Below are 40406 nucleotides of genomic sequence, written 5' to 3'. Positions count from 1 at the left end.
GCCGAGAACATCTCCGGGCCCACGGTCATGACCGGGCCCGCCGTCGTCACCGGGCCCGCAGCGATGGCCGAACCCGAACCCGAGCTCATGACCGAAGCGCGAGGTTCAGGCGGTCGGGTCCTGTCGCTCGCGGGTGCCAGTATTGCGGCTCGAGGTCTCGCCCGCGCGGCCATGGCACTCGACTCGTCCGCGGTGACCCGCATCCTGGCTCAGGCGATCGAGACCGACGGCGTGGTCGCCACATGGCAGGACCTGGCGTGTCCGGTCCTCGTCGCGGTCGGCCGGCGGTGGGAACTGCGTGGGGACGCAGTCGATGTCGAGCATCTGCTGAGCGAGTGCATCGTGACGGTTTTCCGCCGTGCGGCAGATCGTGACGTGGATGTCCACACCCGTCCGGTGCTGCTCGCGTGCACCCCGGACGAGCAGCACAGCCTTGCCCTCAATGCGATCGCGGCTGGGCTGGCTGAACGAGGGGTACCCGTTCGTCTCCTCGGAGCCGCGGTACCGATCGCCGCACTGCGGACCGCGGTCGTACGTACCGGACCAGCCGCGGTATTCCTCTGGTCCCAACGCCGAGCCTCGGCGGATGTCGCGACGTGGCGTGGTTTACCGACGACCCGGCCGCCGACGTCGATCGTCGTAGGAGGCCCGGGCTGGCGCAGGTCAGTCCTTACATCACAGGTCGGGTACGCACAGTCCCTGTCCGAAGCACTCGATCTGCTTTCCCCCAAATAGCGGCTTCGCCGCGATCTGGGACCCCTGGCGTGGTGGGTTGGTCGTCACGTGGAAGAGGTGGAACGTTGGGTTGTTTCGCGACGATTTGGGAATCCCTGGTGGAGGGGCGGGCTGCTGTTGGTGATCTGTCGTGGGAAAGTGATGTGGATCCAGTGCTGTCACCTCGTTGCGCACCCTTGTGGACCGCCTGCCGCGCTGGCGCGATCCACAGGCCCCAGCTTCGCTGGACGGAGTGGCGGTTAGCGCGAGTCGGCTTCCGACGCCTCGCTTGTCTCGTAGACGCCGTCGGCATAGCCGCGTGCGTAGTCCCAGCTGACGTAGAAGGAGGGATCCGGAGCATACGCGGGCTCGTGTACCCGGGTGCGTCCCTCATCGAGCAGATGGCGCAGATTCCCGGTAAGAAGATCCCAGCTGAAGAAGTGCGGCTCTGCGCATCCCTCGCAGTCGACGACGAGACCACGGTAGCCGCGGGGTTCCAACAGGGTCCGGAAAACGTCGAGATCACCGAGTTCGGCGAGTACCTCCTCACGCTCTTGCTGCGACAGAGGCTCCAGCAGATCGGTGTCCTCGACCGGGTCTAGGCGTGCGAGCTCTGCGGTCGGATCCTCGGGGTCGCCCGCGAAGGGGTCGAGAGGCTCGTTGCTCACGCCGACCACGCTACGCCGGACTGAGCCGCTTAGTGGTCCCGATCGGCGACTCCGAGCGCTGATGTGTGCTCGTATTGCCTCTTTACCGTGACTGCGAGCTGTTTTGGTGCATGCGATATCGCGGACGCCGCCGAAAAGCCATGATCATTTCACCGTGGGAAGCCTGTGATCGGATGTCCTTTGGTCAGCGAGGTTCCCTGCGGCCTCCGGGCGCGTGAAAAGTCATGATCGCGTGCCCTTTGGCCGGCTAGCATGTAAAGCTTGGAGCTCGTGCTGGTGTCCGGTCGCGCCGGTCGATGGTGGGAGTCGGCGACAGCGGATCGGCGACAGCGGAGTGGACGGCGGGGCCGGCGCTGCGGGCGGGGTGGGTTGTCGCGCAGGGGCCGGGAAGTGCGTGCAGGTGCAATACCGGCACGGCAGGTGACGAAGCGTGAACGGAAGGTGCCATGAATAGTCCCATTGTCCGGCCTGCCGTGTCCGATCCGGGACCGGCGTTGCCAACGAAGCTGGCCACGCTGGGGCTGACCTTCGACGATGTGCTGCTGCTCCCGGCGGAATCGAACGTCATGCCGTCGGACGCGGACACGTCCACGCGGTTGTCCCGCCATATCCGGCTCGCCATTCCGATGCTGTCCTCGGCGATGGACACCGTCACCGAGTCGCGGATGGCGATCGCGATGGCCCGGCAGGGCGGGGTGGGTGTGCTGCATCGGAATCTTTCCGTGGACGACCAGGCGCAGCAGGTCGACATGGTGAAGCGTTCCGAATCGGGAATGATCACCGCTCCCATCACCTGCGGCCCGGACGCCACCATTGAAGAGGCCAACGAGCTGATGGCCCGGTACCGGATATCCGGCGTCCCGGTGACCGAACCCGATGGCCGGCTCGTCGGCATCGTGACCAACCGTGATATCCGGTTCGAGCGAAACCATTCCCAGCCGGTACGTGCCGTGATGACTCCGATGTCGCTTGTCACGGCACCTGTGGGTGTGTCGGCTGACGACGCCTTGGCCCTGCTGCGGCAACACAAGATTGAAAAGCTTCCCCTGGTGGACGACCGCGGGCGCCTGCGTGGGCTGATCACCGTCAAGGACTTCACCAAGCGTGAGCAGTACCCGCAGGCGACCAAGGACGCGGACGGCCGTCTCGTGGTCGGCGCCGCCATCGGGGTGGGGGAGGACGCCTACAAGCGCGCCCAGGCGCTGGTGAGCGCGGCGGTCGACTTCCTGGTCGTCGACACCGCCCACGGCCATGCCCGGGCCGTACTGGACATGGTGCGCCGTATCAAGGCCGACCTGCCGACCAGGGTCGACGGCGGCCCCCTCGACGTCGTCGCGGGCAACGTCGCGACCGCGGACGGCGCTCGCGCGCTGGTGGAGGCGGGTGCCGACGCCATCAAGGTGGGGGTCGGGCCTGGCTCGATCTGCACCACAAGGGTGGTGGCGGGGGTCGGCGTGCCGCAGGTCACCGCGATCTACGAATGCGCGCAGGTCGCCCGGGAGCACGGCATCCCTGTGATCGGTGACGGCGGGATGCAGTACTCCGGGGACATCGCCAAGGCGATCGCGGTCGGTGCGGACACGGTGATGCTCGGCAGCCTGCTGGCCGGGGTCGACGAGAGTCCCGGCGAGTTGATTTTCATCAACGGCAAGCAGTACAAGGCATACCGTGGGATGGGGTCGTTGGGCGCGATGCGCACCCGGGGCACCACCCGCTCCTACTCGAAGGACCGCTACTTCCAGGACGACGTTCTCTCCGACGACAAGCTCGTGCCGCAGGGCGTCGAGGGGCAGGTTCCGTATCGGGGGCCGTTGGTCGCGGTGGCCCACCAGCTGGTCGGCGGCCTGCGGGCGGCCATGGGCTACACCGGCTCGCCGACGATCGCCGCCCTGCAGCAGGACAGCCGGCTTGTGCGCATCACCACGGCAGGCCTGAAGGAGAGCCACCCGCACGACATTCAGATGACCGTCGAGGCACCGAATTACAACTCACGGTGAGGTGAACGTCGTTCGGCTGGGGGTAAGAGGGTTGCTCCTGATTCCGCCGGCCAGTTTTGTGTTGGTTTTTTTACTTAAAGTGACATGGTTGCCGGAAGTACCGGTGAGCTGGTTGCCGGTGATGCCGGTGAGAGGACACAGTGGCTAGAGGACACAGTGGCTGAGGTCGAGATCGGTATCGGTAAGAGCGGTCGGGTCGGCTTCGGCCTGGACGCGCTGGGCATCGTGCCGTCGAGACGGACGCGCGACCCCGCGGACGTCTCGCTGACCTGGGAGATCGACGCCTACCGCTTCGACCTGCCAGTGGTGACCGCCCCCGCGGATGCGGTGACCTCACCGGCCACCGCTGTCAGCATGGGAGCCATCGGTGGCCTCGGTGTCGTCCATGTCGAGGGGGTGTGGAGCAGGCATGAGGAGCCGGAGCCGCTGCTGGAGGAAATCTCCACCCTCGGCGCGGACGCGGCCGGCCGGCGCCTGCGCGAGCTCTACACCGCGCCGATCCGGCCCGAGCTGGTCGTCAAGCGACTGACGGAGATCCGGGATGCCGGCGTGGTCACAGCTGCCGCGCTGCGCCCCCAACGGGTCAAGGCGCTGTACCCGTTCCTGCTCGAGGCCGGGGTCGACCTGCTCGTCATCCATGCGACGGCCGTCTCGGCCGAGCACCAGTCGAGAAGGACCGAACCGTTGAACCTCAAGCGGTTCATCGGTGAGCTCGACGTGCCCGTCCTGGTGGGCGGATGCGCGTCCTTCTCGACCGCCCTGCACCTGATGCGCACCGGCGCCGCCGGTGTGATCGTCGGAGTCGGTCCCGGTGGCGCGGACACGACCAGGGCGGTGCTGGGAGTCGGGGTCCCGATGGCGACCGCCATCGCGGACGCGGCCGGCGCGCGCATGCGCTATCTGGACGAGTCCGGCGGTCGATACGTCCACGTCATCGCCCACGGGGGTATGCGGACCGGCGGTGACGTCGCCAAGGCCATCGCCTGCGGCGCCGACGCGGTCATGCTCGACGTGCCGCTGGCCGCCGCGGCCGAGGCGCCCGGCCGGGGCGGCTACTGGTCCATGGACGTCCTGCACTCCCGTCTGCCGCGAGGCACCTGGGAGCATGTTCCGGTCGCCGGAACATTGCGGGAGATCCTGCTGGGCCCCGCGTCGGTGAACCCCGGTACTCTGGATCTCGCCGGTGCGCTGCGGACAGCGATGGCGACGACCGGTTACGCCACGCTCAAGGAGTTGCAGAAGGCCGACGTGCTGGTCACCTCGACGTCTTGCTGACCCGCTACCAAGTTCATCCGGCACCCGTTCGTGTTTCGGCAGCCGGCCACCTGGGGCCTCCCGGCCGCGCGAACAGCGATGATCGCGCGGCGCTCGTGCCCTTGATCTCCTGGCGGGCGTTTCGGGCTGCTTCCGGATCCGTACCGGATCCGGGGTGAAGCTCTCTTCAGGCAGCATGGCACCCTGGAACCGTCTGTTTCGGTCCGAAGGATGACACATGCGCATCGACGAGCACGGTCGCTGGGTCAGCGATGATGGTTCATACATCTGGGATGAGGCAGCCCAGACGTGGCAGCCGTCGGCGCCGCATCCCACCGAATCCACGATCTCCGGGGCTGTTGTCGGGGATGCCGGTATCGCCAGTGGCAGTGTCGCCGACGACGTCATCGGCGATGTCATCGGCGACGTTGCCCCAGCCGACGCCACCTGGGAGTTCGCGGTGGGACACCCGTCGCAGGGCACGTCGGGCTGGTCCGTTTCGGACGAGACACCGTTGCCGGGCGCGGCCTGGTCGGAGCCGGTGCAGGCTGATGCCCGGGACACCGCACGGGCGGGCGTCGACACGCTGCTGCCGAGCGGGCAGGGCGGGCCGGGTGGATGGCCGTTTCAGGACGGTGATACCCGGATCGGTGTGGTCGGGACCGACACCAGCGTCGCAACCGCTTACGGGTCCTCCTGGCAGGGCTATCCGTTCCGCGAGTCCGATCCGGGGATGGGACCGGCGACGAGCTTCGGCACCGTCGATGCCTCGGCTACAAGCGAGATCGCTCAGCCCGGTGAGGCTGTCCAAGGACTGCCCGGGCCGTTCGGCGTGGTGGACGTCATCTCACTCGGACCTTCCCGGGACGGTGGCGCACCCGGCTCTGATACCGGTACCGACGAGCTGGGATCCCACCCGCGGGCCCCGGCCGGCGCGCGCAGCCAGCACCGCAGGCGCCGGGCTGGTCGCCAGGCGTCGGCAGCCCGGTCCGGTCCGGGCGGTCACGACGTCTCCCCGGAGCCTGCGGGACGGATGGCCCGGGTCCTGTCGTCGGTCACCGTGCTACCGCGTCGTGTACTGATCGGTACGGCAGCGGTGCTGATGCTCCTGGTGGGTGTCGGCGGGTATCTGATTTTCGGCGGGGGCGGGGGGGACGTGGCGGTCGGTGCGCCGGTCGAGGCCACCGCGGGCCCCTCCACGGGCGCGGTGACCGGCGGGCCCCTGCGGTACAGCGAACCGCTGCGTACGGCCTACCTGCAGGAGTGCATGCAGGTCAGTAACGGACTTCGGGCCTACTGCACATGCACTCTGGAGAAGCTGGAAGCCGGCTACCCGCAGGACCAGTACGAGGCCCTCAACAAAAACGTGAATTCGCCGGAGACGACCAGGATCATCCGTGAGATCTCCGATCAGTGCGTGAGCGCCTGATGGCGAACGCTGGTGTACGCTACGTTCGTCCATATTTCTGGTGTTTCGGGGGCGCGCAGGTTTTCGCGGGCACACAAGCCCTTTACCTGGACCTAGGGGGCAGGACATGCCCACCGATGGGCTCTGGTTGAGCGACAATGGCGCGTGGGCATGGGACGCCGTTGCCGGGGCGTGGCGTCCATCGGCGCCGACCGGTGATTCGGGCGGCCCGGTGACAGGCCCTCCTGAGCCTGCCGGTGCACCGGGGCGGAGCGCGGACGACTTCTTCGCGGTCGAGCGGGTCGGGGAGGCCGACGACTGGCCCCCTCCGGTTCCCCCTCCGGTTCCGACGCCGGATTGGCCCGGTTCCCAGGAACCGTCAGGCCAGCAATGGCGCGACCGTGCTTTTTCCGCGCCTGATCCGTTCGACGTCTCCGCCAGTCACGACCGACCGACCTTGCCCGGTTATCCCTCCCAGCCGGTCCTGCGCGATCCGCGGGCAGGCGGGTTCCCCGGCGGTGGTGATCCCGTAACGGGTGTGACCGGCGGCTACGGCGGTGGCTGGGATCTGTCCGTGGAAGGCACCGATCACGCCGCTGTCTCCCAGCGTGACACCGGCCCTCCCGACACCGGTCAGGGATCCACCGGTCAGGGAACCACCGGCCAGGGTGCCGGTCATCCCTGGCAGCCCGTCTTGGAACCGACGAGCGTGCATGAGGCCGGGGCTGACGACCGTCAGCCCGGTGTTCTGCGCGGGTTCGGTTCGCGTTACCCCGACGTTCTGAGCTCCGCCGACGGCCATCGGAACCGCCCGCGTGACGGCGGCGGCCGCGGTGCCCTTCCGGCTGGCGGTGCCTTTTCCGGTGGCGGTCAGCCCGACCGCCGTCGGCTCGACACGGGCGCGGCCAGGGTGGACGAGCGCCAGCCCGGCGGTCCGCAGTCGCTGCCCGGCCGGGTGTCGCCGGCCGGCGTACCGCCAGGCAGCGGCTTCGCGGGGAGCGCCGGATCCTCCCCCGCCCGTGGGCTGGCCGAGTACGGCATCTCCGGACCCGGCGGTAACGGCGCGTCGGATTCCGGCAACGTTTTGGAGCGTTACGGAAGCGACCGTCCAGTGAACGGTTACGGATTGGCGGGCCGCCCAGCCGGTTACCCGGCGTCCGCGGGTGGTGATCGTGGTTTCCCGGCCCGGCAGCCGGACACCGTCGACCCGTCCGCCGGGCCGGGGGACGGGTCGAGGCCCTACTCGGCAGATGGTCCGATCAGGGCGGCGCAGCTGCGTGATCGCGGACGCGTGCCCTCTGCCGGACTGAACCCCTCTCTCACCGACCGGGGCAACCCCTTGGACGGGGGCCCGGTCACCAGGGTCAACGGCCCGACTCCAGTCGGCCACCGGTCGGGTGGATATCCCGATTCCGGGGCTTCCCGGCCCGCTGTCCGTGGTCCCGGTGTGGACGATGATGCTCCAGCGACGCCTGACGTACCCCGGCCGACTGCTGGGAGAGCAGACAGTAGCAACGACCGGGCCGTGCTTCTCCCGCCGGCCTACCGTGGCTCGGCTGCTTCTGCGGTTGATCCACTCGTTCCCGTCCGGATGCGCTCACGCACCGCGTCCAGGTCGTCGTCAGCGATGCCCGGGGCCGGGATGCCCGCCGTCGGTGTGCCGGACGGGGGAGCCTTCGCGGACTCCGCTGAGCCGGATCCTTCCTTCACCGGATCCGCGGGGCAGCGCATCGACCCTGTCCTGCGAACCACTGATGCCCTCCGGTCGAGGACCCCTCGGGGCAATGAGCCGTCGTCTCCGATCGTGCCATCCACAGCGCTGGGGCAGTCACTGTCGGAGATGACCACGGCACTGTCAAGGACAGGCTCTGCGCCGGACACCGGCCCGCACGACACCGGCCCGTATGACACCGATCCCGATAATGACGATGGCTGGAAGCCTTCCAGCACTGTCCGTAAGAAGGCGGGTCGGGCGGGTACGACGACACCACGGGTTTCCTCCTCGCGGGCTGCTTTCGCGAACACCATGGCGCGGGAGCCGGAGCAACGGTCGAGGGCGTCGGCAGCCGTGAAACGCGCTGGAGGCCGTATGGTCGGCCTGCGCGGTGGGCCGGATCTCGGCGACATCGACGGCGACGGCAGCCCGGGATTCCTGGCGAGCCATCGGCGTGGGTGGGTTGGTCCGTTGGTTGTCGCGGCGCTGGTGTCCCTGGTCGCGATTGGGCTGTACGTCCTGCTGTCAGGTGGGGAGGACGCCCCTCCGGCGGCGCAGGAGAAGCCGGTGACTCCCATCTCTCCCACATCTCCAGCCGTGGGCTCCGCGACACCGGCCACAAGCAATCCGGACGCTGCTACCGGCCTGGCACTGGTCGACGGCACCTATCGCTGCTATCGGGCCGATGGCGCGGACCTCCGGCTACTTGCCGCGCTGCCGAACAAGTTCGTCGTCGCACGCGCAAGCGGCAGCTACCTCTGGGACGATCAGCAGGGTACCTACTCGATCACAAAGAACAGTTTGAGTACCGATACCGTGATTTTTACCGATATCCAGTTCACCGGTGGTCCGCTGAAGGACGTCAAGGCGCTGTTCGTCGACCGCGTGCGGGACGGCGACGCCGGGAAGGACGCCGGTTTTCTGACCTTCAAGGACGGTTCGAATCGGTGGTGCGCGATCAACTAGCCTCCGACGGCGCGAAAGAGACATCATCACGCCGCCTTCGGGCCCGCTAGGTGGCGGGGAACCTTCCGTCCCCGATCTCGTCTGGTGCGTGTTGACCAGGACCCAGTGCCCGGGTTTGAACCGGCGTGCGGCAGGATCAGGAGTCATGCTCCGATCTGACTGCCCGACACGCGCTGGACAGGGACGACCTGGCGATGTTTTGTCGGATGCCGACGGCTTCGTTATGACCGGCCCGGGCAGGTCGGTCCCGGACCGGCAGGATGATTCCGGTGGCTCTTCCCTGAATCGCCGCAAACTGCTGACCCTGGCTGGCATGACGGCTGCCGGGCTGCCCCTTGCCGCCTGTGGTGGCGGGTCCGGCGGTGGGTCGAAGGCAAAGCGAGCCATCAGGATCGGCTATGTCAGCCCGCAGACTGGCGCATTGTCCGCGTTCGGTGCCGCGGACAGGTATGTCACCGAGTCCATCCGGACCTTCTTCCAACGCCAGGGCGGGATGATCATCGGCTCGCGTACCTACCCGGTCGAGATCATCGTTCGGGACAGCCAGTCCGACCAGAACCGCGCGGCCCAGGCGGCCGGCGATCTGATTTTCACCGATCAGGTGGACATCGTTCTCGTCGCCTCCACACCGGAAACCATCAACCCGGTCTCGGACCAGTGCGAGGCAAACGAGATGCCCTGCATTTCCACGGCGGCTCCGTGGCAGTCGTGGTTCAACGGCCGCGGTGGTGACCCGGCCCATCCGTTCAAGTGGACCTATCACTTCTTCTGGGGTCTTGAGGACGTGATCAGGGTCTACCGGGGCATGTGGGCGCAGCTGCCCACCAACAAGAAGGTCGGCGTGCTCTGGCCCAATGACGCCGACGGCAGAGCGTTCGCCGATCCGATTATCGGGTTTCCACCGGCCATGACCGGTGCGGGTTACACACGTGTGACTCCCCCTTCCTTTGCCGCCGGCACCCTGGACTTCACCCAACAGGTGAACATGTTCAAGGACGCGGGCGTGGATATCCTGACCGGGGTGCTGCCACCGTCGGACTTCGCGCTTTTCTGGGAGAAGGCGGTGTCGCAGAACTTCAGCCCGAAGATTATTACGGTCGCCAAGGCGCTGCTGTTCCCGCAGTCGGTCCATGCGCTCGGTCGGGATGGTAACAATCTTGGTACCGAGGTCTGGTGGTCGCCCTATCACCAATTCCGCAGTTCGTTGACCGGGGGCACCCCGGAGGCGCTTGCCAAGGACTTCACGGACAGGACCGGCGCCCCCTGGGTGCAGACCCTCGGCTTCGTGCACGCGCTCTATGAGGTTGCCACGGAGGCGCTGGCGCAGGTCGGTTCCCCCGGTGACCGGGCGGCATTGGCGGCGGCGATCGGAAAGCTGCGCGTCAACACGATCGTGGGGCCGGTCGGCTTCGGTGGGTCGGCTGACATCCCCAAGAACGTGGCGAAAACACCCCTGGTCGGGGGACAGTGGCGGACGGACGGCTCCAGCTACAGTCTGGTCATCGTCGGCGACGAAACGATCAAGAATATTGCCGCGCAACCAGGAAAGCTGCTGCCTTATACCAAGGCTGTCCAGGGAGCCTGAGTAAACAACTGTCTGCCGGCCGTTGCCCGGCAGTCTCCTGGATTTCCCGGGGCCCCGACGGGGCGGGAACGACCACGACCGGGCGCTTTTCGGCCAGCTTAACTGGGCTCTGGCCGGACGCGGTGAGCCGGACCGAGGTTGCCGGCCCCATCTCCTGCGAGGTCATGTGCGGGCCGGGTTCGTGCTTGTCGGATATGTGGTCAGGTTCTCGCTACCGCTCGTGACATCGTGTGTTCCACCACCGCAATCAACGCGCTTTTCGTCGAGTGACGGTTGCGTGCGTCGCAGGTGATGATCGGCACGCCCTGGGTGATCTGCAGGGCTTCCCGGACGTCGTCGATGGAATGCCGCAGAATTCCGTCGAAACAGTTCACGCCGACGACGAAGGGCAGCTGGCGCTGTTCGAAGTAGTCCACGGCGGCGAAACAGTCGGCGAGTCGCCGGGTGTCGGCCAGGACAATGGCACCGATCGCGCCACGCACGATGTCGTCCCACATGAACCAGAATCGGTACTGTCCCGGCGTGCCGAACAGATAGAGGATCAGATCTTCGTCCAAGGAGACCCGGCCGAAGTCCATCGCGACCGTGGTCGTCGTCTTGTCGGAGATATGGGTCAGGTCGTCGACGTGCGCCCCGGCTTCGGTCATAACAGCCTCGGTACGCAGGGGCACAATCTCGGACACCGATCCGACGAAGGTTGTCTTGCCGGCACCGAAACCACCAGCGACGACGATCTTGACCGAGGTGGTGGCGACGGAGGAGTTTACCCGCCTACGGTCAGAGCTTTCGAAGGCCACTGAGAACCCTTTCGAGCAGCGCGAGATCCGGCGCCTCGTCGCGGTCGGGTTGTTGGTGCACCCGGACGTAACCTTCGTCCGCCATGTCACCCACCAGTACCCTTGCAACTCCGAGGGGAACCCGCAGGCCGGCGGCGATCTCCGCAATTGATCGCACCTGCCGACACATGGCGGCGATTGTTTGTTGCTCAAGGGCAAGTTCGATTGCCCGTTCCTCGCCAAGGGACGTCGTGACGACAAGCGCCTCGATGGCGAGTTCGTATCGTGAACGCGTCCGACCACCGGTCATCGCGTAGGGACGGACAACCGGCCCTGGGGCATTCGCGGGATCGCTGCTCACCCTGACCCCCTGTGCTTCCGTCGGTTCACCGCGGAAGGATCCCCTGCAGTTCGGCCCGTAGTGCCGGGGTAAGCACGTCGGTGGTTCGGGTTACCAGCAGCGCCATCTCATACCCCACAAGCCCGATGTCGCATGACGGTGCGGCGAGAACCGCCATACTTGCTCCGTCACTGATCGCCATGATGAACAGAAAACCATGTTCCATCTCGACGACCGTTTGTGTCACGTTGCCCGCTTCGAAGACCCGGGCAGCGCCCTGGGTCAGGCTCACCAGGCCCGAGGCGACGGCGGCCAGCTGGTCCGCCCGGTCACGCGGGAATCCGTCCGACACCGCCAGGAGCAGACCGTCCGCCGAGACCACCACGGTGTGCGCGACACCGGGAACTCTGTCAACGAAGTTGTTAATCAACCAGTTGAGGTTCTGTGCGTCTGAGCTCATGGGCGTCACACGTCCTCCTGGGCGTCTCGACGAGAGGTGGGCGCGGCGTCCCTGGTGGTATCGCGGCCCTGCCGGACACCTTGGTAGAAGCTGGCGAGCCGGCCGCCGACCGCTTCGGGGGACCGGGAGTGTCCCTCCGGTGACTGACGTTGTGGTCCAGGCTCGGCACTGCCGGGTACAAGATGGGTCATAGGAACGCGCAACGGAAGACCGGCCCGAGTCGTCCCACCGGGAGCCGGCTGGCGGGCTGCTTCCGCCGCATGCCAACCCGTGTCAGCTGCGGACGACCATGATACGGGCCGGGCAGCCGGCGGAGCGGACTGGGTCTCGGCGACACCGGTGGCTACCGTGGTCGGCGGCAACGGCTCTGCCGGGGCAGGCGACCAGACGGGCATGGTGACGTTGGTAGGTGTCGGGGCCGGAGGCCCCGTTCCGGCCTGGCCGGTCGTCGCTGTCGGCTGCGAGGCCCGAGCCGAGGCCGGGAAGGGCGAGGGCGAGGGCGGGAAGGGCGAGGGCGGACGCGTGATTTCGCCACCGGCGGTGATAGCGGCCTGCCCGCCCGGCCGGCTGGCGGACTCCGACGGCCGTGAGTCGCCGCGCAGGTTCGTCGGGCCTCGATGGACTGCCGGCCCGGGACGCCCCAGCGGGGACTGCCCAGGCGTCCTGGGCCGGGTCGGGAGCGCATGCGGAGACGCCGGGGAGTGCCGCTGGAACCACGCGGAGACCGAATCGAAGATCGGAGTTGTGTCGTTGTCGTCGCCATCCCTGTCGGGGGCCGCTTCCTCCACGGCGTTGACGAAGGACGGGTTGTCCAGCGGAGGGGATGCCTGCTCCGGCCCGAAGTCGAGGTGGGCGCCGCCCGGCGGCATGACGCCGGACTGTTGCCCCACCTGGGCAGCGGGCGTGAAGAACTGGGCGGCGGGCGCCGGGGGCTGCCGGCTGAACGACGCCGGCTCGCCGGCGCTCGCACCCCGTGCGCCGTTCGCGACGATCCGGTCCGTCGATACCGACGGAGCTGCCCCGGCCGGGCCTGTGTTGTCGGTGTTACCGATGTTCGCGGGACCCGAGCTGTTTGGATCCATGTTTGTCGGACCGGTGTTGGCTGCCAGGTCCAGATAGGTCGGACCGGTATCCGGGATGGGGTGGCTCCCCGTTCCCGGTCCGCGAGGGATCTCGTAGCCGCCGGGAGGAGACTCGTTCAGGAAGGAGGGATCGGCGTTCGGGCGGTGTGCGGTGATTCTGGAGACCTCCAAAGGACCGCTGCCGATGTCATCGCCGAAGGAGCCACCCACGTCCAGTTTCTCGAGTCCGAGATCAGCGGATCCGGTGAACCGGTCATCCGGTCCGGCGTGGTAGCCGGGGTCGCTGCCGGATCCGTTCATGTTCGGTGAGAGAAGGGGCGGGTTCGTTTCCGGGTCGTTGCGCGGATCGGACGGATGCGGACTGTTGCCCTTGGAGATCGTGCTTCCGTTCACGAGCACGCGGCCGTTGGACTCACCGCGTGACATGCCGTTCCCGAGGGGTATCCCGTCGGACACCGCGTTGCCGTTGGACAGCGCGGGGGGAAAGCCGCTGTCGAGTGCTGGATGGCTGGCCGCCGGGCGTCCAGCGGTGAGGGCTGCCGTGGCGCGCGACGGTGTGGCTGAGGCCGGATCGCCAGCCACGACCTTGGCCGGCAGACGTATCACGGCGGTGATCCCACCGGAGGCCGACTCCCGGAGCTGGACCCGGATACCGTGCCGGGTGGCCAGGCGACCGACCGCGAACAGACCCATCGTGCGGGACACCGACACGTCGATGACAGGCGGGCTGGCCAGGCGTTCGTTGATGCGCTCGAGATCCTTGGCGGGCATCCCGATACCACGGTCTTCGATTTCGATTATCGATCCGGCGCCGGGTCCCAGGGAGCGGCTGCTGACCTGCACCTCGGTCGCCGGGGGAGAGAAGGACGTGGCGTTCTCCAGCAGCTCGGCGATGAGGTGCACGACGTCGCTGACGGCGTTTCCGGCGATCGAGACCGAGGCCGCCGCGGTCTGCTTGACCCTCGTGTACTGCTCGACCTCGGAAATCGCGGCGAGGACGACCTCGTTGAGGGGCACGGGGTGGGTCCACCTGCGTGCCGTGTCGGTGCCGGCGAGCACCAGGAGGCTTTCGTTGTTCCGGCGCATACGGGTCGCCAGGTGGTCGAGCTTGAACAGGTTGGAGAGCTGGTCGGGGTCCTGTTCCCGGTTCTCCAGGTCGTCGATCAGTCGCAGCTGTCGTTCGACCAGCCCCTGGCTTCGTCGGGACAGGTTGACGAACATGGCGTTGACGTTGTTTCGCAGCACCGCTTGTTCGGACGCGAGGCGGACGGCTTCCCGGTGCACCTCGTCGAATGCGCGGGCGACTTCGCCGATCTCCTCGTCGGTGTTGATTCCGACCGGTTCGACGTCGGGGTCGATGTTCTGATCGGTGGAGTCACGCAGTCGGCGGACCGCTTCGGGAAGGCGGTGGCCGGCGATGTCCAGCGCGGCCGTGCGCAGCCCGAGCAGGGGGCGCACCAGGGAGCGGGCGACGACCATTGCCGCGAGCAGCGCGGTTGTCAGGATGAGGACGATGAGGAGTCCGGACAGCAACGCGTTGCGCTGAATACTCGAACGGAGTTTCTGGATGCGGTTGCTGGTGTCGTCGTAGAGGGATGCGATGACCTTGCCGTTGCGATCCATCGTGGCCTGGGTCGCCTGCAGCCACTTCGAGCTGTCCAGCTCGAGCTGTTGTCCGATTCGTCCGATCAGAACCATTTGTACTTCATTGCTGGTCTCTGACACGTCCTGACCGGTGAGTGTCGCCCGATACACCCCGGCCTGGGACGGGTTCGCCATCGCCTCGAAACGGGAAATCTGGCTCTCGCGTTCCGTGCCGAAGCCCACGAACAGGCGGTAGTCGGTGTTGTCGAAGTGCCCCTTCTGGAGAACTCCGTGGATAAGCGCCTGCTGGGCGGCCAGTTGTTCCCGTGCGCGGATGACGGCGTCGACGGCGTCCACATCGGCGTTTAGCGTGGCGTCATCCTGACCCTGCGGAATGAGCGCGGCGAGTTTGACGAGACTGTCGATCATGCCGGTGTAGGCCACCTGGACGGAGTCCGGCGAGACCAGGGTCAACGCGGCCGCGCGCACGTTTGCCCGGTGCGACAGCCGGTCCGCGACCGACTGGAGCGCCGCCCGGGTCTGCTCGGTGAAGGCGTCCTGCTGGTCCTTGGCGCTTTCCTCGTACTTCCGCGCCGCCTCGTCGACCTGTGTCTGCAGCGTTTTGAGACGGTCGAAGGAACCCGGCGCACTGCGCAACGCGACATAGCCGACCGTGTAGGTGCGCTCCTGCTCCAACGCGAACACCAAAGTCGTGGCGGCGCGGCTTATTTCCACCATGTCCTGGGCACGGTTGACGTCGCGTGTGCTGGTCAGGACGGTATTGGCCCCGATCGAGGCGTTGACCAGGATGGCGATGATCGGGACAGCGAGGATCGCGATCAGTTTGGTCCGGACCCGCCAGTTCGACGGCGTACCGACGATCGCCGCTATACGCCGCAGGCCGCTGGGACCTTGCGGCGCAATGGCTGGGGCGTCGACGCGCGGTCCGTCGCCGTCGGCGGACTCCTCCGGCGTGACTTCTGGTGCCGCAGGAGCGTCGATGCCCGTGCCGGCTATCGGTTGTCTGCGCACGTACCTTCGCAACCTCTCCGCCAGCCTCCCGGAACACGTCGTACCGGGATGGCCCGGTATCGGGCCCCGGATGTCCCCTGATAGGCACCTTAGCGGTAGGGCCAGACATCCTGGCAGACGCCTGGCCTAAGCTAGTTGTCCGCGTCCGATCCGTTCCGCGCTGTTTGTTCTCCAAGAACCGTCGAGGGAGCGCGGACACACAGGGACGCACGCCGCAGAGGTGTTGTTCGGTGGGCTGCCGGGTGTTCCGCCCGTCCTCCGTAGGCTTGGCGTCGTGGACATCGTTACCCCGAAGCCGGCCGGACGCCCGACGGGCGGCGGCCGAGGATCCAGCGCGCCGGTCGCCTCCGGCTCCGTGTCCCCGGCCTCTGCGGCCTTCCGTCCGGCCCACGACACGGTTCTGGTCGTCGACTTCGGCGCACAGTACGCCCAGCTCATTGCCAGGCGGGTGCGCGAGTGCCACGTCTACTCGGAGATCGTGCCCTGGGACGTCTCCGTCGAGGAGATCCTCGCCCGCCGTCCCGCCGCGGTGATTCTCTCGGGTGGACCGAAGTCGGTCTATGCACCGGACGCCCCGGAGGTGGACCCAGCGCTTTTCGGCGCCGGGGTGCCGGTGCTGGGTATCTGCTATGGCCACCAGGTGATGGCGCACGCGCTGGCCGGGACGGTGGCGCGCACGGGCGTCGCGGAGTACGGCGCTACCCGGCTCACCGTCACGGCCAGCGGTGTCCTGTTCGCGGATCTGCCTTCCGCCCAGCAGGTGTGGATGTCCCACGGCGACTCGGTGACAGCGGCACCACCGGGGTTCGTGGTCACCGCGTCGACGCCTTCCACCCCGGTGGCCGCCTTCGAGGACACCGAACGCCGGTTGTTCGCAGTGCAGTTCCACCCGGAGGTGGTGCACAGCGACCACGGCATGGACGTCCTGCGACGTTTCCTGTTCGCCGGTGCCGGCTGTCGGCCCAACTGGACCATGGTCAACATTGCCGACGACGCGGTTGCGGCGGTCCAGGCCCAGCTCGGCGGCGCGCGCGCGATCTGCGGACTATCCGGCGGGGTGGATTCGGCGGTGGCCGCGGCTGTGGTCCACCGTGCCGTGGGCGACCAGCTGACCTGCGTGTTCGTCGATCACGGCCTGCTGCGCGCAGGCGAGGCGGAGCAGGTGGAGAAGGACTTCGTCGCCTCGACCGGGGTCGAGCTGGTGCACGTCAAGGCCGCCGACCGGTTCGCCGCGGCACTCGCCGGGGTCAGCGATCCGGAGCGCAAGCGCAAGATCATTGGACGGGAGTTCATCCGGGTGTTCGAGGAGGCGGCCCGCGAGCTGGAAGCGCGGGCCGAGGCCGAGGGGTCCCGGATCGAGTTCCTGGTGCAGGGCACGCTGTACCCGGATGTCATCGAGTCGGGTTCACCGACCGCAGCAAAGATCAAGTCGCATCACAACGTCGGTGGGCTCCCCGATGATCTGCAGTTCTCCCTGGTGGAGCCGCTGCGCACCTTGTTCAAGGATGAGGTGCGCCGGCTGGGTGAGGAACTCGGGCTGCCGGAGGAGATCGTCTGGCGGCAGCCGTTTCCGGGGCCCGGCCTCGCTGTCCGGATCATCGGTGAGGTCACCCCGCAGCGGCTGGAGACGTTGCGGGCCGCGGATGCGATCGTGCGCGAGGAGATCCGCCGGGCCGGCCTGGACCGCGAGATCTGGCAGGTGTTCGCGGTGCTGCTGGCGCACGTCCGTTCGGTGGGAGTCCAGGGAGATGAACGTACCTATGGACACCCGATCGTGCTGCGAGCGGTCACCAGTGAGGACGCGATGACCGCCGACTGGGCCCGGCTGCCCTACGACCTGCTGGAACGCATCTCAGGCCGGGTGGTCAACGAGGTGGAGCAGGTCAACCGGGTGGTGTACGACATCACCTCCAAGCCTCCCGGCACCATCGAGTGGGAGTAGCGGCGTTACCCGGCGGGATGTTATGCGGCGGGGATGCGCAGGGGCCCGGCGGCGAGGCTGCGGACGCGGTGGGCGGTGACGGGGTCGATGTTGCCGCCGGAGAGGATCACCACGGTCGGGCCCTGCGCGAGGTCCGGGTGGCGTAGCAGTGCCGCCGTACCGGCGGCTCCGGCGGGCTCGACCGTCTGACCGTCTGCGCGCAGCAGCCCCGCCATCGCCTCCCACAGCGCGTCCTCATCGACCGTGACCACGTCGTCCAGCAGGCTGGTGGCAAGCGCCAGGGTCAGACTTCCCGGGGTCTTCACGGCCATGCCGTCGGCAATGGTCGCCGCCGGGACGCGGATCGGCCGCCCCGCGCGCCATGACAGGGCGAAGGCGGGAGCGCCCGCGGCCTGGACACCGATCACCCGCACGTCGCTGCGTCGTTGCCTGATCGCCGTCGCTATCCCGCTGATCAGGCCACCACCGCCGATACCCACCAGGACGGTCCGCAGGCCGGGGACCTGCTCGGTGACCTCGAGCCCGATCGTGCCCTGCCCGGCGATCACGGTCGGATCGTCGAAGGGATGCACCAGCAGCCAGCCGTGCTCGAGCGCGGCGGCCTCGGCCGCCAGCAGAGCGGCGTCGATCCCGCCGTGCACATGCTCGACCCGCGCGCCGAGGCGGCGGGTGCGCGCGACCTTGACCGGGCTCGCGCCGGTCGGAACGAAGATCGTAGCCGGGACGCCGAAGTGGGCCGCCGCGTACGCAACGCCCTGGGCGTGGTTTCCGGCACTGGCAGCGACCACGCCCCGCGTCCGCACGGTGGGGTCGGCGAGAGCGATGCGGGCGAATGCACCGCGTAGCTTGAACGAGGCGGTGCGCTGTTCGTTCTCGCATTTCAGCCACACCGGTGCGCCGGTCAGCCGGGACAGGTGGGCGCTGGGCACGACCCGGGTCCGCCGGACAACCGGTGCGAGGACGACCGCGGCCCCGGCGACGTCGATCGTGGTGCCGTCGATTGCCGTGCCGTCGGTCGTCGTGCCCTTGGTGGTGCCCTTGGTTGTCGTGTCCGCATCCGGTAGGCCGTCCGCGTTCGGGGTCGTGGACGTGACGGATCTGGGAGGGGTGTCACCGTCGTCCTTACCGGTGGTACTTGTGCTGTCGCTGGTGGCGTGCGTCGGGTTTTCGGATGGTTGGCTCATCGTTGTTCTCCCAGTGGCTTAGCGGCCACCCCTGACGTGACCGCGGCAACAAAAAAGCCCCCCGCCGAATTGGCGGAAGGGCGAGGCGCGCTGACCCGTCGGTGTCGACCCGAAGGCGGGTTCACGCGCCTAGTTAATGATCATAATGTGCTGCGGCACCTTACTATTTTGCTCTTGGACGGTGGTGGTCGTCAAAACCAACCGCCCCTCCCCGCGCGCCGAACCGGCGTCGCACCCTGTGCTGGGGACCGCAGACCGCGGCACAGGGTGCGACGCGACCGGTGTCCGGGTCTCGGTGTGGTCCGCGCCTAGGCCTCGGCGTCGGCTGCTGGTACGCGGGGTCGTGGCGCGGACCGGCACCTCGTAGGGTGGAGAGCGTGTACCGCTGTCGGACCTGCCGGACGTCGAACGTATGATCGATCCCCTATGAGCACGCTTCTCGGTGGCCTGTACCCCGACTTCGACGACGCCGCGGACGATCGGGACGGGCCCGTGGCGGTACCGGTCCCGGATGCGCCGGGAGGCCGTGCCGCGTTCCAGCTCGATGCCGACGCGCTGCTGGACGGCCTGAACCCGCAACAGCGGGCCGCGGTCGTCCATGCGGGTTCGCCGCTGCTCGTCGTCGCGGGTGCGGGGTCCGGCAAGACGCGGGTGCTCACGAACCGGATCGCCTACCTGCTTGCCGCGCGTGGGGTTCGCGCCGGTGAGATCCTGGCGATCACGTTCACCAACAAGGCCGCGAACGAGATGAAGGAGCGGGTCGCCGCGCTCGTCGGCACGCGGACCCGGGCGATGTGGGTGAGCACCTTTCATTCCGCGTGCGTGCGCATCCTGCGGTCGCACGCCAAGCGCATCGGGTTCACCAGCGGTTTCTCGATCTACGACGCGGCGGACGCCCAGCGCTTGATCACGCTGGTCGCGCGCGACCTGGACATCGACCCCAAGCGGTACCCGGCACGCGCACTCGCCACCGGGATCAGCAACCTGAAGAACGAACTGGTCGACTGGGAGACCGCCCGGGACAAGGCGGCCAACCACGTCGAACGCACCGTCGCCGAGGTCTACGGTCTCTACCAGCGCCGGCTGGCCGAGTCGAACGCGTTCGACTTCGACGATCTGATCATGATGACGGTGAACCTGCTGCAGGCCTTCCCGGATGTTGCCGAGCACTACCGGCGCCGGTTCCGGCACGTCCTCATCGACGAGTACCAGGACACCAACCATGCCCAGTACGTCCTCGTGCGGGAGCTGGTGGGGCACACCTCCCCGCTGACCGTCGACGGCGAGCCGGTACGGCCGGGCGCGGACACGGGCGATCACGTGGACTCCGGTGAGCGCACGGGCGATCATGCGGTGGAACCGGCCGAGCTGTGCGTGGTCGGTGACGCCGACCAGTCGATCTACGCCTTCAGGGGCGCCAACATCCGTAACATCGTCGAGTTCGAGCAGGACTACCCCGACGCCACCGTGATCCTGCTGGAACAGAACTACCGGTCCACGCAGACGATCCTGTCCGCGGCGAACGCGGTGATAGCACGCAACGCCCGGCGCAAGCCCAAGCGACTGTGGTCGGACGCCGGAGACGGCGAGAAGATCGTCGGCTATGTCGCGGACAACGAGCACGACGAGGCCGTCTTCGTCGCCGCCGAGGTCGATCGGCTGGCCGACGCCGAACTGGCGCGCTCCGGCGATATCGCCGTCTTCTACCGCACCAACGCCCAGAGCCGGGTCTTCGAAGAGATCTTCATCCGGGTCGGCCTGCCCTACCGAGTGATAGGCGGGGTGCGCTTCTACGAGCGCCGTGAGGTTCGGGATCTGCTCGCCTACCTGCGGGTGCTGGTGAACCCGGCGGACACCGTGAACCTGCGACGCATCCTCAACGTGCCCAAGCGGGGAATCGGCGATCGGGCCGAGGCGATGCTCGACGCCTTCGCCGAGCGCGAGCGCATCCCCTTCGCCGACGCCCTGCACCGTGTGGAGGAGGTCCCGGGCCTGGCCGCCCGCTCGGCGAAGGCGGTCCGCGGTTTCGCGGGCCTGCTCGCCGAATTGCGCACGGCCGTGGCAGACGGCCCGGTCGCGGCGTTGGAAACAGCGCTGGAACGGACCGGATACCTCGCCGAGCTGGCCGCCGCGGACACCCTCGAGTCCGAGGGACGGGTGGAGAACCTCCAGGAGCTGGTCAGCGTAGCCCGGGAATTCAGCGAGCAGTTTCCGCAGGGTTCGCTCGCGGACTTCCTCGAGCAAGTCTCCCTGGTCGCCGATGCCGACCAGGTACCCGATCCCGAGGAGGGCACCGCCGGGGTCGTCACCCTGATGACGCTGCACAGCGCCAAGGGACTGGAGTTCCCGGTGGTCTTCCTGACCGGGCTGGAGGACGGCGTTTTCCCGCACATGCGCACGCTTGGCGACCCGACCGAACTCGAGGAGGAACGGCGCCTGGCCTATGTCGGCATCACCCGGGCGCGTGCCCGGCTGTACCTGACCCGGTCGGAGGTCCGCAGTGCCTGGGGTCAGCCGGCGTACAATCCACCGTCACGTTTTCTCGAGGAGGTGCCGTCCGAGTTGGTGAGCTGGCAGGGGAACGCACAGCCGGCGTCGGCTGCCTCTCGGCCGCAGGCGACCGCGTCGTCGGGTTCGGCGTCACCACGGTCGTCGAGCGGGCAGGCCGGTGGGCTACCGGGCCGCCGGCCCGCGCCGGCGCCACGCCCGATTCCCGACCTTTCCATGGGGGACCGGGTCAACCACGACACCTTCGGCCTGGGCCAGGTCGTCGCGGTGGCAGGGTCGGGGGACAACCGCGAGGCGAGCATCGACTTCGGCGAGGGGACGGGAACCAAGCGTCTGCTCCTGCGTTACGCCCCGATCGAAAAGCTGTGAGCAGCGCGCCCACAAATGTCGCGCCCACAAAATGTCGTGCCCACAAACGTGGGTCTCCACGGATGTTGTTGGGCCGCAACGGTGGCGGCGTTCGGTAGCAGACGCCGTTCAGTAGCAGCGGACGCCGTTCAGTAGTAGACGCCGTGTTTGGCCAGCCACGCAAGCGGGTCGACCTCGACGCCGTTCTGGCCGTTGAGCCGGACCTCGAAGTGCAGATGCGGCCCGGTGGAGAATCCGGTCGACCCTTCCAGGCCCAGTTGCTGGCTGGTGGCGACCCGTTGACCGACCCGGACGTCGATCCGGGAAAGGTGGGCATAGCAAGTTACGACATTGTTCGTATGGAGGATCTGGACGAAGTTTCCGTAGCCGGATTCCCATCCTGCGTAGATGACGGTACCGCTGTGAGCGGCGACGATCTGGGTGCCCATCGGTCCACCGAGATCGATACCGGGGTGACCGTTGGCACCACCGAACCGTTGGGTGAGACGGGCTTGTATCGGGTGGACCCACCGCAGCGCCTCTTCCTGCTGGCGTGCGGTCTGCGCGGCCGCGGTCCGCTGTTGGAGGAGCAGGATGGACAGCTGGGCCAGTGCCTCGTCCCGATCGACACGGTCGGTCTGGGCCTGGCGTTGCGCGGCTTCGCTGTCATCGGGTTGCCGCCCGAGCAGAGAGGGATCGCTCAGCCCGTCGGTCGCGGCATCCGCCGCGGTGGGTGCCGGGCCGGAGATCGTCCCGGCGGTGCGCAGTCCGGGAAGACTCGCTGGTTCGGAGTGGGCGATGCCGGTTGTGTTGATCATCATGATGCCGAGGGTGGAGACCACGGCGGAGGCTATACCGGTGCGGCGGATCTGCGCCATCGAGACCGTCCGGCGGGCGAAGCCGAACGGATCGCCGTGCTTTGCGGTCCTACCGTGGCCGCGGTGCCGCCCTGAGTTGCGGGCCGGGGGTTGTGACAACCCGAAATCACGCTCCCGTTGGTCGACAAGACTGCTGCCGCGTCGCGGCACGGCGGGAGGGAAAGCCTGTAAACCGCCTTGAACGCTACACCGACCCAAACCGGAACTTTGATGCCACCCCCGCCCACGGTGGACGTGGTGCGCAAAGTGGTTTAATTATTGCTTTTTGTCATCGCGAGTGGTGAAGATTTCGATCATGCTGGAAGTCTCCGGTTGCCGAACGGGAGTCTCCCCATGGGGTGGGGCCGGGACGGGCGTCCGAGAGGGATCTCGGCTGCGCCGCCGGCTCCGATCCTTCCTCCTCGCCGGTGTCAGGATCGTGATCGGTGTGTTCGACGTCGTCCAGATGGGCGAGCGTGGTCGCGATCTGGTGGACGACGTCGATGTTGAACGGCAGCGAGTGGTGACCGACGCCGGGAAGGCGAAGGTTACGGACGATAAGGTCCGGATGATGGAGAAGTGCCGACTCGCTCGGCCGTATGATCGTGTCCAGATCTCCTGAGAAGGCCACGAACCGCGTCCGGCAGTTCGGCGCGGGTTCGGCCAGCTCACGGATCACGTCCGAATCCGGGACCAGCTGGCGCAGGAGGGTGTACGGCACCATCGGGGGGAGCAGCCGCGCCAGGCGGGTGCCCTCATGCGGTGTACCCAGCGTCACCAGTGTGTGCACGTGGGCGTCGCCGTCGAGTTTCTGCACGTAGTAGCGGGCAACCAGTCCGCCGAGGGAGTGCCCGACAATGTGTATGCGCGGGTAGCCCGTCTGCTCACACATTGTCTCGACCACTGTGCCAAGCCGGCGGGCCGCTGTCGGAATGTCCGAGGTGAACAGCGGCAGGTTCACTGTGGCGACTCGCCCGAAGCCCCGCCGGCGCAGCGACCGGCGCAGTCGAGTGAAAATCGACCTATTGTCGATCATGCCGTGGACCAGCAGAATCGGTGTGCCTGCGGCTTCTATGTCGCCGACGAGCAGCCCACGCCGCAATGGGGAGAGGCCTTCGAGGGTGTAGCGGTCGGCCGGCTCGCGCAGCCTCTCCGAGACGACCCCGATCGGGTAGAAGGCGATATGGGTCATCAGCCACGTGGCTTCCGCGGCCATCCCGCGGACCGCCGCCGGTGTGTCGAGCAGGCCTCGGGTCACCTGTGTGCCGCGACGGGCCACGGATGTGCTCACAGATCGGGTGACCCTGCTTGCCGCTCCCACCGGCCCCAGTTGACGCTTTCCGATTGCCTCTGCTCCCGTCCGTGCTCGGACAGCCGTCCGAAGAACCAGCTGGCCGAAAGAACTAGCCGGCCGAAGGCAGCGCGATCATCGGCCTTCTCGCGCGGCCGGAGGCCCCAAGGAACCCGGGAGGCTGCTGAACAACACCTGTCCGGCTCGCTGGCCGAACGCCGTTGTTCAGCATCCTCCCGGGCCCGAACCTCCCTGCGGGGAGGGACCCGGGAACGGCACGATACTCGCAGGCTCAGGGCCCCAGGATTTCGCACCGGACGAACCGTTTCGCACCAGACGAACCGTAGTTAGGTCTGGCAGACGCCCTGGGAATCACCACGACGTCTACCGTGACTGAGAGTACAAAAGAAGGTCACGGATGTCGACTGTTGGTTCCTTGCCGTGACTGTTGACCGGGGCCGCCGGCAGCTGTGATCCCGCCGGGCAACGGCGTGCTTCCGTGGGTGCGTCCCGCTAGGGTCTATGAAGAGATCGGGCCACGGAACGTCATGTACGGGACATTACGTCACGGAAAGTAATGTCCGGGCGGGCGACGTCAGTGAACGCAAGGAGGCCGCGTGAACGAAACCGGTGAACGTATCCGGGTAGTGGTCGCCAAACCCGGTCTTGACGGCCACGATCGCGGCGCCAAGGTCATTGCGCGGGCGTTGCGGGACGCGGGCATGGAGGTCGTCTACACCGGCCTGCACCAGACGCCTGAGCAGATTGTCGAGACCGCGATCCAAGAGGACGCCGACTGCATCGGTCTGTCGGTCCTCTCGGGCGCACATATGACCCTTTTCGCGCGCCTGATGGAGCTGCTGCGGGAGCGTGGTGCCACCGACGTCGTGGTAACCGGTGGCGGAATCATACCGGATGCCGATATTCCGGAGCTGAAGGCTCTGGGTGTCGCCGAGATATTCACTCCCGGGGCGACCACGGGCGAAATCGTCGAGTGGATCCGGTCGAGGGTGGCCGCGGCCCACGCATCCGATCCCACCGGAGCTTTCGCGCGCTGAACCTCCCGGGTTCCCGGGTTTTCCCCGGGTTGGCTCCCGGCGGGATCCGTCCCCGCCGATCAGAGGTTGGCAGGGGCGGTCGGGGACGGCTCGGCCGGGACGTCCCTGCGGGTACGTGGGTGAGGTCCCTCCGGCGGGACAGCAGGCCGTAAGCCCCCGGGATGGTGCTGAGGTTCCCGGCTGTCCCGGTTGCCCGGTCCGCCAGCTGGCCGGTCCGCCGGCCGCATCCTTTCTGTCATGCCTTTCTGTCATGCCTTCGTCACCGGTCCGGCAGCAGGACGCCCGACATGCTGTCGCCACTGTTTGTGATATCGAGCGTTACACGGCTGTCCGCTGTCGGTGACGTCCCCGCCGGGCTCGGGTATATGGCTCGCGGCCGGATCCGTATGCGGGGTGAGCGAGGTAACGCCGTCACCGCCGTCACCGCCGTCGCAGGTGTCGCAGGTGTCGCAGGTGTCGGGATCATGTCGGGTTCGATCGGAATAGTGGGTATTGCGATCACTGTGATCGCGGTGTCGACCACCACAAAACCAGGCGCTTGGTACCGGGTCCGGGTGATGATGGTGGCTGACCCCGGACATCCGTGGCCGGCCGCCGCGGCAGGAGCAGCATCTGCCGGGGCGGGCGCCTTCAGTAGGCTCGGGGCGGCTTCCCTTTCTTCGAACTTTTGAACGTTCGATCCTGACCACCGACTTCGTATCCGACTGGACGGACTGTGGATCTCTTCGAGTATCAGGCGAAGAAGCTGTTCGCCGACCACGGCGTGCCTGTGCCCACCGGCAAGGTCGCCACGACCCCCGACGAGGCACGCGGCATCGCAACTGATCTTGGTGGACGTGTCGTCGTCAAAGCGCAGGTCAAGACCGGAGGCCGCGGCAAGGCCGGTGGCGTGAAGGTCGCCGACGGCCCGGACGACGCCACCGCCAAGGCATCGGCAATCCTCGGGATGGACATCAAGGGCCACACTGTCCATTCGGTCCTCGTGGAGCAGGCGAGTGACATCGCCGAGGAGTACTACGCCTCCTTCCTGCTCGACCGGGCGAACCGGACCTTCCTCGCCATGTGCTCCCGCGAGGGCGGGATGGAGATCGAGGAGGTCGCCGCGACCAAGCCGGAGGCGCTCGCCCGTATCCCGATCGACCCGCTGGTCGGGGTGGACGCGACCGTCGCCCGCCAGATCGCGGTGGCGGCGAAGCTGCCCGAGGCGGCTCTGGACGGTGCCACCGAGCTCCTGGTGAAGCTGTGGGAGGTCTTCGTCCGCTCCGACGCCACCCTGGTGGAGGTCAACCCGCTGATCCTGACCGGTGACGGTCGCGTGATCGCGCTGGACGGCAAGGTCAGCCTGGACGAGAACGCCTCCTTCCGCCACCCCGACCACACCGCGTTCGTGGACGTCGCCGCGGTGGACCCGCTGGAGCAGAAGGCGAAGGAGAAGGGCCTCAACTACGTCAAACTGTCCGGGCAGGTCGGCATCATCGGCAACGGCGCCGGCCTGGTCATGTCAACCCTCGACGTGGTCACCTATGCCGGTGAGGAGTTTGGCGGGCAGCGGCCAGCCAACTTCCTCGACATCGGTGGTGGGGCGTCCGCGCAGGTGATGGCGGACGGGTTGTCGATCATTCTGGGCGACCCGGCGGTCAAGAGTGTGTTCGTGAACATCTTCGGCGGGATCACTGCCTGTGACGCGGTCGCCAACGGTATCGTGCAGGCACTGAAGATCGTCGGTGACATCTCCACCCCGCTGGTCGTGCGGCTCGACGGCAACAACGCCGACGAGGGCCGGCGGATCCTCACCGAGGCCAACCTCGACGTGGTCAGGCCGGTGGACACCATGGACGGCGCGGCGCGGCTCGCCGCCGAGCTCGCCGCAGCCGCGGCCTGAGCGGACGGGAAGAGGCTTCCGACAATGGCAATCTGGCTGGACGAGACGTCCAAGATCCTGGTTCAGGGCATCACTGGTTCCGAGGGGCGCAAGCACACCGCCCGGATGCTGCGCGCGGGCACGACGATCGTCGGCGGTACCAACCCCAAGAAGGCGGGTACCGAGGTCGAGGGTGTGCCGGTCTTCGCGACGGTGGCTGAGACGATCGACAAGACCGGCGCCGACGTCTCCGTGGTGTACGTCCCGCCGGCCGGGACCAAGGCGGCCGTGATCGAGGCGATCGACGCGGGCATCCCGCTCGTCGTGGTCATCACCGAGGGCGTGCCGGTGCACGACACCACCGCGTTCTGGGCGTACGCGAAGTCCAAGGGCAACACGACGCGGATCATCGGGCCGAACTGTCCCGGCATCGTGAGCCCGGGCAAGTCGAACGCGGGGATCATCCCGGGTGACATCACCCCGCAGGGCCGCATCGGGCTGGTCAGCAAGAGCGGTACCCTGACCTACCAGATGATGTACGAACTGCGTGACTTCGGCTTCTCCACCTGCGTCGGTATCGGCGGTGACCCCGTCATCGGCACCACCCACATCGATGCCCTCGCAGCGTTCGAGACCGATCCCGACACCGACGCGATCGTGATGATCGGTGAGATCGGTGGTGACGCCGAGGAGCGTGCTGCCGCCTACATCGACGAGCACATCACCAAGCCGGTCGTCGGTTATGTCGCGGGCTTCACCGCGCCAGAGGGCAAGACGATGGGGCATGCGGGGGCGATCGTGTCCGGATCGTCCGGGACAGCGCTCGCCAAGAAGGAAGCCCTGGAGAAGGCGGGAGTCCGGGTCGGCAAGACCCCCTCCGAGACCGCCCGTCTCATGGCCGATGTCATGCGCTCTCTCTGATCCTGTCCCTGCTGGTTGTTGTTCCTGGCGTTGCATAACGGTGCGTCTGCTGTGACGCACCGTTCGCGGACCGGGTGTGGCGGTCGTTTCCGGCGACTGACCACGCCCGGTTGTCTTTTACGTACTCGTTGCGTTGTCCGCGGGACACTGTCCGGCGCCGCAGGTGCTTTCGGAGTACTTTTGCGGACATGATCGTGTCGTTCCGGTGTGAAAGGGCTACGGTGTCAGGGATGGGTCCGTCAGGTCACCGCTGATCGCTGAAGTGGGGTCGTCCCGTGACACGTGTAGCCGGCCGCGACATACAGAACAACGACCTCGGCGTTCTAGCCGCCGGCGTCGTCCTGTTCATCGCATCGTTATTCGACTGGTTCGCGGTCCGCGGGTTCGGGGAGAACGCGTGGGGCATCGGTTTCTTCGCCTACGGCGGCGTCGAACTCGGGCTGCTCGCGGTCGGCCTGGTGGCGGTGCGAACCTTCACCCGTGTCCAGCTACCGGCAGTGGGCGCCGACTGGGTTCTGATCATCGCGGGTATCGCCGCTCTCGGCACCATCTTGATTTTTCTCAAGACGGCGCTGGGGGTTGACCACATCCACCGAGCCGCCGGACTGTGGCTCGGGCTCATCGCCTCGGGGGCCATCACGGCCTTCTCGATCCTGACCGCCGTTGCCGGCGGGCACACGCTACCTCGTGGCGGCCCTCGTGACCGCTCGCCACACCCGGCACCTCCCGGCACCCAGTACGACTCGTACGGACAGCCGTTGTCGGGCGGGTACGGGCAACCAGGGGATTACGGGCAACCGGGTGGGTACGGCCAGCCGGGAGGCTATGGCCAGCCGCCGCAGGCCGGTTACGGCCAGCCGCCGTATGGCGGATACGGCCAGCCGGATCCCTACGGTCAGCCGCCGCAGGCTGGTGAGGGCCAACCACCCTATGGCCAACCTGGCCGGTAGGGCCTGTCTGGTTGATCCTCAACTGCGCGGATCGGCATCCAGACGGCCAGTACAACTGGAAATGTCCGACCTCTCCGCTAACGTCCGATCATCGGTTCGTCGACGGGGAGGTCGTCATGGCTGTCAGCGCCGCGGAGCTGTGGGCCGAGTCCAGGCGCCTGCGGGCGCTCGGGTGGTCCTATCGGCGGATCGCGCTGGAGTGGCAGCGCCGATACCGGCTGAACGCCCGGGTCGCCTTTCGACTCGCCCACGGCTGGACGCAGGAGGAGGCGGCGCGGCGGTGGAACGCCCGCTGGCCCTACGAAGATCCGCCGAAGACGGGCAAGGCCTTCTCGTACTGGGAGGTCTGGCCTGGGCGGGGTGGCCGGGCGCCGTCGACCCAGACCCTCCAGCGCCTGGCCGAGCTGTACCTGTGCCGCCCCGGCGATCTCCTCGACGGGGACGATTTCGGCCGTCTCGACACGGGTTGTGACGATGTCTCGCGCGAGCACGAGGTCGGGCGGTCGCAGGCCGGCCAGTTGATCCACGATCCACGCGAACACCGGAGCGGGCCGGCGTCACCGGGTGGCGGCGACCCGGTTCCAGACGTCGGCCACCTGGCGCACAGCTTGCCCCGTCACCCGGCCTGACCAGGTCTTATGCCTCCAACAGGCCAGGCGTTACGCCTCGCCTGGACGCGGTGACGCGGTCCCGGTGGATGCGCACAGGCCGCCTGACCTCAGTACAGTCGGAACAGTCCTTGTTTGACGACGAGTTGCCGGGTTCGACGGCGAGTTGCCGGCCACCTGGTTTTCCGGAGAGTCCCGTGCCCGCACGACTGGTTGTTCTCGCCTCCGGGGTGGGCACCACCTTGCAGGCTGTGCTGGATGCCTGCCAGGATCCGTCCTTCGGCGTCGAGGTCGTCGCCGTGGGTACAGATCGGTTCGGGACCGGCGCGCAGGAACGAGCGTTGGCTGCTGGTATCCCGGTGTTCAGCGTTCGTCTTGAGGACTTTCCGCATCGGGAGGCCTTCGACGAGGCCACAGCGGAGCAGATCGCCGCTCATGATCCGGATCTGTTGGTGCTCGCCGGCTACATGAAGATCCTCGGAAAGCAGGTTGTCGGACGCTTCCGGACGGTGAACACTCATCCGTCGCTACTCCCCGCCTTCCCCGGCGCCCACGCCGTCAGGGATGCGCTCGCGCACGGGGTGAAGATCAGTGGAGTCACGGTCCACTGGGTCGACGAAGGCGTCGATACCGGGCCGATCCTTGCGCAGGCGGCGGTGGACGTGGAAGCGTCCGACACGGAAGAAACTCTGCGTACACGCATCCAGGCAGTGGAGCGCGTCCTGTACGTGCAGACGATCGGCCGGATCGTCCGGTCAGAGGAGGGGACATGACATCCGCACAGGTCCCGCGGGAGTCCTCGCCCAACGAGCCGGTGGAGGGAGCGCAGAGTTTCCCGCATGCCGGCGCGGACACGCCCAGTAGCGGCGAGCTGGTCGCGACGGGGCGGCGCCCCATCCGGCGGGTGTTGGTCAGTGTCTACGACAAGGCCGGTCTGGCCGAACTCGCGGCTGTGTTCGCCGACGCCGAGGTGGAGGTCGTCTCCACCGGTTCGACCGCGCAGGCCCTCGCCCGTCACGGTCTGGCCGTCACGCCGATCAGCACCCTCACCGGGTTCCCCGAGATCCTCGGTGGCAGAGTCAAGACGCTGCACCCGCGCGTGCACGCCGGCCTGCTCGCGGACCTGCGCAATGTTGAGCACGCCGAGGCGCTCGCCGAACTCGACATCGAGCCGTTCGATCTCGTCGTGTCCAACCTCTATCCCTTCCGGGAGACGGTTGCCGGTGGTGCCTCCGAGGACGAGGTGATTGAGCAGATCGACATCGGCGGTCCGGCGATGATCCGTGCCGCCGCGAAGAACCATCCCACCGTGGCCGTGATCGTCTCGCCGGCGGACTACCCGGAGCTGATCGCGGCGATCCGGGACGGCGGTTTCGACCTGGCCGCGCGCCGTCGACTTGCCGCACGTGCTTTTGCGCACACCGCCGCATATGACGTCGCTGTCGCGTCATGGTTCGCCAGCGTCGGCGCACCCGACCAGATCGCCCGCGAGTCCGGCTGGCCGGACACGGTTGCCGCGGTGTGGCGTCGCGGGGAAGTCCTGCGCTACGGCGAGAATCCACACCAGCGGGCCGCGCTGTACGTTGCCGAGGACGACGGGCCGGGCCTTGCCGGTGCCCGGCAGCTGCACGGCAAGCCGATGTCGTTCAACAACTTCACCGACGCGGAAGCGGCACGCCGGGCCGTGGCCGATTTCAGCGAACCGTGCGTGGCCGTGGTCAAGCACGCGAACCCCTGCGGCCTGGCGATCGGCCGTGATATCGCCGACGCCCACCGCAAGGCGCATGCCTGCGATCCCGTGTCCGCCTTCGGTGGGGTCATCGCGACGAACCGTCTGGTCAGCCTCGCCCTGGCCGAGCAGATCACGGAGATATTCACCGAGGTCGTGGTGGCGCCCGGCTACGCCGACGGTGCCGTGGAGATCCTGGCCCGCAAACCTTCGATCCGCCTGCTGGAATGTCCCCTGCCGCCGCACCCGCACGGTGTGCAGATGCGCCAGATCTCCGGTGGGCTGCTGCTGCAGTCCCGGGACGCGTTGGACGCAGCCGGTGACGATCCCTCGGGCTGGACGCTGGAAGCCGGTGCGCCTGCGAACGCGAGCACCCTGGCCGATCTTGCCTTTGCCTGGAAGGCCGCCAGATCGGTGAAGTCGAACGCGATTCTCATTGCCGTGGACGGTGCCACGGTCGGTGTCGGCATGGGACAGGTGAACCGGGTGGATGCGGCGATGCTCGCGGTGACCCGCGGGGGTGACCGTGTGAAGGCGGCGGTGGCTGCCAGTGACGCGTACTTCCCCTTCCCGGACGGTCTGCAGGTGCTCATCGACGCCGGTGTCCGTGCGGTCGTCGAACCGGGTGGATCCGTCCGCGACGAGCAGGTGATAGCAGCCGCGCGGGAAGGAGGGATCACGCTCTACTTCACCGGCGTCCGGCATTTTGCGCACTGACGGTAGTTGCCAAGAGTCATCAAGAATTGTCAAGGTTCGGCGGCCGGGACAGTCCGGCGGTCAGGGTGACTGTGCGGGCAGCGGTTGTCGTCGTCCCGGTGCGATCCCGGTGCGCCGGAACACTTCCGTACACCGACGGTGCTCACTGGAAACGACGCCCGAATCCGCCGCGACCTGACCAGAACGCGGCGGCCGGCGGGGCCGGGTCGATGTCGGGGTCACGGATGGGGTCACGGGGGGGTGTCTGCGCCACGGCTGGTGGTTCGACGGCGTCGTCATCCGCCGGCCCGGTTCGCCCGGATCGGCCTGCCTGGCCCGGCGCACCACCGGGTGTGTGCGGGGCCGATGCCGGGTCCGTAACGGGTTCGGACTGCTGGTCCGTGCCGGCCACCGCGTCGTGACTTTCTTCGGCCCGCCGGTGCGAGGTGCGTGACTGTTCGTTGGTGCCGTCCGGATCCGCTTTCGGCGGCCGGACGGCACCAACGTTTCATGAGATGGACGCGGACTCCGCCGCTGCCGCTCCACGCCGCGGCGCGCTCGTCGTGGTGCCATTCGAGGACGCCGGGATGTTACCTCCGGGCGTGTCGTTGGTAGGGACGTAACGCTGCGCCACCCAGTCCAGCGCCTCCCGCCAGCTCGCGCCGTACAGGACCGAGATCCTGTCCGCCGTCTGCCGCGCGAGAGCCTGGACAAACACCCGGTCGTCGCTGTCCAGGTGTCGGGCATCTCCGAAGGTCTCCCAAGCCCGGAACATCAGCTCCTGCAGCTTCTTGCTGTGTGGCGTTTCGTCTGCCACGGCCCACTCCCTCCCACTCCGGGGGCTGCGGCGGCAGTCTCCCCTAGTCCCGCACGACGCGTTCACTCGGGGGTCCGAAAGGTTGTGAATCGATGAATGATCGCAAGTTTTTCGGCTGCCGACGCAGGGCTGGTTTGTGTGGTCACATCAAGATCGATAATGTTCCGGGCCTGCCTGGACGACACGGGCGACACGGGCGGAGGGTCGTCCCAGGAGGCGACGCGGCCGAGAGGGCCGCTCCCAACAGACATAGACTGCGTTTGTGGTCGGGGTGAGCGGGTGGGAAACCGCGTCCGGACGGGGAGACCGGGTATCGGCCGGTGAATCACGAGCATGTCGGTGACGCCGCGATGAACGCCGGTCACCGCCAGCGCCTGACCCGGCGGCGGTCATTGTCGGCGTGGGAGCCGGTCTTCGCGGCTGTGTTGGTCGCCGCGATCGTCGCCCTGGTGTTCGTGTCACAGAACCACTGGCGGCGGGGTCTGCTCGGGCTGGGTATGACTCTGCTCGCCGGGGCCGTCCTGCGGTTGGTCCTGCCGGCCCGACGCGTCGGACTGCTCGCTGTAAGGGGCAGAGTTTTCGACGTCACGACACTCGCGGTCCTCGGCGCAATGATCATTGTGGTGACGCTGACGGTACCGGTTCCGGGATCGTAATGGCCTCCACGGCCGGGACCCCGAGTGTGAAAGGCGCATGATCGAGCTGCCTTTGGCCCGCTGGAGGCTTCACCGATCCGTCGCCGGACTCCGATCCCTGGCCGCCCACCTCGGAGGCGATCGCGGTAACCTCACGATATCCAAGCATCGCGTTCAAATGAGCGGGGCGAACAGTACACATGCCGACCCATCGCGTAACCCTGATCCCCGGTGATGGCACCGGGCCCGAGCTCACCGGGGCGACCCGCCGGGTGCTCGCAGCGGCTGTCGCGACCGTCGGTTCCAGTTTTGGCCGGGACGTACCGGAAGCCGGCGTGGACATCATGGAAACCGCCGACTTCGCAGTGGCGCCGGGAGCGGACATCGGCACGGACGCGGCGGTCTTCGCGGTGGCACACGGCAGCGCGCCGAAATATAAAAGCCAGCGCAAGGCCAACCCAGCCGCGAGGATTCTCTCCGGAAAGCTCATGCCGGAACACCGCGGTAAGCTGACCGCGGCGGTAAACCTGGAGAACGCGGTGGCGGCGGTCATCGAGGAAGCTCGCAGCGTCACCTGCGACTCGAAGCCGACCCGTACCGAACCGACCGCCGTCGGGACGGTGGAATATGCCGACGCCATCATCGAGAAACTGAGGGGCTGACACCCTATGGGTGGGAAGGTAACCGTTGTCGGAGCCGGTTTCTACGGCTCCACGACCGCACAACGTCTTGCCGAGTACGACATTTTCGACACGGTCGTCCTCACTGACATCATCGAGGGCAAACCACAGGGTCTCGCCCTCGACCTGAACCAGTCGCGGCCGGTCGAGGGTTTCGAGACCACGATTGTCGGGACGAACGACTACGCCGACGCCGAGGGGTCGGACGTCGTCGTCATCACCGCCGGTCTGCCGCGTAAGCCGGGCATGAGCCGGATGGATCTGATCGAGGTCAACGCGAAGATCGTCCGGCAGGTGTCGGAGAACATCGCGAAGTCCTCGCCCGAGGCCGTCGTCGTCGTGGTTTCCAATCCGCTGGACGAGATGACCGCGCTCGCCGCGAACGTCCTCGGTTTCCCCCGGAACCGGGTCATCGGCCAGGCCGGCATGCTCGACACCGCCCGCTTCACCAACTTCGTCGCCGTGGAGCTCGGCGTGCCGGTGAAGTCGGTGCGGACCCTCACCCTGGGGTCGCACGGCGACACCATGGTTCCGGTGCCCTCGCAGTGCACGGTGGACGGTAAGCCCCTCGCGGAGCTGCTCCCCGGCGACAAGATCGAGGAGCTGGTGACCCGCACCCGCAACGGCGGGGCCGAGGTGGTCGCGTTGCTCAAGACCGGGTCGGCATACTACGCGCCGTCGGCTGCCGCTGCTCGGATGGTCAAGGCCGTGGCCGAGGACTCCGGCGCGGTGATGCCGGTGTGCGCGTGGGTGGACGGCGAGTTCGGCATCTCCGGTGTCTATCTCGGCGTGCCCGCCGAAATCGGCCGCGGTGGCGTGAAGAAGGTCGTGGAGATCGCCTTGTCCGCCCAGGAGAAGGCGGCGCTCGCCACCGCCGCCGAGGCTGTCCGGGCCAAGCAGGCCGACGTGGCCAGCCTGTAGCTGTAGCAGCCTGCAGTAAGTGGCCGTCCTGGAGCAGGTACGACCGGCAGCGGTATGAACCGGCCGGCGGATCGTCCCAGCGCCGGCCGGTGACCTCACCGCCGGCCGGCGACCAGCTTGCGCACGGCCAGACGGGCCAGCGACGCGGTGGGGATCGTCCCGCGTCCCAGACCGATCTCGAGCAGGGTGTCGAAGAGCTCGGTGCGGTGGCTCGCGGCCTGGACGGCTGAGTCCATGAGGGTGCGGTGCCGGCCGGCGAGCCCGGCCAGCAGCGTGGTGTGGCGCAGGTGCCGCCCGAGTTCGCGGTCCAGGGCGTGCCGGTAGGCCGCACCCACCGCGCTCGGTGAAACGGTGACAGCGGCCTGGCCAGCGAGCGAACCCGACAGCAGCGCGTAGTAGATACCTTCACCGGTGAGCGGATTGATCAGCGACGCGGCGTCCCCGGCAAGCAGGACCGCACCGTCGGGCTGGCGGGGCCGCCAGGTCGACAGGGGCAGGTGGTGGGCGCGTAGCGTCCCGGGATGGGCGGGCTGGTCCGGAAGCATCCGGGCGAGGGTGCCGTGCAGGACGGCCCGTCCGCCGCTGTTGCCGTGCAGCTCGTCGAGCTTCGACCGCAGCATCCCATAGCCGATGTTGGCGCGGCCGTCCCCGATCGGGAACGACCAGGCGTAGGCCGGCCAGCCCTCGTCGGTCATCTCGATGAGCTGTTCGGGTGGGCGGTCGGCACGTGGCGCGTCGGCGTACCCGCGCACGGCGATGGCCAGTGCCTCCGGCGGATTCGGCCCGATGCCCAGCGCGCGCCGCGTGACCGAGTTCGCCCCGTCCGCTCCGATCACCACTTGTGCCCGCAGGTAACCGTTGACCACCACCGGATCGCCCGCGTTCGGGCCTGGCGCTACTGAGCGCACACGCTCGCGTCGCAGTACGGCTCCGCGCGCACGGGCGGCGGCGGCCAGCCGCGCATCGAAGACCTTGCGCGGGACCACATAGTTCGCCCGTGGGCAGGGAGTTGCCACCTGCGCGCCACCCGGCGCACGCAGCCGCATCCGGTCCACCGGCGCGTACCCGGCGGCGGCGTCGGGCACACCGAGAGCACGCAGGACGTCCAGGCCGTGTGGGGCGATGCCGTCACCGCAGGCCTTGTCCCGGGGGAAGTCCGCGGCGTCGAGCATCACGACACGGGTCTGTGGCCGCAGCTGCAGCGCGCGCAGGGCGGCGGCACAGCCGGCCGGACCGGCGCCGACGACGAGCAGATCGACGATCTCGGCCGGGCCGGCTGGTCCGGCCGGCACAGCCGCGGCCGGTGCAGTGGTCGTCGTGGACGTGATCGGCGGAATTATCGGGACTGCAGTGGACGTCGTCGCGGACGTGGTCATGGCGTCGGGAGATGTCGGTGTTGCCACATCGGCCCAGTGTCCCAGTGCGTTGGGCCCACACTCGCGCGAGGAGGTTCGTACAGTTCATCAGGTGGATGCCCTCGCGCAGGTGGACGCCTGGCCGGTGGAGAACGCGGCCGTTGCGGTGCTGGTCCCCGACGATTCCGGTGCTGCTTCCGGTTCCGGTGCTGTCTCCGGCTCCGGCGGTGTCTCCGACACCGCCCCCGATGCTGCCGCCGGTGGTGTCCCCGGCGCGGTCACGGTCGGTGGGTTGGTCGGGGACGCGGACAGGTTGTTCCGGTTGGCGTCGGTGTCGAAGCTGCTGTCCGCCTATGCGGTGCTGATCGCCGTGGAGGAAGGGGTGTTCGGCCTCGACGATCCCGCGGGCCCGCCGGGTTCGACCATCGCGCACCTGCTCGCCCACACCTCGGGTCTGGAGTTTTCCGGCAGCCGGGTGCTGGCCGACCCCGGGCGGCGCAGGGTGTACTCGAACACCGGTTTCGACGTCCTTGGCGAGACGCTCCAGAAGGCGTCCGGGATCGTGTTCGCCGACTACCTCGCTGAGTCCGTGTTCACACCGCTGGGTATGGACTCCTCCGAGCTACGGGGTTCGCCCGCGCACGCGGTGTGGTCGAACGTGCACGATATGATCCGTTTCGCCGCCGAGCTGCTGGCGCCGCGGTTGCTGGCCCCCTCCACCTTTGCGCTGGCAACGTCGGTGGCCTTTCCGGGGACCGCTGGTGTGCTGCCCGGCTTCGGCGTGCAGAAGCCGAACGACTGGGGGCTTGGCTTCGAGATCCGCGGCGGGAAACAGCCGCACTGGACGGGGAGCACCAATTCTCCCGCTACTTTCGGGCACTTCGGCCGGAGTGGAACGTTTCTGTGGGTTGATCCCGCGGTGAGGTCGGCCTGTGTGGCCCTGACCGACCGTGAGTTCGGCACCTGGGCGGCGGAAGCGTGGCCGGTACTGTCCGACGATGTGGTGGCCGCTGTCCGCATGGCCGGCATCCCACGCTGAGCGTGCTATCCCTGCTGGCTTGGTCCCCTTTTACTTGAGGGGACGCCTGCTGAGGGGACGCCGTCGTTCGAGCGGCATCCCGGGCGTGACGGCGTCGGGGTGATGGGTAGTTAGCACTGGTGGCTAACCCGATCAGTGCGGTCCGCTCCGGGGCACGGAAAGTGTCCGATGCCGCGGGCTCTGTGCGCCGCAGAAGACCCTTTGTCGACCATGCCGTGCGCGGCTACCACCGATATATCGAGGACGGCGGCGACCGGCTCTCGGCGGCCGCAACGTATTTCGCCTTTCTGTCCTTCTTTCCGCTGGTCGCCCTGGCCTTCTCGATCACGGGGTTCGTGGTCGACGCCTATCCCGACGTCCAGCAGGAGATGATCAAAAAGATCAACGACTACTTGCCGGGAATGGCGGACAAACTCGATGTCACCGGCATCGGCAACGCCAAGGTCGGTGCCGGCCTGATCGGTCTGGCCGGCCTGCTGCTGGCCGGCCTGGCCTGGATCGACGCGTTGCGGGACGCCATCCGGATCATCTGGCATCAGAGCGTGGACGTCGGCAATGTGCTGGCACGCCGGGCGAAGGACATCGGCGTCCTGGCCGGGCTCGGGGTGATCGTGTTCGCCTCCATCGCGGTGACCAGTCTCGCCACCTCGGTGTCGGGGACGTTCCTGGAGTGGATCGGCCTGGCCGGCAGCACTGCCGCGGCGGTGGTGACCACGCTGCTCGCTCTCGGTATCGCGTTGGCGCTGGATGTAGCGATTTTCCTGTGCCTGTTCCTCTGGTTGCCGCTGATTACCGACCGCCGCCGTGCGATGCGAGGGGCCTTGCTCGGTGCCGTCGGGGTGGAGATCCTCAAGCTGCTCGGAACCTGGCTGGTCGGGATGACAACCCGCAATCCCGTTTACGGAACGTTCGCGGTGATCATCGGTCTGCTCATCTGGATCAACATCGTGATGCGCTGGACGCTCCTGGTCACGGCGTGGACGGTGACCGCTCCCTACGCGTCCGACATCCTGCCGTCCGGCACCGCTGAGGCCGTCCCGTCCGATACCGGCGATGCCGTCCCGTCCGGTATCGCTGCGCCGGATGGCCGGCCTGAAGACGTTGGCAGGGACGCTGCCGGCAGGGACGGTGGTGCCGGCGCGGGGTCACCGGCCAGGCCTGCCGAATCGCCCGCTGATTCGCCCACCGGATCGTCGCCTACTGGATCGTCGCCCACCGGATCGTCGTCTGCTGGATCATCCACTCGATCATCTGCTGGGTCCTTCAGCGACCCGGTGGACTCTCCGGCCGTCCGGCCCGGATCGCCATCGCCGTCACCACGCCGTTGAGTGACGATCCGGACGAGTCCGGTATCCGATTCCGTGATCGAGGCGATGGAGGCGAGCGAGTCCTGTGTCACGGCAGGTTGCGCCGCCATGCCGGGCAGCGCGCCGATGCTGGGGAACGGCCGCCGCCGCGCAAGGCGCCGGCGCAGGGTCAGTATCGCGGCGATCAGCGTTACCGCGACGGCGGTCCAGGTGATCAGGCCGACGGCGTGACCGCCGGCGCCGGACGTTTCGTCTGCGCCGTCCTCGTCATGGCTGCTGGAGTCCCTGCTGTGACCGGTGCCTGTTCGCGGCGGGTCGCCGGCGGCGGCTGCGGCGGCTGCGTCGGCCACCGGGACGGCATGCGATGCCGCGTCGGCCTGCATAGCCAGCCATCCGACCGGAGTGATCGAATCGACGTACGCGAACCCCCAGTCGAACAGGGCACGGGCATCCTTGGCATATGCCGGGACCGCCCGCAGCATGGTGACGATGAGGGTGTGGTTACCGCGCCGGACCGCACCGACGTAGGTGGCACCCGCCGCAACGGTGTAGCCGTTCTTGACGCCGATCGTCCCCGGATAGGAACCGAGCAGGTCGTTGTGGTTCTGGATCTGGAAGGACGCGCCGTCGCGGCCACGGACGGTCGCTCGCGGGATCGTCAGGAATCCCCTGACGGCGGGGCTGGTGAGGGCGGCCCTGCCCAGCAATGCAAGATCGTATGCTGATGTCGTCTGACCGGGGGCGTCCAGGCCGCTGGGGTCCCCGGCGTGAGTGTTGCGGGCGTTCAGATCTGCCGCGATCCGGTTCATCATCGTGATCGTGGCTGCGGTGCCACCGGCGGCTTCGGCGAGCGCGACGGCCGCGTCGTTGCCACTTGCGACGATCATGGCAGTGGCCAGCTCGGCGACGGTATAGGTCATTCCCGGGACAAGGCCGACCCTGGTCCCGTCGACCCTCGCGGCCGCGTCACTGATTGTCACCTCCTGGGCCGGCGACAGGTGCGGCAGCACGGCGAGCGCGGTCAGGATCTTGAGTGTGCTCGCCGGCAGGTACTGGCCGTGCGCGTCCCGCGCCGCGAGCACCGCGCCACTGTCGGCGTCGGCGACGAGCCAGGCGGCGGCCGCGATCTCCGGGGGAGGCGCCAGCGCCTGTGGGCTGACCGCCACACCATGATCCGCGAGCGCCGGGCCGCCGAGGGTGTCCGGCGGGGACACCGGCGTCGCCACCGCGGTGACGGCAACTGGCTTGCTGGTCGGGACGGCGGCGATCAGCCATCCCGTCAGGGATGCCACCAGGAATGCGATCAGGGGGATGAGTAGGACCAGGGTCGGGCGGCCCGTTGCTGGCGTGCTGAAGCGTCGGCGAGTCCGAGGCACCCAGCCAATGTTACTGTCGGTCACACCATCGGGAGCGCAGATGCTCTGCCGTGTCGCGGTCCAGGCAGTATCAGTGTCAGCACGGTGATGATGCTAAGCGATTACGCAACTCGCCTGGCAGGGTCGTGATGACGGCGTCCACCACGGCGTCGAGGGCGACGCGCTGGCCGGCGGTGTAGAACGCCGCGTCCCGGAAGCTGATGCGGCTCTCCCAGCTTGCCGGTATGGGGGCTTGGGCGGACGGTGAGCGCGGCGTGCAGCGCCCGCCGGCAACCAGTGCACGGACCGTCGTGGGGGCTGTCGGGGCTGTCGGGGCTGTCGGGGTCGTCCGGGTTGTCCGGGTTGTCGCAGCCCAGCAATCCGAGTAATAGCAGGAGCCGGGCGGCGCGCTGCAGGTCGAAGGGTGACAGAGATGCGTCCCGCATGCGCGGGCGTCTGTGCCGGTGCATCGGAATGTGTCGGAGGGGGGATGGTGGATGCGTCAGCGTGTCCAGCCGGATTCGGTGTAGTACTCGGGGGTCTGGTAGGCGGCCAGGGCGGTGCGTACCGGTTCACTGAGGGGGTCGGGGAGCCGGTCGAGGGGAAACCAGCCGAGGTGGTCGTGGACGCGCCGGTCGGTGATCAGAGGTATGCCGCGGAAGTGGCGGACCTCGAAGTACAGGCTGGACCGTGCCGACGAACTGGCCTCCCCGTGGTCACCGAGAACTCTGGAGGATGCCCCGGCCTTCAGGCCGGGGAGGAAT

Annotated in this window: 34 protein-coding genes and 2 pseudogenes; 20 read left to right on the top strand and 16 right to left on the bottom strand. The window is 67.9% G+C overall.

Going from position 1 to position 40406, the window contains the following annotated elements; all coding sequences use genetic code 11:
- A partial coding sequence (locus tag CV1CTNOD_RS20545; RefSeq protein WP_165485650.1) for a B12-binding domain-containing protein occupies positions 1 to 735 on the top strand: 735 nt, incomplete at its 5' end.
- Between the two features lie 239 nt (positions 736 to 974).
- Here the strand turns inward: CV1CTNOD_RS20545 and CV1CTNOD_RS20540 are convergent.
- Positions 975 to 1391: a DUF5319 family protein gene (locus tag CV1CTNOD_RS20540; protein WP_131787625.1), complete on the bottom strand. Its 417-nt coding sequence runs from the start codon at positions 1389 to 1391 to the stop codon at positions 975 to 977.
- Between the two features lie 437 nt (positions 1392 to 1828).
- Between CV1CTNOD_RS20540 and guaB the strand changes: the two genes are divergently transcribed.
- The 3 genes from guaB to CV1CTNOD_RS20525 all read left to right on the top strand — a co-directional run bounded on the left by guaB (position 1829) and on the right by CV1CTNOD_RS20525 (position 6062).
- Complete coding sequence (guaB, locus tag CV1CTNOD_RS20535; protein WP_131787624.1) at positions 1829 to 3379, top strand: IMP dehydrogenase; 1551 nt, start codon at positions 1829 to 1831, stop codon at positions 3377 to 3379.
- 156 nt (positions 3380 to 3535) lie between these two features.
- Complete coding sequence (locus CV1CTNOD_RS20530) at positions 3536 to 4654, top strand: GuaB3 family IMP dehydrogenase-related protein (protein ID WP_131787623.1); 1119 nt, start codon at positions 3536 to 3538, stop codon at positions 4652 to 4654.
- 217 nt (positions 4655 to 4871) lie between these two features.
- Positions 4872 to 6062 (top strand): hypothetical protein, encoded by a 1191-nt coding sequence (locus CV1CTNOD_RS20525; RefSeq protein WP_131787622.1) that lies wholly within the window; start codon positions 4872 to 4874, stop codon positions 6060 to 6062.
- Positions 6063 to 6420: 358 nt separating this feature from the next.
- On the opposite strand, the gene CV1CTNOD_RS20520 is transcribed toward CV1CTNOD_RS20525, so the two are convergent.
- Positions 6421 to 7431 (bottom strand): hypothetical protein, encoded by a 1011-nt coding sequence (locus CV1CTNOD_RS20520; protein ID WP_131787621.1) that lies wholly within the window; start codon positions 7429 to 7431, stop codon positions 6421 to 6423.
- Positions 7432 to 7583: 152 nt separating this feature from the next.
- Positions 7584 to 7772: a hypothetical protein gene (locus CV1CTNOD_RS25915; RefSeq protein WP_131787620.1), complete on the bottom strand. Its 189-nt coding sequence runs from the start codon at positions 7770 to 7772 to the stop codon at positions 7584 to 7586.
- Between the two features lie 337 nt (positions 7773 to 8109).
- Here CV1CTNOD_RS25915 and CV1CTNOD_RS20510 point away from each other — a divergent pair, with 337 nt between their 5' ends.
- Positions 8110 to 8721, top strand: a complete 612-nt coding sequence (locus tag CV1CTNOD_RS20510; protein ID WP_207386577.1) for a hypothetical protein — start codon at positions 8110 to 8112, stop codon at positions 8719 to 8721.
- A gap of 313 nt (positions 8722 to 9034) precedes the next feature.
- Entirely contained in the window at positions 9035 to 10306 is a 1272-nt protein-coding gene (locus tag CV1CTNOD_RS20505; RefSeq protein WP_207386576.1) for an ABC transporter substrate-binding protein, read from the top strand.
- Between the two features lie 200 nt (positions 10307 to 10506).
- Here the strand turns inward: CV1CTNOD_RS20505 and CV1CTNOD_RS20500 are convergent, their stop codons facing one another.
- The 4 genes from CV1CTNOD_RS20500 to CV1CTNOD_RS20485 are packed head-to-tail and all read right to left on the bottom strand — an operon-like array spanning position 10507 to position 15580.
- A complete protein-coding gene (locus CV1CTNOD_RS20500) occupies positions 10507 to 11103 on the bottom strand; it encodes a GTP-binding protein (RefSeq protein ID WP_131768495.1) in 597 nt (198 codons plus the stop codon).
- On the bottom strand, positions 11084 to 11443 hold the full coding sequence (locus CV1CTNOD_RS20495) for a DUF742 domain-containing protein (protein ID WP_131787617.1): 360 nt from the start codon (positions 11441 to 11443) through the stop codon (positions 11084 to 11086). Before CV1CTNOD_RS20495 ends, CV1CTNOD_RS20500 begins: the two co-directional genes overlap by 20 nt.
- 25 nt (positions 11444 to 11468) lie before the next feature.
- Positions 11469 to 11891 carry a roadblock/LC7 domain-containing protein gene (locus tag CV1CTNOD_RS20490; RefSeq protein WP_131768493.1) on the bottom strand — a complete coding sequence of 141 codons (423 nt, stop codon included), beginning with the start codon at positions 11889 to 11891 and terminating at the stop codon, positions 11469 to 11471.
- Positions 11888 to 15580, bottom strand: a complete 3693-nt coding sequence (locus tag CV1CTNOD_RS20485; RefSeq protein WP_131787616.1) for a sensor histidine kinase — start codon at positions 15578 to 15580, stop codon at positions 11888 to 11890. Before CV1CTNOD_RS20485 ends, CV1CTNOD_RS20490 begins: the two co-directional genes overlap by 4 nt.
- 355 nt (positions 15581 to 15935) lie before the next feature.
- Between CV1CTNOD_RS20485 and guaA the strand changes: the two genes are divergently transcribed.
- Positions 15936 to 17522, top strand: coding sequence for a glutamine-hydrolyzing GMP synthase (gene guaA, locus CV1CTNOD_RS20480; RefSeq protein ID WP_131787685.1), 1587 nt, complete (start codon positions 15936 to 15938; stop codon positions 17520 to 17522).
- Positions 17523 to 17542: 20 nt separating this feature from the next.
- Here the strand turns inward: guaA and CV1CTNOD_RS20475 are convergent, their stop codons facing one another.
- Entirely contained in the window at positions 17543 to 18706 is a 1164-nt protein-coding gene (locus CV1CTNOD_RS20475; RefSeq protein WP_131787615.1) for a threonine/serine dehydratase, read from the bottom strand.
- Between the two features lie 426 nt (positions 18707 to 19132).
- Here CV1CTNOD_RS20475 and pcrA point away from each other — a divergent pair, with 426 nt between their 5' ends.
- Positions 19133 to 21583: a DNA helicase PcrA gene (gene pcrA, locus CV1CTNOD_RS20470; RefSeq protein WP_131787614.1), complete on the top strand. Its 2451-nt coding sequence runs from the start codon at positions 19133 to 19135 to the stop codon at positions 21581 to 21583.
- Between the two features lie 128 nt (positions 21584 to 21711).
- On the opposite strand, the gene CV1CTNOD_RS20465 is transcribed toward pcrA, so the two are convergent.
- Together CV1CTNOD_RS20465 and CV1CTNOD_RS20460 are read right to left on the bottom strand one after the other, a co-directional pair.
- Positions 21712 to 22440, bottom strand: a complete 729-nt coding sequence (locus CV1CTNOD_RS20465) for a M23 family metallopeptidase (RefSeq protein ID WP_242606881.1) — start codon at positions 22438 to 22440, stop codon at positions 21712 to 21714.
- A 268-nt stretch (positions 22441 to 22708) separates the two neighbouring features.
- Positions 22709 to 23710: an alpha/beta fold hydrolase gene (locus CV1CTNOD_RS20460; RefSeq protein ID WP_131787613.1), complete on the bottom strand. Its 1002-nt coding sequence runs from the start codon at positions 23708 to 23710 to the stop codon at positions 22709 to 22711.
- 617 nt (positions 23711 to 24327) lie between these two features.
- On the opposite strand from CV1CTNOD_RS20460, the gene CV1CTNOD_RS20455 reads away from it, so the two are divergent.
- From CV1CTNOD_RS20455 to purH, 7 genes are all read left to right on the top strand, one after another.
- A complete protein-coding gene (locus tag CV1CTNOD_RS20455) occupies positions 24328 to 24768 on the top strand; it encodes a cobalamin B12-binding domain-containing protein (protein WP_131787612.1) in 441 nt (146 codons plus the stop codon).
- 715 nt (positions 24769 to 25483) lie between these two features.
- Positions 25484 to 26650, top strand: a complete 1167-nt coding sequence (gene sucC / locus CV1CTNOD_RS20450; protein WP_131787611.1) for an ADP-forming succinate--CoA ligase subunit beta — start codon at positions 25484 to 25486, stop codon at positions 26648 to 26650.
- A 24-nt stretch (positions 26651 to 26674) separates the two neighbouring features.
- Positions 26675 to 27550, top strand: coding sequence for a succinate--CoA ligase subunit alpha (gene sucD / locus CV1CTNOD_RS20445; RefSeq protein ID WP_131768489.1), 876 nt, complete (start codon positions 26675 to 26677; stop codon positions 27548 to 27550).
- Positions 27551 to 27825: 275 nt separating this feature from the next.
- On the top strand, positions 27826 to 28500 hold the full coding sequence (locus tag CV1CTNOD_RS20440; protein ID WP_131787610.1) for a hypothetical protein: 675 nt from the start codon (positions 27826 to 27828) through the stop codon (positions 28498 to 28500).
- Between the two features lie 116 nt (positions 28501 to 28616).
- Positions 28617 to 29129 (top strand): helix-turn-helix domain-containing protein, encoded by a 513-nt coding sequence (locus CV1CTNOD_RS20435; protein ID WP_242606880.1) that lies wholly within the window; start codon positions 28617 to 28619, stop codon positions 29127 to 29129.
- Positions 29130 to 29305: 176 nt separating this feature from the next.
- Positions 29306 to 29881, top strand: a complete 576-nt coding sequence (gene purN / locus CV1CTNOD_RS20430) for a phosphoribosylglycinamide formyltransferase (protein WP_131787609.1) — start codon at positions 29306 to 29308, stop codon at positions 29879 to 29881.
- Positions 29878 to 31554, top strand: a complete 1677-nt coding sequence (purH, locus tag CV1CTNOD_RS20425; protein ID WP_242606879.1) for a bifunctional phosphoribosylaminoimidazolecarboxamide formyltransferase/IMP cyclohydrolase — start codon at positions 29878 to 29880, stop codon at positions 31552 to 31554. The genes purN and purH overlap by 4 nt, the downstream gene beginning before the upstream one ends.
- Before the next feature lie 142 nt (positions 31555 to 31696).
- Here purH and CV1CTNOD_RS25910 read toward each other — a convergent pair whose 3' ends face one another.
- Both CV1CTNOD_RS25910 and CV1CTNOD_RS20420 read right to left on the bottom strand, forming a co-directional pair.
- On the bottom strand, positions 31697 to 31945 hold the full coding sequence (locus CV1CTNOD_RS25910) for a hypothetical protein (RefSeq protein ID WP_207386575.1): 249 nt from the start codon (positions 31943 to 31945) through the stop codon (positions 31697 to 31699).
- Positions 31946 to 32041: 96 nt separating this feature from the next.
- Entirely contained in the window at positions 32042 to 32350 is a 309-nt protein-coding gene (locus CV1CTNOD_RS20420) for a hypothetical protein (RefSeq protein WP_131768485.1), read from the bottom strand.
- A 320-nt stretch (positions 32351 to 32670) separates the two neighbouring features.
- Between CV1CTNOD_RS20420 and CV1CTNOD_RS20415 the strand changes: the two genes are divergently transcribed.
- From CV1CTNOD_RS20415 to mdh, 3 genes are all read left to right on the top strand, one after another.
- Complete coding sequence (locus CV1CTNOD_RS20415; RefSeq protein ID WP_242606878.1) at positions 32671 to 33006, top strand: DUF3017 domain-containing protein; 336 nt, start codon at positions 32671 to 32673, stop codon at positions 33004 to 33006.
- Between the two features lie 179 nt (positions 33007 to 33185).
- Entirely contained in the window at positions 33186 to 33647 is a 462-nt protein-coding gene (locus CV1CTNOD_RS20410; RefSeq protein ID WP_131787608.1) for an isocitrate/isopropylmalate family dehydrogenase, read from the top strand.
- Positions 33648 to 33653: 6 nt separating this feature from the next.
- Positions 33654 to 34586: a malate dehydrogenase gene (gene mdh, locus CV1CTNOD_RS20405; RefSeq protein ID WP_131787607.1), complete on the top strand. Its 933-nt coding sequence runs from the start codon at positions 33654 to 33656 to the stop codon at positions 34584 to 34586.
- A 95-nt stretch (positions 34587 to 34681) separates the two neighbouring features.
- On the opposite strand, the gene CV1CTNOD_RS20400 is transcribed toward mdh, so the two are convergent.
- Positions 34682 to 35962: an NAD(P)/FAD-dependent oxidoreductase gene (locus tag CV1CTNOD_RS20400; RefSeq protein WP_431607163.1), complete on the bottom strand. Its 1281-nt coding sequence runs from the start codon at positions 35960 to 35962 to the stop codon at positions 34682 to 34684.
- A gap of 91 nt (positions 35963 to 36053) precedes the next feature.
- Here CV1CTNOD_RS20400 and CV1CTNOD_RS20395 point away from each other — a divergent pair, with 91 nt between their 5' ends.
- The gene (locus tag CV1CTNOD_RS20395; protein WP_207386574.1) at positions 36054 to 36980 is read left to right on the top strand and encodes a serine hydrolase domain-containing protein; all 927 of its coding nucleotides are present in this window, start codon (positions 36054 to 36056) and stop codon (positions 36978 to 36980) included.
- A 119-nt stretch (positions 36981 to 37099) separates the two neighbouring features.
- Positions 37100 to 37918, top strand: a pseudogene (locus CV1CTNOD_RS27015) (YihY/virulence factor BrkB family protein); the annotation flags it as partial.
- 56 nt (positions 37919 to 37974) lie between these two features.
- Here CV1CTNOD_RS27015 and CV1CTNOD_RS27010 read toward each other — a convergent pair.
- The 3 genes and pseudogenes from CV1CTNOD_RS27010 to CV1CTNOD_RS25045 all read right to left on the bottom strand — a co-directional run.
- The gene (locus tag CV1CTNOD_RS27010; protein WP_242606876.1) at positions 37975 to 39579 is read right to left on the bottom strand and encodes a D-alanyl-D-alanine carboxypeptidase family protein; all 1605 of its coding nucleotides are present in this window, start codon (positions 39577 to 39579) and stop codon (positions 37975 to 37977) included.
- A 185-nt stretch (positions 39580 to 39764) separates the two neighbouring features.
- Positions 39765 to 40088: a hypothetical protein gene (locus CV1CTNOD_RS25905; RefSeq protein WP_131787605.1), complete on the bottom strand. Its 324-nt coding sequence runs from the start codon at positions 40086 to 40088 to the stop codon at positions 39765 to 39767.
- Positions 40089 to 40144: 56 nt separating this feature from the next.
- Positions 40145 to 40406, bottom strand: a pseudogene (locus tag CV1CTNOD_RS25045) (hypothetical protein); the annotation flags it as partial.

This window comes from Protofrankia symbiont of Coriaria ruscifolia (assembly GCF_900634745.1).
Classification (GTDB): Bacteria; Actinomycetota; Actinomycetes; order Frankiales; family Frankiaceae; genus Protofrankia; species Protofrankia californiensis.
This window is presented reverse-complemented; position numbering and strand designations above follow the sequence as displayed.

Bases quoted from the DNA above. Each gene is read 5' to 3' on its own strand.
- sucD (WP_131768489.1), top strand. From the start codon at position 26,675: ATGGCAATCTGGCTGGACGAGACGTCCAAGATCCTGGTTCAGGGCATC.
- guaB (WP_131787624.1), top strand. From the start codon at position 1,829: ATGAATAGTCCCATTGTCCGGCCTGCCGTGTCCGATCCGGGACCGGCG.
- CV1CTNOD_RS25915 (WP_131787620.1), bottom strand. From the start codon at position 7,772: ATGCGCTGCCCCGCGGATCCGGTGAAGGAAGGATCCGGCTCAGCGGAG.
- CV1CTNOD_RS25905 (WP_131787605.1), bottom strand. From the start codon at position 40,088: ATGCGGGACGCATCTCTGTCACCCTTCGACCTGCAGCGCGCCGCCCGG.
- CV1CTNOD_RS20505 (WP_207386576.1), top strand. From the start codon at position 9,035: ATGACGGCTGCCGGGCTGCCCCTTGCCGCCTGTGGTGGCGGGTCCGGC.
- CV1CTNOD_RS20435 (WP_242606880.1), top strand. From the start codon at position 28,617: ATGGCTGTCAGCGCCGCGGAGCTGTGGGCCGAGTCCAGGCGCCTGCGG.
- CV1CTNOD_RS20400 (WP_431607163.1), bottom strand. From the start codon at position 35,962: ATGACCACGTCCGCGACGACGTCCACTGCAGTCCCGATAATTCCGCCG.
- mdh (WP_131787607.1), top strand. From the start codon at position 33,654: ATGGGTGGGAAGGTAACCGTTGTCGGAGCCGGTTTCTACGGCTCCACG.
- CV1CTNOD_RS20465 (WP_242606881.1), bottom strand. From the start codon at position 22,440: ATGGCGCAGATCCGCCGCACCGGTATAGCCTCCGCCGTGGTCTCCACC.
- CV1CTNOD_RS20410 (WP_131787608.1), top strand. From the start codon at position 33,186: ATGCCGACCCATCGCGTAACCCTGATCCCCGGTGATGGCACCGGGCCC.
- CV1CTNOD_RS20475 (WP_131787615.1), bottom strand. From the start codon at position 18,706: ATGAGCCAACCATCCGAAAACCCGACGCACGCCACCAGCGACAGCACA.
- purH (WP_242606879.1), top strand. From the start codon at position 29,878: ATGACATCCGCACAGGTCCCGCGGGAGTCCTCGCCCAACGAGCCGGTG.
- CV1CTNOD_RS20525 (WP_131787622.1), top strand. From the start codon at position 4,872: ATGCGCATCGACGAGCACGGTCGCTGGGTCAGCGATGATGGTTCATAC.
- pcrA (WP_131787614.1), top strand. From the start codon at position 19,133: ATGAGCACGCTTCTCGGTGGCCTGTACCCCGACTTCGACGACGCCGCG.